We start from the raw sequence: 56,289 nt of genomic DNA, 5'->3' as shown, positions 1-56,289 counted from the left end.
GCGGGACCGACCGCGGATCGAGGTCCGCGGCCCGCCGTGACGGATATCAGTCGGGCGTCTGTCCCGGCGACGCGAGTTCGTCGCGAATGTCGAACAGCTTGCGCAGCTGATGCGCGACGCCCGCCTCGAAGTTGTACCCAATACGCGGCACGTTCGGCAGGCGCTTGATCAGATCGGGGTTCGCGTTGTTCATCATGAACGGATGCCCGGCGGTTTCGAGCAGATCGATATCGTTCATGTTGTCGCCGAACGCGACGCATTGCGCGGTATCGACATCGAGCCGCTCCAGCACGAAACGCAGCGCGCGCCCTTTCGATACGTCCGACGTCATCACTTCCAGACAGTCCGGCAGCGAATACGTGACGTAGAGCGAATCGCCGAACTCCCGTTCGAGGTTCGCGGCGGTCACCTTCAGATCGGCCGGATCGCCGATATACAGCACTTTCGCGATGTTCTCGCCATCATGCTCGCGCAGATCCATCACTTCGTACTTGAAGCCGGAATCCTGGTGGAAGACCAGCAACTCGGGCGCGTGACGGTCGATGAGCCAGGCGTCGTCGGCAAAAAGATTGACGATGACGCGCTCGCTGCCCGCGATCTCGGGCTGCACGAGACGGCGCACGGCGGCGGGCTCGAGGTCGCGCGAATAAATGCGCTCGTCGGCCGGCGTATGCACGCGCGCGCCGTTGGACGTGATGAGATACGCGTCGACGCCGAGCACATCGCGAATGCCGGCGACGTCGCGATAATGCCGGCCCGTCGCGATGACGATAGGCACGCCGCGCGCCGCGAGCGCGCGCACGGTTTCGGCGGTGAAGGGATCGAGCTGGTGGTCGCTGTTGAGAAGCGTACCGTCGAGATCAGTAGCGATAACCGAATACATGACTGCCTTTGTGGTGCCGCGAAGGTCGGTATTTTATCGCGCCGCACCGTCCGCAGCCGCGAAAGCGGACGCCGCGCGTCGCGCTAGTTCGAGCGCGCCCGCTGCGGAATCGGCGCGTGGCGCACGCATGCGTTCGCGCAACATGGCCGGCACGAATGGCTCGTAAGGCGCGGCCAGCCCGCCGCACAGCGCGACGGGCAGCACGCCGGCGGAATCGAGCGCCGCGACGAGTTTCGCGATTTCCTGCCCCGCCTGATCCAGCAGACGCGCGGCCTCGGGATGGTCGCGGAACTCGAACACGGTGGGCGCAAGCGTCGCATAAGCGGTTTGATTCGCGGCGCACAGCCAGACGACGAGACTGTCGCGATCCGTCGCGCCAGTGTGGGCGAGCATCGCGCGCGACCAGCCATCTTCGGGCGCGCGGCCGTCGAGCACGCGCTGCAGATGCACCACCGCGCGCAGGCCGAGCCACGCGCCGCTGGCTTCATCGCCGCTCGGAAAGCCGTAGCCACCCGCGATTCGGCAAACGCCCGATTCGTCCAGCGACGCCGCGATGCTGCCCGTGCCGAGCGCGACGATCACGCCGGATTCCCCGCCGTGCGCGCCGAGCACTGTCGTATAGGCGTCGCTTTCCACGCTCAACGCGCGCACGTCCGGCGCCGCGCCGAGAAACGCGGTGAGCCAGTCCGCGTTGTTGACGCCCGCCAGGCCACAGCCGAGTGCGCAGTTGCGCCAGTCGAACGGCAGCGCGGCGGCCTCGAATGCGCGCGCGCACGCGTCGCCGATCGATTGCCACGCGCGCGCCACCCCGAGCCCGAGCCCCGAAGGTCCGCCGCTCGCGCGCGCCAGTTCGTTGCCGTGCGCGTCGGCGAGAATCACGCGCGTGCCGCTCCCGCCGCCGTCGATGCCGAGCAGGAAGCCGTCAAATGCCGAAGTCGAAGATGTAGTCATGGGCGCAAGCTTACCGGCGGCCGCGACGCGCGCCAATTGGCCGAATGGCATAGATGGCGCGAGCCGGGCGATCCGCTATGCTGACGCGATTCAAAATAATGATGAGGACTCGCAATGGCAGACACCGAACACACCCGCTGCGCCTGGGCCACGACCGACGCGATGATCGAATATCACGACGGCGAATGGGGCGTGCCGTCGCACGACGACCGGCATCTGTTCGAAATGCTGGTGCTGGAAGGCGCGCAGGCGGGCCTTTCCTGGTCGACGATCCTCAACAAGCGCGAGGGCTATCGCGCGCTCTTCGCGGGCTTCGACATCGACAAGCTGGCGCGCTTCACCGAGAAGGACGTCGAGCGGATCGTGCAGGACGCGCGCATCGTGCGTAACCGGGCGAAGATCGAATCGGCGGTGCTCAATGCACGCGCCGTGAAGCAGATCCAGCAGGAGCACGGCTCGTTCGCGGATTTCGTCTGGTCGTTCGTCAACGGCAAAACGATCGACACGCCGCGCGATGCGAAAAATCCCACGCCCGCGTCCACGCCGGAATCGGACGCGCTCAGCAAGGCGCTCAAGAAATACGGCTGCAAGTTCGTCGGCACGACGATTTGCTACGCGTTCATGCAGGCCACCGGCATGGTCAACGATCACGCCGTGGGTTGCATGTCGCGAGAAAAACCTAAGACAAAACGGAAGACCGTTGCAAAAACCCCGCTTTGATCGATTCCTATGCGGAAAAATCTTGCCTTTTGACAACATCGTATAGCCTAATTTACGTGATCTAGGGTAAATCCTTATAGATGACGGTTTTTTTGCAGTGAAGCACGCGCAATTGCCCGAACTGCAAGGCTTTTGGCCGGGTTTTCCGCACTGCACGAACGTACGAGCCGTGTAAAAATGGCTTCCTCGCGTGCGCTGGCGCACCTTTTTACCGTTCCGAACCGTTATAACTGACGGTGTACGGATCGTCACTGAGTGTAGAAATCCGACGCGAGCACACAGGGCGCAGTCAGACCACACGCCCAGGCCGGGAAAACCGCCGTGCTCGGAGCAGAGGCCGGGCGGCGAGCGTCGATTCTGTTGCGCCACATTTGCAACGACGCTGCCGCTTTCGGTAAGCAGGTGCAGGTTCTCGAATACTTAAACGTATGGCCGCTGCGCAGGGGCGCAGGGGAGAAGATCATGAAAAGCTTGAACTTCCTGACGCATCAGGAGATTTTCAACAGCGCAGTCCAGCATCTTTTCGGACAAGGGCAAGCGGCTTTGCTGCCGCGGGGCGGCGGCGCCTATCGCGGATACTGCGGCGGCTGCCCTGTCGGGAGCTTCATCAAGCCGCGCGACTATTTCACCGCGATGGAAGGCGTGCCCATTCGCTTCATCGCGAAGCCGCCCGAGCAGGTGCCGGCGTACATGGATGTCGGCGTCGTGGCGCTGAAGCGCGCGCTGCTCCGTTCGCGCATCAACGTGTTCGATCCCAACACCGTCGAGCTGCTGTCGTGCCTGCAGAACGTGCATGACGTCTTCGGCAAATGGGAATGGCGCGAGCGTTTGACGTCGATCGCGCGTCAGTTCGGGTTGTCAGCCGAACTTCTTAAAACGGCCGCGTGATATTGCAGGTGCTGTGATGTTGAGCCCTATTACGATGTTGAGCCCGAAGGACATTTACGAGCGCGTCAGCGAGCACTTGCTGACGCAGCGCGCGGTCTCGGAAGACGACAACGGTTCGTGCAGGCTTCGCAGTCCGGAAGGCCGCAAGTGCGCGATCGGGTCGCTCGTGCGCGACGATGTGTACGAGCCGGAGCTGGAAGGCGTCGGCATTTCCTACTATCGGCATGCGCGGGACGGCGGTCTGCTGCGGGCGCTCTACGCATCGAAGGTGAATGCCTACGATCCGAACATCATCGATCTGCTGATCGAGCTGGAGGAAGTTCACGACTACGCCGAAATCGAAGAGTGGCCGGCGTTGCTCGCGGCGCTTGGCAGGCGTCACGCGTTCGTCTGAACGCCCTCGCTAAAAAAGGCAATAGAAACGAAAACGGCGGTGCGCCCTTACGGGTCGCACCGCCGTTTTGCCGTTCGGCGCGAGGATCCGAAAACCCTCGCCCGAACAAGACGCTTAGTGCATCTTCTTCGGCAGCATCTGGCTGCGCAGGCGCTTGCGCAGGCGCGCGACAGCGGCGGCCTTCTTGCGCTTGCGCTCGGTGGTCGGCTTTTCGTACGACTGGCGCTCGCGCAGTTCGGCGATCAGGCCATTGCGCTCGATGGTGCGGCGGAAACGCCGAATCGCGACATCGAACGGCTCGTTTTCTTTGAGGACGATAGTGGTCATGTAAATCCTGGTTTGCTAAACGTATTTTCAAGCGCGCGACGACTGCGAGTTGCCGCGCCCCGGCACTCCGATCGTCCGCCGGACGTGAGTACGGCGCGACGGACACGAGCAAAGCGGCCACGGAGGCCGGAAAAGAGAGCGTTGAGATTCAGCCGCGGAAGCGGCAGGCGCTTTCGAAAGAACCACACGAAGGCGCGTTTCAGAGCCGTTCGCCGCTGTTGGTTGACGTTGTCATTTTCAGCGGCGAAGGCAGGAAATCGGGCACATTTCTCGATTCGGGCGCGATGTTACCAGAACACCGCGCCATTGCCAACTCCCGCGCGCCGGCCAACTCAGTTGCGCGACCGACGTGGCGCTGGCGATCGGCGCCGTCACGCTCGGGCGCGCGATCATCCACGCGAGCGCGACCGTCGCGGGCGTCGTGTCGTTGTATTCGGGTTGCAGAATCTGATACGCCGGCAAGCCCGAATCCTTCGCGACTTTCAACGCCTCTTCTAGCCGCTCGCCCGTGTAGTTCGACGCGCCGATCACCCGCACCTTCCCCGCCTTGATGAGCGTCTGATACGCGTCGAGGGTTTCGTCGAGCGGCGTGGTTTCGTCGTCGTAATGGGAGAAATAGACGTCGATGTAATCGGTCTTGAGACGCCGCAGCGAATCGTCGACGGCCGCCGCGATGTTCGCCGCCGAGAGCCCGGCGCGCGTGGACAGCTTGCCGACTTTCGTCGCGAGCACGACCTGGTGGCGCTTGCCGCTTTCCCTGAACCACTTGCCGATGATCGTCTCCGATTCGCCGCCCTGATGCCCGTGACCCAGGCGGAATAGACGTCGGCGGTATCGATGAAATTCAGGCCGTGATCGACGAAGGCGTCGAGGATCGAGAACGACATGCGCTCGTCGGCAGTCCAGCCGAACACGTTGCCGCCGAAGACGAGCGGCGCAACTTTTTCAGTTCCGATGTGCCGATATTTCGTGTCTGCATGTGCGCTCCGAATGCGTCGTGAGGGACGGAAAAGCATACGCGCGAAATCGGCGCCTTGCCGGGCAAGGCTTCGCGGCCTCGCAACAGAATTCGTTACACAAATCGTTTGCGCGGGCCTTAAGTTTTTTTCGAGGGGCCCGATAACCACAAGTAGGCGGCCGGCTATCACCGAGCGCAGGACCGCCAGGCAACTTACTCGGTGCTTTAGCCAAAGCCAGATACAGTCTCCCAGGAGAGAACAAAATGATCGGTATCAACAGCAACATCAACTCGCTGGTTGCACAGCAGAACCTCAACGGCACGCAAAGCGCGCTGTCTTCGGCGATCACCCGCCTCTCGTCGGGCAAGCGCATCAACAGCGCTGCTGACGACGCAGCAGGTCAGGCAATCGCGTCGCGCATGACGTCGCAGATCAACGGTTTGAACCAGGGCGTGTCGAACTCGAACGACGCGGTCTCGATGACGCAAACCGCATCGAGCGGTCTGACCCAGATCTCCGACAACCTGCAGCGTATCCGCCAGCTCGCGGTGCAATCGGCGACGGGCTCGCTCTCTTCGACCGACCAGGCCGCTCTGCAAAAGGAGGTTGCCCAGCGTATCGCTGAAGTGAATCGTATCGCTTCGCAAACGACGTATAACGGCTCGAACGTGCTCGACGGCACCGCCGGCAAGGTCAGCTTCCAGATCGGCGCGAACGTCGGCCAATCGATCTCGGTCGATTTCTCGCAAGGCGTGTCGGCGGCTTCGCTCGGCAGCGGCTCGGCAAGCAAGGGTTCGGTGCTCGGCACGGTCAGCGGCCTCAGCCTGAAGAGCGACGGCACCGCGGCGGCATCGGGCACTACGCCCGCCATCACGTCGCTCAATATCCTTGCTGACGGCAAGGGCGGCTACACGTTCACGGATCAGAACAACCAGGCCATCGACAAGACCGCCAGCGACGCGCTGTTCACGGTCACTTCGAGCGTGGCCGGCGCACCGAGCACGATCACGGCCAAGGCTGGCGGCGCGCTCGCGCCGAGCAGCCAGTTCGCAGCACTGAGCACGGCGAACACCGCAAATACGCCGAGCGCTCCTGCACAGTCGGGCACGGTCATCGGCACGGTGTCGAACCTGAACATCGACGCGGCGACGGGAAAGGACGCAACCTCTTCCACGACGTCGTTCATCACCTCCGTGACGGCGAAGGCCGACGGCGCAGGCGGTGTCACGTTCTTCGACCAAGACGGCAAGAGCCTCGGGGACGGCATTGCCGCCGGCTCGGTTGCGAAGTCGTTCCTGACGGTGAACGCAGGCGCAACGACGACTCCGACGACTTTCTCGCTCACATCGGCCGCGAACGTGTCGGCCAACACCGCAGTTGACGCGGCCAGCAAGCTGAACGCCGCTCCGAGCCTTGCGGACATCGACATCAGCTCGACGGGTGGCGCCAACGCCGCGATCCTGTCGATCGACAACGCGCTGAACACGGTCAACTCGCTGCAAGCAAACCTCGGCGCTGCGCAAAACCGCTTCACGTCGATCGCTTCGACTCAGACGCAACAGTCGACCAACCTGTCGTCGGCACAATCGCAAATCACCGACGCGAACTTCGCGCAGGAAACCGCGAACCTGTCGAAGGCTCAAGTGCTGCAACAAGCTGGCATCTCGGTGCTGGCTCAAGCGAACTCGATGCCCCAGCAAGTTCTGAAGCTCCTCGGCTAAGCAACATCGCCGACGCTGTAGCCGGCGCGCATCGGCAAGTACAATGCGCGCCGGATGTAAAAAGCATTGCGTCGGGAGCTCGTCTCCCTGTGCGCGTTTTCGGGAGACGATTACTCCCGCTCAATTCCAAGCGATCGCGAAGCAATACGACCGGAGTACTCATGACCACCGTAGCCACGACAACGGGTTCCACTGTCGATCCGACGAGCGCCGTACAGCAGGCCGCACAGTCGATCATCAGCGGTTCCACGAACTCCACGATGGACGTGAACTCGCTCGTCAGCGCGATTGTCAACGCGAAGGTCGCAGGACAGACCGACGCGCTCAACAACAAGAAGACGGCCGACAACACGCAGCTCACCGCAATCGGCACGTTGAAGTCGGTACTCTCGCTGCTGCAGAGCTCGATCACCAATCTCGCGAACGGCACCGCGCTTTCCGCCTTCACCGCCACCGCTGACGGCAAGGGTCTCACGGCCACCGCGGGCAGTGGCGCGGTCGCGGGTGGCTATTCGGTGAACGTGCAGAACATCGCGACGTCGCAGTCGATCACGTCGGGCGCGTTCAAGTCGACCGACACCCTCGGCAGCGGCTCGATGACGATTAACGTCAACGGCAAGCCTAGCACGATCAAGATCGACAGCAGCAACAACACGCTCTCGGGCATCGCTTCGACGATCAATTCGGCGTCCGACAATCCGGGCGTCACCGCGACCATCATCAACGGCACGGACGGCGCGCACCTCGTGCTGCGCTCCTCGTCGACGGGACTGTCCAACGGCATCAATATCACGGTCGATGCGGACGACAGCACGTCGCCGCTCAACAAGCTCGCAGTTAAGACGACGACCGTGGCCTCGAGCACGGCCGCCGATCCCAACGATCCGACCAAGACCATCACTACGCCCGCGCACACGTCGATCGACAGTACGGGCGGTTGGAACCAGAACACGGTCGGCCAGGACGCGAATCTGACGGTCGCGGGCACGGCCGTAGTGAGCTCGAGCAACACGATCAAGGACGCAATCACGGGCGTTTCGATGACGCTCGCGTCGGACTCGGTCGGTACGACGCAGACGCTCACGATCGGCCAGGACGTCAGCGGCCAGAAGACGACGATCGAAGCATTCGTCACGGCGTACAACAACTTCGTCAGCACGGCGTCTTCGTTGACGTCGTTCGATTCGACTCAGGCAGCCGGTTCGCAAGGCGGCGCGCTGCTCGGCGACTCGATGATGAACTCGATCAAGAACACCATCTCGAGCACGATCAGCCGCGCGATCGGGACTGGCAAGGATCAGGTGAATCTCGCTTCGATCGGCATCGCGCTGCAGCCCGACGGCTCGCTCAAGACCGACGAGGACGCGCTTACCGATGCGCTCACGAACAAGAGCGGCACGATCGCATCGCTCTTCAACTCGACCAATGGCGTCGCGGCGCAATTGAACAAGAGCCTGACTTCGTTCTTGCAGACCGGCGGCCTCATCGACACGCGCACCACCGCGCTCAACACCGATTTGAAGAACATCGCCGATCAGCAGACGCAGCTCACCGCTTATACGCAGCAATTGACGACGTCATATAATCAGCAGTTCACGGCGCTGAACACGCTGATGTCGTCGATGACGCAGCAGTCGAGCTATCTGACGGCGCTCTTCGGCGGCTCGAACAGCGCCGGCGCGATGTCTGACTCCAAGAAGTAATTGCTGAAGGAATCGACGCATCATGAACCAGAATGAACTGATCGAGAACGCGTGGGCATTGACTGAGGCGATCGAAGAAGCCGTGAGTCAGAGCGACTGGGCGCGCGCCGCCGAACTCGACTCAGCGCGCGCGCCGCTCGTGATGTCGCTGCGGGCGGACCAGCCAGTCGAGGCGGTCGCGTTGATTCGGCAGATCCAGGCGAGCATCGACGCGGTTGCCGCGCGTGCAAAAGATGCGCAAGCGACGCTCTCCGCCACGTATCGCCGGGCGATGGAGGGCGCGAAAGCCGCTGGACGATATCATCAGGCGGCGCGGTTCTAAAGTTTCCCGCGCGTCTGCCGATAACCCCTATAAGAACAACAAGAACGACGCGCCGGAATCATCGGCGCGCTGCTTCGCTCTTCGATGCCCGCCTCGCGCGGGCATTCTTCTTTGTGCCGCAGCTTTCTCAGCGCCCGAGCGTCAACGCGAGATAGGCCGCGTACAGCACGCCGTTGCCGAGCAGCGCCCACAGCAGGACGCCGTCCTCCTTCGCATTGAAGCGCAGCCACGCCGCCGCCGCGAGCGTGATGAGCACGCCCGTCAGCACTTCGATACGCGGCTCCCACGGCGTCAGCATGATGCCGATGGCCGGAAGCAACGTCCCTTGAAACACCATCGCGCCGGTGATGTTGCCGAACGCGAGCGTGTCCTTTCCTCGGCGCGCCCACAGAATGCTGTTCACTTTCTCGGGCAGCTCCGTCGCGATCGGAATGATGATGAGCGACAGCAGCAGCGCCGAAATTCCCAGCGCATGCGACACGCCCTCGACGCCGTGAATGAAGCCCTTCGCGCCGCCGACGAGCAGCACGATGCCGAAGAAAAACTGCAGCATGATCGTGCCGAGCGACGTTTTCAAACCGAGACGCGAAGCGAACAAGGCCTCGGGCGCTTCCGTTCCGTGTCCGCCCTCGACGAGCTTCGCCGAAGCCTTGAACGTCGAAATCACATAAACGATATAGAGCGCGACGAGCCCGACCGCGAACAACGCGCGCACTTGCCACGCGTGATGCGGCACGAACATCGCGGCGCACGCGATGAGAAACGCGACCAGAAAGAAGTTCAGATCGCGCACGAAGCCGCTGCGCTCCGGCACGATGCGCCCGCTCATGCCGCGCGACTTGAGGATCGCGAACGTCATCAGACACGTCGAAAGCGTCGCGAGCATAAGCGGCGCGCCGAGAATCGCGCCGACGCCGATCTCTTCGTTGACCGCACGGCTCGTCGTGCCGCCGAGCAGCGCGATGATCGGCACCGTCGTCTCGGGCAATGCCGTGCCGACCGCCGCGAACAGCGATCCGGTCACGCCTTCGGAAATGCCGAGCCGTTCGCCGAGATGTTCGAGCGCATTCGTGAATAGCTCCGCCGCGACCAGGATGATCGCGAGCATCAGCGCGAGTTCGAGAAAGAGCATCGTCATGCGGCACCTCGCATCGAAACATGCGACGGGTGCGCGAGCGTGCGCGGGAAACGGGGATGTTGTAGTTGTGGGGACACGATGATTCCACGGCCGGACGTCGAGCGAACCACGATGCGCCACGCGCCGTCCGGCCAGGAACGACATAGCGCATCGATGGTCTCGCCAAACCGTTCCGGTCGAACGCGCCACGGCAGCAGGGCCGAGGATGTTGACGCGTTCTCCTTCGCTCGCGAAGGAAGGCTACTCCCCAAAGAAGGCGCAAGTTTAGCCCGATGCGCCTCGTTTCGGCAACCCGCGGAATAAGCGTATGCCGATCGGATCGTTGTCGTCGACGGATGCATCCGCTAATCTGGCCGCGCCGGGCGCGTCGCTTGCTGCGCGTGCTCAAGCTCATCCACGAACAAAAATGAAGATCACGGGAGATCTCATGCGTCTGAAACTCTTCGCCGCGGCCGCCGCGATGGCCATGCTCGCCGCGCCGATGCTCGCGATGTCCAAGCCGCTCACCGTCTGCACCGAATCGAGCCCGGACGGCTTCGATGTCGTGCAATTCAATTCGCTCGTAACGACCAACGCATCGGCGGATGTCATCTTCAATACGCTCGTCTCCTACGACGAAGCCGCGAAGAAGGTCGTGCCCTCGCTCGCGGAAAAGTGGGACGTGACGAGCGACGGGCTCACGTACACATTCCATCTGCGTCCGAACGTTCAGTTTCAGACGACCGATTACTTCAAGCCGACGCGTCCGCTCAGTGCCGACGACGTCGTGTTCACGTTCTCGCGCATGCTCTCGGACGACAATCCGTGGCACAAGATCGCGGGCGCGAGCGGCTTTCCGCACGCGCAGTCGATGGGCCTCGTGAAGCTCATCAAGGCCGTATCGAAAGTCGATGACCATACCGTGAAGTTCGAGCTCAACGAGCCGAACGCGACCTTCGTGCCGATCCTCACGATGGGCTTCGCATCGATCTATTCGGCCGAATATGCGGACAAGCTGCTGAAGGCGAACCAGCAGGTCGATCTGAACAGCAAGCCGATCGGCACCGGCCCGTTCGTGCTGAAGAGCTACACGAAAGATTCGGTCATCCGCTACGACGTGAATCCGTCGTACTGGGGCGCGAAACCGAAGATCGACCGGCTGATCTACGCGATCACGCCCGACGCCGCCGTGCGCGCGCAGAAGATCAAGGCGGGCGAATGCCAGATCGCGCTGTCGCCGAAGCCGCAGGACGTCATCGACGCGAAGAAGGACAAGTCGCTGAAGGTGAGCGAAGCGCCCGCATTCATGACGGCGTTCGTCGCGCTCAACACGCAGAAGAAGCCGCTCGACAATCCGAAGGTGCGTCAGGCGATCAACATGGCCTTCGATCGCACGACCTACATGAAGACCGTGTTCGACAACACGGCGACGCAAGCGGTGAATCCGTATCCGCCGAATACGTGGAGTTACGACAAGAACATCGAGGCGTACAAATATTCATCCGCCGATGCGAAGAAGCTGCTCGCCGATGCGGGCTTTCCGAACGGTTTCGACACGACGATCTGGGTACGCCCGAACGGCAGCGTGCTCAATCCGAATCCGAAGGCGGGCGCGGAATTGCTGCAAGCCGATCTCGCGAAAATCGGCGTGAAGGCGCAGGTGAAAGTGATCGAATGGGGCGAACTCATCAAGCAGGCGAAGCAGGGTCAGCACGACATGCTGTTCATGGGCTGGGCCGGCGACAACGGCGACCCGGACAACTACATGTCGCCGCTTTTCAGTTGCAACGCGGTGAAGTCAGGCATCAACTTCGCGCGCTATTGCGATCCGCAACTGGACAAGCTCATCGCCGATGGCAAGTCGACCGCCGATGTCGCCAAACGCACGAAGTCGTATATCGATGGGCAGAAGATCATCCACGATCAGGCGCTGTGGATTCCGCTCGTCTATCCGACGGCGGCGGCGCTCACGCGCGCGAACGTCAGCGGCTATAACGTGAGTCCGTTCGGGCGCGTGAATTTCGGCGCTGTTTCCGTGCAGTAAGCGAAGTCAGGCCGGCGTGAAGCGGATCACGCCGTCAGCGCCGGTCTGACGTTTCAGCGTGCCATCGAGCCAAAGCAGGTTCAGATGCGCGAGCGCTTCGCCGAGCGCGAACGTCATCTGATGGATATCGAGCTTGCGCTTGAACATGATAGGGACGATGTCTGCGGCGCTGCATGGCTTTTGAGCGCACGCGTCGCGCACTTCCGCCAGCCGCGCGCGATGATGCTCGCGCAATTGCCCGATGCGCGTTTGCACGCCGCGAAACGGCTTGCCGTGTGAGGGCAGCGCGAGCGTATCGGCGGGCATGGTTTCGTAGCGGCCGAGCGATTCCAGATACAGCGCAAGCGGATTGCCTTCCGGCTCGACTGCGAACACCGACACGTTTGTCGAAATGCGCGGCAACACCATGTCGCCGGAAATGAGCAACTTGTCGGCGGCGCAGAAAAGCGCGCTGTGCTCCGGCGAATGGCCGTAGCCCGACACCACTTCCCAATTGCGCGCGCCGATACGCATGACATCGCCATCGCGGATACGCCGATATTCCGCCGGAATCGACGGCACGAGCGTCGGGTAATAGCTATCGCGCTTGCGCAGCGCATCGAGCGACGCTTCGTCGGACAGGCCGTGCGCCGCGAAATGCGCCGCCGCTCGCTCGCCGCCCGCGTTCGAGCCGTCGCCGGCGGCCATCACGCGGCCCATCGCGTATTCGCCGAGCGACATCCACAGGCGCACGTTCCATCGATTCTTGTCGCCGCCCGTGCAGATCCAGTCGGCAAGTCCCAGATGATCCGGATGACAATGCGTGACGATCACACGCAGCACCGGCTTTCCATCGAGCACGGAATCGAACACGCGCTCCCAGTTCGCGCGGATCGTATCGCTCGAAATGCCGCAATCGACGACGGTCCAGCCTTTCACACCGTCGATTTCATCGGCGAGCAGCCACAGATTGATGTGATCGAGCGCGAACGGCAGCGGCATGCGCAGCCAGAACACGCCCGGCGCCACTTCCATGACGCCGCCCGATTCGGGCAGCCGGTCCGCGAAAACATAGTCGAGCTGGTGTTCGAGTGCGTTCATTCGGTGCCTGTCTCCGGGTTTGCGCCGCGTTGCAATTTGGCCAAGTTGACGATAACGTAAACGTCCATTCTAACGTTGCGCGCGCATTTGCGCTGCCGGCCGGCAATGACCCAACCGACGCATTACACGATCACCGAACTGGCGCGCGAGTTCGACATTACGCCGCGCGCCATTCGCTTTTACGAAGATCAGGGGCTGCTCGCGCCGAAGCGCGAAGGCTCGAACGGCCTGCGGCGTGTGTATTCGGCGCGCGATCGCACGCGCCTCAAGCTCACGCTGCGCGGCAAGCGGCTCGGTTTCACGCTGTCGGAAATCCGCACGCTGCTCGATCTGTATGACTCGCCTACCGGCACCGCGACGCAGCTACAGGCTTTCGTCGATACGATCGCGGCGCATCGCGAAGTGCTGCAGCGTCAGCTCGAAGACTTGAACACGACGCTCGCCGAACTTTCCGCGTATGAGGAACAGGGCCGCGCGCTGCTCGCGGCGGGCGCGGAAAAGCGTGCGCGCAAACCCAAAGCGGCATAACGCGTGACGCCCGCACAGGAAGCGCAGGGTCGATATGAATCATTTCCCCAAGCTGCTCTCGTCGCAAATCGGCTTCGATGTCGCCAAGACGATACTCGAAGGCTTCGAGCATCATTACCGCGTGTTCCGCGAAGCCGCGATCAAGGCGAAGGAGCTATTCGAGCGCGGCGACTGGCTCGCGTTGCAACAACTGGCGCGCGATCGCATCGCGTCGTATGACGATCGCGTCACGGAATGCGTGACGGCGCTCGAAGACGAATACGACGCGGAGAATATCGAGGACGACGTGTGGCAGCAGATCAAGCTGCATTACATCGGCTTGCTGACGACGCATCGTCAGCCGGAATGCGCGGAAACGTTCTTCAATTCCGTGTGCTGCAAGATCCTGCATCGCTCGTACTTCAACAATGACTTCATCTTTGTGCGGCCGGCCATTTCGACGGAATACATCGAGAACGACGAGCCCGCCGCAAAGCCGACGTATCGCGCGTATTACCCGGAAAAGGACGGCCTCGCCGCGACGCTCGAACGCATCGTCACGAACTTTCAGTTGGAACCGCCGTTCGAGGATTTGCCGCGCGACGTGCAATGCGTGATGCAGGCGCTGCGCGAAGCCTTCGGCGATATCACGCCTGCGCCGAACTTTCAGATTCATGTGCTTTCGTCGCTGTTCTTTCGCAACAAGGCGGCGTATGTCGTCGGGCGGATCATCAACGGCGATGCGCTGCTGCCCTTCGCCATCGCGATCCGGCATACGAAGCCCGGCTTGCTCGCGCTCGATACCGTGCTGCTCTCGCGCGAGCAGGTGCTCATCATCTTCAGCTTCTCGCATTCGTACTTTCTCGTCGATATGGAAGTGCCGTCGGCGTTCGTGCAATTTCTGAGCACGATCATGCCGCGCAAGCCGAAGGCCGAAATCTATACGTCGGTCGGTTTGCAGAAGCAGGGCAAGAACGATTTCTATCGCGACTTGCTGCATCATCTGTCGCATTCGAGCGATAAGTTCATCGTCGCGCCGGGCATCAAGGGACTCGTGATGATCGTCTTCACGCTGCCGTCGTTTCCTTACGTGTTCAAGCTCATCAAGGACGCGTTTCCGCCGCCGAAGGAAACCACGCGGCAGAAGATTCAGGACAAGTATCAGCTCGTGAAGCGGCACGATCGCGTTGGCCGAATGGCCGATACGCTCGAATATTCGAGCGTCGCGCTGCCGGTCGCGCGCCTCGACGACGCGCTCATCCGCGAACTCGAAAAGGAAGCGCCTTCGATGATCGAATACGAAGGCGACAAGCTCGTCATCCGGCATGTGTATATCGAGCGCCGCATGGTGCCGCTCAATCTCTTCCTGCAGAACGGCAACGCCGACGACGTCGATCACGGCATCAAGGAATATGGCGACGCGATCAAACAGCTGATTCAGGCGAACATCTTCCCCGGCGACATGCTGTACAAGAACTTCGGCGTGACGCGGCACGGTCGTGTGGTGTTCTACGACTACGATGAAATCGAGTATCTGACCGATTGCAACGTGCGCCGCGTCCCTGCGCCGCGCACGGAAGAGGACGAGCTGTCCGGCGAACCGTGGTATACCGTCGGGCCGCACGATATCTTTCCCGAAACGTACGGCACATTTTTGCTCGGCGATCCGCGCGTGCGCGAAGCGTTCATGCGTCATCACGCGGATTTTTTCGATCCCGCGTTCTGGCAGCATCACAAGGAACAACTGCTGCGCGGCGAACTCGCCGATTTCTTTCCCTATGACCGGGACGTCCGATTCTGCATCCGTTATCCGGAGCGTTTCGACGAGCCCGGCCGATCGGACGCGCGCGCCGCGTGAAGCGCGCGGTCCGGCTTTTGACTTTCGAACATGAACCACATTGACGATAAAACGCCGCTTGCTCACCTGTTCGCAAACAATCAGGAATGGGTCGAACGCAAGCTCGCCGAAGACGCCGCTTTCTTCGAGCGCCTCGCGCATCAGCAGACGCCCGAATATCTGTGGATCGGCTGCGCGGACTCGCGCGTGCCGGCCAACGAGATCATCGGCTTGCCGCCGGGCGAAGTCTTCGTGCACAGAAACATCGCGAACGTCGTCGTGCACTCCGATCTCAATTGTCTGTCGGTGATCCAGTTCGCCGTCGATCTGCTGAAGGTGAAGCACATCATGGTCGTCGGCCATTACGGCTGCTCGGGCGTGGGCGCGGCGCTCGTCGGGCGGCGCGTCGGTCTCGCCGATAACTGGCTGCGCCATGTCGAAGACGTGCGCGAAAAGCACGGCGCGCTGCTCGACGAATGGCCGATGGGCGACGCGCGCCATCGCCGTCTCGTGGAGCTGAACACGATCGAGCAGACCATCAACGTGTGCCGCACGACCGTCGTTCAGGACGCATGGGCGCGCGGACAGGAGCTCACCGTGCACGGCTGGACCTACGGCGTGCACGACGGCCGCCTGCGCAACATGGGCATGATGATCGGCGCACCGGCCGAGATCGATCCGGTTTATCAGTCGTGCGTTGCCGCGATGACTCGCAGCGGCGCGCATTCCGCGGAAAACGATGTCCTCGCGTCAGATGCGGCACTTGCCGAACGCTTGGGCGACGTTCCCGAAGTGATCAAGGGCGTCATCAAGGAGCTGAAACATGAGTGAGACAAGGAACGATCCGATCGTCATCGTGTCAGCGGCGCGCACGCCGATGGCCGCGTTTCAGGGCGATTTCGCGTCGCTGACCGCGCCGCAGGTTGGCGCTGCTGCGGTGAAGGCGGCGGTCGAACGCGCGGGATTAAAACCCGAGCAGATCGACGAAGCCATCATGGGCTGCGTGCTGCCCGCCGGTCAGGGTCAGGCGCCCGCGCGTCAGGCGGCGCTCGGCGCGGGCTTGCCGCTATCCACCGGCTGCACGACGATCAACAAGATGTGCGGCTCGGGCATGCGCGCGGCGATGTTCGCGCACGACATGCTGCTGGCCGGATCGGTCGACGTGATCGTCGCGGGCGGCATGGAAAGCATGACGAACGCGCCGTATCTGCTGCCGAAAGCGCGCGGCGGCATGCGCATGGGTCACGGTCAGGTTCTCGATCACATGTTCCTCGACGGCCTCGAAGACGCTTACGAAAAAGGCCGTCTGATGGGCGCGTTCGCGGAGCAATGCGCTTCGTCGTATGCGTTCTCGCGCGAGTCGCAGGATGCGTTCGCGGTCGAATCGTTGCGGCGCGCGCAGCGAGCGAACGACGATGGCTCGTTCGACTGGGAAATCGCGCCCGTGACGGTGCAGGGCAGGAAGGGCGATACGGTGATCGGGCGCGACGAGCAGCCGTTCAAGGCGAACATCGAGAAGATTCCGTCGCTCAAGCCCGCGTTCGCGAAGGACGGCACGGTGACGGCCGCGAATTCGTCGTCGATTTCCGATGGCGCGGCGGCGCTCGTGATGATGCGCGAATCGACCGCGATGCGGCTCGGCGTCACGCCGATCGCGCGTATCGCCGGACACAGCACGTTCGCGCAACAACCGGCCTTGTTCACGACGGCGCCCGTCGGCGCGATCAGCAAGCTCTTCGAGAAAAACGGCTGGCGCGCGGGCGATGTCGATCTGTATGAAATCAACGAAGCGTTCGCCGTCGTGACGATGGCCGCGATGCGTGAGCACGATCTGCCGCATGACAAGGTCAATGTGAACGGCGGCGCGTGCGCGCTCGGGCATCCGATCGGTGCGTCGGGCGCGCGGATTCTTGTGACGCTGCTCGGTGCGTTGAAGGCGCGTGGGCTGAAGCGCGGGGTGGCGAGCTTATGTATCGGCGGTGGGGAGGCGACGGCGATGGGGGTGGAGTTGGTTTGAGTGTTCCGGGCCGGTCCGGCGCGAGCCGGGCCGCATTCATTCCTATTCGAAGGGATTCAGCATCTCGACGCCCATTCGCTCGAAGTCTCTGACGTTGCGCGTGACCACCATCAAATCCGTGGAAAATGGCCGTTGCGCCTATGCGCTTGTCCAAAGCGAGTTCCGGGTGCGGCGCGCGCAGGTTTCCCCATAGCCTGCCGATCTCCTTGCCCGCCGGCAGGATTCTCGTGTCGTATTCTCGCAGGACGTTGTTCACCCACGATTCGAGCTTTTCGGCCTGCCGTTTATCACCTCTTCGGCGCACCCGCTCGACGCCCTGTCCAAGTTCCGCGACAGTCATGACGGAGAGATGAACGCATCTCTTATCGAGCTTGGCTTGCCGGAAGAACACGCGAACGCCTTCATTGGCGCGTTCTTCGAGTCTCGTTTCACTGATCACGTTCGTATCAGCCAGATACATCGGAGGCTCCTCGTTTCGGATGACGATCGAAGAAGTCGTCCTCCACGTCGAGTTTCGGAAAGTTCAGCAGATGATCGATGAAACGGCTGTTGTACTCGGGACTGTCGATGTATTCCTCGGCCGTCCCTTTGCGGCTTTCGATCTCGAGCTTGCGACGGATGGCAGCCTGTTCCGCGTATTCGCGAATCTCCTCGGCGGTTATATTCCAAGGTAACTCGGCCTTGATGACCTTGAACATGCTCGGCTCCTTATCGATGTTGCGACAGTCGTCACTCTATCGAATTCAATAAGCACGACTAGTCATCCAAACGAAATAAGCGAAATCTCACTCACCCCGCCAGCGACATCGCCACGGCCCGCTTGAACGGCGTCAGCTTCTCTCCGATCCGCAGCATCGCATCGCGCGCGATCCGCGCCGGCAGCGAGTCGCGCGTATAAACCTCCGTGATGAATCGCGTGATCAGATAAAGCGGCCGCGTTTCCTGCCGATGCTTCGCTTCATATCGCGCGAGCAGCCCATCGCCGGCGATGTCGAGCCCCGCCGCCTGCGCGTCGCGAATCGCGCGCGTGAGCGTCTCGATGCCGGCCAGCCCGAAGTTGAACCCGTGCGCCGTGACCGGATGCATGCCGACCGCCGCATCGCCGACCGTCGCAAAACGCTTCGCCACGAAGCGCTTCGGATAAACCGACACCAGCGGATAAACATGCCTCGTCGTGCGCAGCGCCATCGTGCCGAGTCTGCGCTCGAAGCGGCGTTCGATCTCGCGATTGAACGCATCCTCGTCGAGCTTGCTCAGGCGCTCGATGTCGCGCGCCTCGAGCGTCACCACGACCGACGACCGATGCGCGCCCGTCTCCGGATCCGGATTCATCGGCAAGAGCGCGAGCGTCTGCCGGTGGCCGAACCATTCCCACGCCGCGTGATCGTGGGGCACGTCGTGCGTCATGCAGCAGACCAACATCGACTTGCCGAAATCGTGCATGTCGGCGGCGATGCCCATCATGCGGCGCGTCGCGGAGAACCGGCTGTCCGCCGCGACGACGAGCCGCGCCGCGATCGTCTCGCCGCTTTCGAGCCGCACGCGCGCGCCACATGCGTCGGTATCGAGGTCGGTCACGCGTTCGGACGTCATGATGCGGACGTCCGCGCTCACTGCTTCGAACGCGGCGCGCCGGATCAGATGATTCGACACGAGCCAACCGAGCTCGTCGTGACCGGAAAGCGCATGACCGATTTTCATCGCGAACGGCGACGATCCGTTGAAAACGCGCGCATCGGCCAACTGCGATTTCGCGTGCGCGTCGATGCGCTCCCACACGCCGAGCGTCTTGAGAAACGCGACGGATTTCTGCGTCAACGCGATCTCGCGGCCGTCGAAGGCGGGCTCGCGCAGCGCGTCGTGGCTTTGCTGCTCGACGAACACGATCGACAAACCCGCGCCGCTCAGCGCGTTCGCGAGACACAAGCCCGCCGGCCCGGCGCCGACGATCACGACATCGGTTTGCATCATCTTTCCGGTCCTGCTGTTTGAAAGCGCACAACGATAGCCGAAAGGCCGAACGGCGATCCGCGACAGCGGGTCGCGCGTTATATTCACGAAGTCTGTTCACACAAGGAACATGTCGCTCATGAAAACGGTTCTGATCGTCGGCGCGTCGCGCGGCCTCGGCCACGAATTCGCACGCGAATATTGTCGCGACGGCTGGCGCGTGCTCGCCACGGCCCGCGATAAAACCTCGCTCTCCGCGCTCGACGCGATGGGTGCGCAAACCTTCCCGCTCGACGTCACGCAGCCCGAGCAGATCGCCGCGCTCGCCTGGCAACTGGACGAGGAAAAGCTGAATGTCGCGATCGTCGTGTCGGGCGTGTATGGACCGCGCACCGAAGGCGTCGAGACGATCGGCGCGGAGGACTTCGATCAGGTCATGCACACCAACGTGCGTGGTCCGATGCAACTGATTCCCGTGCTCCTGCCGCTGACCGACGCCGCGAACGGCGTGCTCGCGGTCGTGTCGAGCAAGATGGGCAGCATCGCCGAGACGAGCGGCACGACCGGCTGGCTGTATCGCGCGAGCAAGGCGGCGCTCAATTCCGCGCTGAAGGTGGCGTCGCTGGAATCGCGGCATTCGGCGTGCATCGCGCTGCATCCGGGCTGGGTTCGCACGGAAATGGGCGGGCCATCGGCGGCGATCGACGTCGCGCGCAGCGTCGCCGGCATGCGCGCGGTGATCGCCGAAGCGGGCGCGCTGCGCGAGGAATTCAACGGGACTTTCGTGCAGTACGACGGCACGAAGATCGAATGGTGAACAAGGAGTGAATGTGACCTATCAGGTACACGGCGTTTCGGCATCGGGCAACTGTCACAAGGTTCGCCTCGTCCTCGAACAGCTCGGCCAGCCTTATGTCTGGCACGAAGTCGACATGATGAACGGCGCAACGCGCACCGACGAATTCAAAAAGCTGAATCCGAACGGCAAGGTGCCGGTGCTCGTCATCGACGAGAACACGACGCTCTCCGAATCGGACGCGATTCTCTGCTATCTCGCCGACGGCACGCCGCTCATGCCCGACGACCGGCTCGAACGCGCGCAAGTGCTGCAGTGGATGTTCTTCGAGCAGTACAGCCACGAGCCGTATGTCGCGGTGGCGCGCTTCATCCTGCAGTTTCAGAAGAATCCCGGCGACGCGCGTCTGCCGGAAAAGATCGCTGGTTCGTATCGCGCGCTCGACGTGATGGAACGGCATTTGTCGACGCGCACCTTTCTAGTCGGCGAGCGCTACACCGTCGCCGATATCGCGCTGTATGCGTACACGCATGTCGCGGATCAGGCGAATCTCGATCTGTCGCGCTATCCGGCGATCCGCGCGTGGCTCGAACGCGTGCGCAGCCAGCCGCGCCATGTCGTCATGCCGGGTGTCGATCAATGAAACTCGTGGAATGTCCGTGCGGCGGCGCCGCGCCCGGCCAGCGGCCTGACGCGCGCGCGCCGCGTTACGACGCGTGTTGCGGACGATTCATCGAAGGCGGCGAAAAGCCCGCGAACGCAATGGAACTGATGCGCTCGCGCTACACCGCCTACGTGCTCGGCGACACCGCGTATCTGCGCGCGACCTGGGCGGAAGCGACCTGCCCGCCCGATCTCGACGCCTCCGACGCCGGCACGCGCTGGCTCGGCTTGCAGATCAAACGCCACACGCCGACCGACGCGAATCACGAGGAAGTCGAGTTCGTCGCGCGCTACAAGGTCGGCGGGCGCGCGCATCGTTTGCACGAAGCCAGCCGCTTCACGCGAGACAGCGCCGGAAACTGGATCTATGTCGATGGTCGGATTAAAGAAAACTAAATATTCCTTTAAGAAATATGCTGTGGCACGCGGTATTAATTTCCTAAGAATTTCCTTACAGATTAAACAGTTACGGGGTTTCTCTTATTGTGCAGTGCAATTTTGAACGGTTAATCTGTGTTCACGTCAGGGCGCTGTCATTCCCGTGCCCGGACACTCGCAGCGAAGCCCCGTTTTGAAGCCAATTGTCATGCCTTTTCAGGGCATGACTCCCGGAACCCGCAGCCGATACTGCTCTCATCGAGCAGCGCGATAGGTTTGTGACTTCAAAAAGACGTTCGGGGCTCGCCGTATCAACGTCCTTTGGAAGCGCAGTCGGAGTTCACGGATGGCGATCAGAACCTGGTTGGTCGGATGCAGCATGGTGTGCGCGCTCGCGGCATCGCTCGTCACGTCCGCCGTGCGTGCCGAACCGGTCGGCGGCGTGCGTCAATCCGAAGGTCTGCAGGCGCCCGCATTCGGCCAGACGCTCTCGCAGATTCCCGATTCGCTCGATGCCGGCCTGCCCGTCGTCGCGATCGGACTGAACGAAAGCGTCATCGAGATTCCCGAAGCCGACATCTCGCTCGAAACCACCGTGTTCAAGCCAGACGGCGCCGGCCCGTTCCCGATGATCGTCTTCAATCACGGCAAGCTCCCCGGCGATTCGCACGCGCAACCGCGCAATCGCCCGGTCGCGCTCGCGCGTGAATTCGTGCGCCACGGCTATGTCGTCGTCGTGCCGAACCGGCGCGGCTTCGCGGGCTCGGGCGGCGATTACACCGGCCACGGCTGCGACGTCGAGGCGAACGGGTTCGCGCAAGCGCAGGACGTCGCCGCGACCATCGCCTATATGAGCCAGCAAGCGTATGTCGACAAGACGCATATCGTCGTCGCGGGCACGTCGCACGGCGGTTTGACGACCATCGCCTACGGCGCGCGCGATGCCATCGCGGCGCCCGGCGTGCGCGGTCTCATCAATTTCTCGGGCGGGCTGCGTCAGGACGAATGCGGCGACTGGCGGAAGAATCTCGTCAACGCGTTCGGCGATTACGGGCAGAACGTGCGCCTGCCGTCGCTGTGGCTCTACGGCGACAACGATTCGGTCTGGGACGGCGACTTGTCCGCGCAGATGTACACCGCGTTCACCGCGCACGGCGCGCGCGCCAACATGGTCGATTTCGGCAGCTACAAGAACGACGCGCATCGGCTCGTCGGCGACCGCGACGGCGTGCAGATCTGGTGGCCGCGCGTGAAGGCCTTCCTCGCGCAGATCGGCATGCCGACCGCCGTGCAATATCAGGTGGCCGAGCCGCGCATGCCGAACGCGACGCACTTCGCGGACCTCGATTCCGTGCAGGCCGTGCCGTTCGTCGATGAAAACGGCCGCGCCGGTTATCGCAACTTCCTTTCGCAGTATTCGAGCCGCGCGTTCGCCGTGTCCGATTCGGGCGCGTGGTCGTGGGCCGAAGGCGGCGACGATCCGATGGCCGTCGCCATCGCGAGCTGCCAGAAGCAGAGCGCCGATCCGTGCCGGCTGTACGCGGTGAATAATCGCGTCGTCTGGAACGATCAGGCCGCCGAGACGCAGACGGCGTCACGCTAGAACACCTTTTCCGCCTGTCGGGAACGCCGGCCTTCGCGCCGGCGTTTTTGCGTCGATCGCACGTTAAGCGACCCATTTGGCCGACGTTGCACGCGATAGCGCGTTTTCGCATTTCCATTGCGCGCGCACGCATGTCCAAAAAACCTTCCGAATACGGAAGGTCGGCCATGTTTTAGGGATAATTGACTCGCGCAGTTTTCACGCAGTTTCCCCGTAACGCAGGCGCCTGGCGCTTGCCCGATGTATCCGGCCCGCATCGCGCGCGCGGGCCTGGGAGCCGTTTTTGAACACAGAAGCCAATCAGGACTGGGTTGCCCGCTCGCTTGCGGCCGTGTGGCATCCGTGCACCCAGATGAAACATCACGAGCGCGTGCCGCTCGTGCCGATCGCGCGCGGCAAGGGCGCGTGGCTCTACGACCACGAAGGCCACCGCTATCTCGATGCGATCAGTTCGTGGTGGGTCAATCTCTTCGGCCACGCGAACGACGACATCAACCGCGCGCTCAAGGATCAACTCGACACGCTCGAACACGCGATGCTCGCGGGCTGCACGCACGCGCCGGCCGTCGAACTGGCCGAGCGTCTTTGCGCGCTCACCGATCGCACGCTCGGCCATGCGTTTTTCGCGTCCGATGGCGCGTCGGCGGTCGAGATCGCGCTGAAGATGAGCTTTCACTTCTGGCGCAATCGCGGCGCAAGCGAGAAGCGCGAATTCGCGTGTCTCGCGAACAGCTATCACGGCGAAACGATCGGCGCGCTCGGCGTGACGGACGTCGCCATTTTCAAGGACGCTTACGATCCGCTGATCCGTCACGCGCATGTGGTCGCGTCGCCGGCGGCGGTCGGCGTCGACGAAGCCATCGCCGCGATGCGCGCGCTCTTCGGGCAGCGCGCGTCGCAGCTTGCGGCCGTGATCGTCGAGCCGCTCGTGCAGTGCGCGGCCGGCATGTCGATGTACGACGCGTCGTATCTCACGCGTTTGCGCGCGCTGTGCGACGAATTCGGCGTGCATCTGATCGCCGATGAAATCGCGGTCGGCTGCGGGCGCACCGGCACTTTTTTCGCGTGCGAGCAGGCGGGCATCTGGCCTGATTTCATCTGCTTGTCGAAGGGCATCAGCGGCGGATACTTGCCCCTTTCGATCGTGCTCACGCGCGACGACATCTACGCCGCGTTCTACGACGACGACGTCACGCGCGGCTTTCTGCATTCGCATTCGTACACGGGCAATCCGCTCGCGTGCCGCGCCGCGCTGGCGACGCTCGATCTGTTCGACAGCGCGAACGTGCTCGCGGAAAACAAACGCAAATCGGCGTTGCTGGGCGAGGCGTTGCGCGCGCGCGTCGGCGGGCACGAACGCGTGAAGAATCTGCGCAATCGCGGCACGATCTTCGCGTTCGATGTCGATATCGACGACAAGACGTTCTCGCGCCGCTTCTTCGCAAACGCGTTGCAGCGCGAACTGCTGATGCGCCCCATCGGCACGACGGTCTACATGATGCCGCCGTACATCCTCTCCGACGACGAACTGCTGCTCCTCGCGCAACGCACGCGCGAAACGCTCGACGCCACGCTCGCGGGGGTCGCAGCATGAGCACGACAGCGAGAGCGCTGTACGAAACGCTCGAACAGGGCTTGAACGATATCGATGCGCGCGGCCTGCGGCGTCGCCGCAAGACGATCGACGGCGCCTGTTCCGCGTACATGACCGTCGATGGCCGCGCGATCGTCGGCTTCGCGAGCAACGATTATCTCGGCCTCGCCGCGCACGATGCGATTCGCGCGGCGCTCGCCGAAGGCGCGTCGCTTTTCGGCGCGGGCAGCGGCGGCTCGCATCTGCTGGGCGGCCATTCACGCGCGCACGCGCAACTCGAAGACGATCTCGCCGCGTTCTCGGGCGGTTTCGTCGACAACCCGCGCGCGCTTTACTTCAGCACCGGCTACATGGCGAACCTCGCGGTCGTCACGGCGCTCGCCGGACGCGGCACGCTCGTGTTTTCGGACGCGCTCAATCACGCATCGCTGATCGACGGCGTGCGCCTGTCGCGCGCGCAAACGCAGATTTATCCGCACGCGGACATCGACGCGCTCGACGCGATGCTCGACGCCTCCCGCGACGAAACAGCGACGAAGCTCATCGTCACCGACACGGTGTTCAGCATGGACGGCGATATCGCGCCGCTCGCGCGTCTCGTCGAGCTTGCGGAGAAGTACGGCGCGTGGCTCGTCGTCGACGACGCGCACGGCTTCGGCGTGCTCGGCCCGCAAGGACGCGGCGCGCTGGCGCATTACGCACTGCGCTCGCCGCATCTCGTCTATGTCGGCACGCTCGGCAAGGCGGCGGGCGTGTCGGGCGCGTTCGTCGCGGCGGATGAAACCGTCATCGAATGGCTCATTCAGCGCGCGCGTCCGTATATCTTCACGACGGCGTCCGCGCCGGCGGTCGCGCATGCGGTGTCGAAGAGCATCGAAATCATCGCGGGCGATGAAGGCGACGCGCGCCGCGCGCACCTCGCGTCGCTGATCGACACCACGCGCGCGATGCTGAAACGCACGCGCTGGATGCCGGTCGATTCGCATACCGCCGTGCAGCCGCTCGTGATCGGCGGCAACGACGAAACGCTGGAAATCGCCGCCGCGCTCGACAAGCAAGGCCTCTGGGTTCCGGCGATTCGTCCGCCGACGGTTCCGGCGGGCACGTCGCGCCTGCGCATTTCCCTTTCCGCCGCGCACAGCGAGGACGATCTCGCGCGGCTCGATCACGCGTTAAACGCTTTGAATACGCTATGACCGCTTTATCCCTGTTCGTCGCCGGAACCGATACGGAAATCGGCAAGACGCTCGTCTCTTGCGCGCTGCTGCACGGCTTCGCGCGCGCGGGCCTTTCCGCCGCCGCGATGAAGCCGATCGCGTCGGGCACGGTCGAGCGCGACGGCGTGCTGCACAACGAAGACGCCGATCAGCTCGACGCCGCCGCGAACGTCGCGCTGCCGAACGACATCCGCACGCCGTTCATGATGCGCGAGCCGATCGCGCCGCATATCGCTGCGGCGCGCGAAGGCGTGGCGCTCGACATCGGGCGCATTGTGCGAGCGCATCAGTTCGCGATGACGAAAGCGGATATCGTCGTCGTGGAAGGCGTCGGCGGTTTTCGCGTGCCGCTCACCGACACGCACGACACCGCCGATCTCGCCGTCGCGCTGAATCTGCCGGTCGTGCTCGTCGTCGGCATGCGGCTCGGCTGCATCAGCCATGCGTTGCTGACGGTCGAAGCCATCGCGTCGCGCGGCCTGAAGCTCGCCGGCTGGGTGGCGAATCGCGTCGATCCGAATATGCTGTATCCCGACGAAAACATCGCAACACTGAAACAACGCATCAAGGCGCCGCTCATCGGCGTGATTCCGCATCTCGCGGCACCCGATGCAACGCGCGCCGCCGATTCGCTCGATATCGGCGCTCTGACCGACTCGCTTCATCAAAAGGATTGAATTCATGACACAGCAAATCGCCACTGAGACCACCTCGAAAACCACGCCGCAACCGATGCAGCGCTGGCGCGTCGCCGATGTCGTCGCGCTGTACGAACTGCCGTTCAACGATCTGCTCTTCCGCGCGCAGACCGTGCATCGCGAACACTTCGATCCGAACGCGGTGCAGTTGTCCACGCTGCTGTCGATCAAGACGGGCGGCTGCGAGGAAGATTGCGCGTACTGTCCGCAGTCGGTGCATCACGACACCGGCCTCAAGGCCGAAAAACTGATGGACGTCGATGAAGTCCTGAAGGCCGCCGAAGTCGCGAAGTCGAACGGTGCGACGCGCTTTTGCATGGGCGCGGCGTGGCGCAATCCGAAGGATCGCCATCTCGAGCCGATCAAGGACATGATTCGCGGCGTGAAGGCGATGGGTCTCGAAACCTGCGTGACGCTCGGCATGCTCGAAGCGCATCAGGCGCAAGGCTTGCGCGACGCCGGCCTCGATTACTACAACCACAATCTCGACACGTCGCCGGAGTTCTACGGCCAGATCATTTCGACGCGCACGTATCAGGATCGCCTCGATACGCTCGAACACGTTCGCGACGCGGGCATCAACGTGTGCTGTGGCGGGATCGTCGGCATGGGCGAATCGCGACGCGAACGCGCGGGACTGATCTCGCAGCTCGCGAACATGGAGCCGTATCCGGAATCGGTGCCGATCAACAATCTCGTGCAGGTCGCGGGCACGCCGCTCACCGGCGTCGACGCGCTCGATCCGTTCGAGTTCGTGAGGACGATCGCGGTCGCGCGCATCACGATGCCGAAGGCGATGGTGCGTCTGTCCGCCGGACGCGAGCAGATGGATGAAGCGTTGCAGGCGCTGTGCTTCGCGGCGGGCGCAAACTCGATCTTCTACGGCGATCAGCTTCTGACGACGAGCAACCCGCAAGCCGAAGCCGACCGCAAGCTGATCGAGCGCCTCGGCATGCGCGCGGAAGCCGCGCAGAACGCCGGCGCGCAGGAAGCCGAACGCGGTTGCGGACACAAGCACGCGAACTAAACGGAAAACGGACGCGGCCATGAAAATCATCTTCTACGAGAAGGGCGCCGATATCGACGCGTGGCTCGGCGGCCTGAAACGCGAGTTGCCCGATGCGGACCTGCGCGTATGGGAGCCGGGCGACACCGCGAGCGCCGACTACGCGATCGTGTGGCGCGCGCCGCGCGAGCTCTTTGCGAATCGTCCCGATCTTCAGGCCGTGTTCAATCTCGGCGCGGGCGTCGATGCGATTCTCGATGTCGAGCGCCGCGAACCCGGCACGCTGCCGCCGAACGCGAAGCTCGTGCGTCTCGAAGACACCGGCATGGCGCAGCAGATGGTCGAATACGCGACGTACTGCGTGCTGCGCTACCTGCGCCGCTTCGACGAATACGACGCGCTGCAACGCGAAGGCCGCTGGGAAAAACTGCCGCAGCACGCGCGCGAATCGTTCACTGTCGGCGTGCTCGGGCTCGGCGTGCTCGGCGCGGAAGTCGCGAAGGGTTTGCTGAAACTCGGCGTGCCCGTGCGCGGATACAGCCGCACGCCGAAGACGATCGAAGGCGTCCACGTTCACGCGGGCGCGGACGAATTCGACGCGTTTCTCGACGGCGTAAAAGTGCTCATCAATCTGTTGCCGCACACGCCGGACACCGAAGGCATTCTGAACGCGCGCACGTTCGGCAAGCTCGCGCGCGGCGCGTATCTGGTGAACGTGGCGCGCGGCCCGCATCTCGTCGATGCCGATCTCATCGCCGCGCTCGACAGCGGCCAGATCGCCGCCGCGACGCTCGATGTCTTCCACACCGAGCCGCTGCCGCAGGAACATCCGTTCTGGACGCATCCGCGCGTGTCGGTGACGCCGCATATTTCGGCGGAAACGCTGCGCGAGGAAAGCATCGTGCAGATCGCCGGCAAGATCAAAGCGCTCGCGCGCGGCGAGCCGATCAGCGGCATCGTCGATTTCAAGCGCGGGTACTGAGACCACATCGAAAGGAGACAGAGACATGATTCCGTCAAAAGTGAAAATCGTCGAAGTCGGGCCGCGCGACGGCCTGCAGAACGAAAAGGAATTCGTGCCCACCGAAACCAAAATCGAGCTCGTGAACCGGCTCGCGCGGGCGGGCATCGTGAACGTGGAATCGACATCGTTCGTGTCGCCGAAATGGGTGCCGCAAATGTCCGACGCCGCCGCACTCATGGCCGGCATCGAGCGCCGTCCGGGCACGATCTACTCCGTGCTCACGCCGAACATGCGCGGCTTCGAAGGCGCGCTCGAAGCCAAAGCCGATGAAATCGTGATCTTCGGCGCGGCGAGCGAGGCGTTCTCGCAGAAGAACATCAATTGCAGCATCGCGGAGAGCATCGCGCGCTTCGAGCCGGTCGCGAAAGCCGCGAAGGACGCCGGCATGCGGCTGCGCGGATCCATCTCGTGCGCGCTCGGCTGTCCGTATCAGGGCGAAGTGAGCATCGAATCGGTCGTGGATGTCGTCGAACGCATGAAAGCGCTCGGCTGCGACGAGATCGATATCGCCGATACCATCGGCGTCGGCACGCCCAAACGCACGCGCGAAGTGCTCGCGGCAGCGCAGAAAGCGTTTCCGCGCGAGCGCCTTTCCGGACATTTCCACGACACGTACGGGCAAGCCATCGGCAACATTTATGCGGCGCTGCTCGAAGGCATCGAGATCTTCCACGCGTCGGTGGCGGGGCTCGGCGGCTGTCCATATGCGAAGGGCGCGACCGGGAATGTCGCGACCGAAGACGTCGTGTATCTGATGAACGGGCTCGGCATCGAGACCGGCGTCGATCTGGATCAGCTCGTCGATATCGGCGATTTCATTTCGCGCGCGATCGGCAAGCCGAGTTCGTCGCGTGCAGGAAAGGCGATCTTCACGAAGAAACGCGACGGCGCCGCCGCCTGCGTCTGAACAACAAAGGACAAAGATGATCGATCAATTGCCCGATTCCGCGCGCCGCGTCGCGCTTTTGTTGAAGGAACGCGGCCATCCGCATGACGTCGTGATGCTGCCCGAAACCGGCAAGACGTCGGCGGAAGCGGCGGCCGGCCTCGGCTGCGAGGTCGCGCAGATCGCCAAGTCGATTCTGTTTCGCCGCAAGGAAGACGACGCGCCCGTGCTCGTGATCGCGAGCGGCGCGAATCGCGTCGATGAAGCGAAGGTCGCGGCGCGCGTCGGCGCTCTGGCGCGCGCGGACGCGAAGTTCGTGCGCGAGAAGACCGGCTATGCGATCGGCGGCGTGTGCCCGATCGGACATGCGGTCACGCCGGTCACGCTCATCGACGAAGACCTGCTCGCGCTCGACAGCCTGTGGGCGGCGGCCGGGCATCCGCACGCGGTGTTCAATCTGTCGCCGCAGGAATTGATCGAGCTGACGGGCGCGCCGGTCGCGGACGTCGCGTTGCGCGAGACGGCGGAATCGTGACGAACGTGACGGACGTTGCGTCGCCGTGCGTCGATGTATGCCGCATGAATCCGGAGACCGGTTTCTGCGACGGCTGCTTTCGCAACATCGACGAAATCGCCGCGTGGTCGTCCCATGACGATGACGCGAAACGCGCGGTGCTCGCGCGCGTCGAGAGCCGTCGTCAGGGCGCGCGCGTGGTGACGCTCGGCGAATCGTTCGACGCGACGCTCACGCTGCCGCCCGATTCGATCAAGCACTTCGCGACGCTCGTCAACGATCTCAACCCGCTGCATCACGACGACGCCTACGCGCGCGCAAGCCGTTTCGGTGCGCTGATCGCATCGGGCACGCAGCCGACCGCGCATCTGATGGCGATGCTCGCCACGCACTTCTCACAATACGCGCAGCCGCTCGGACTCGAATTCGGCATCAGGCTGACGCGCGCGGTGAAAGCGAACGACGTGCTCACGATGTCCTGGCGCGTGACCGAAGCGAAGTGGAAAGCGAGTCTGAACGGGGATCTCGTGAAGCTGGAAGGCGACGCGCGCAATCAGCTCGGCGAAACGGTGATGAAGGCGACGGCGACCATCGTCGTGATGCCGCTGGAGACACGCGCGTGAGAACGCTGCCGGAGTCGATGACGGTCTTCGAGCGCGGCTGGCTCTCGTCGAACAACGTGCTGTTCAGAAGCGCCGAAGGCACCGCGACCGTCGATACGGGCTATGTATCCCACGCGCCGCAAACGCTCGCGCTGGTCAAACAAAAGCTCGGCGCGCGCAAGCTCGATCTGATCGTCAACACGCATCTGCATTCGGATCATTGCGGCGGCAACGCGCTGCTCCAGCGCACGTACGCCTGCGACACGCTGATTCCCGCAAGCGAAGCGCACGCGGTGCGCGCGTGGGACGAAGACGCGCTCACGTTTCGCGCGACCGGCCAGCGCTGCGATCGCTTCGATTTCACGGGCACGATCGCGCACGGCGCGACGCTCGCGCTCGGCGGCTTCGACTGGAACGTGCTCGGCGCGCCGGGCCATGATCCGCATTCGCTGATGCTCCATTGCCCCGAGACGCGGGTGCTCATCAGCGCGGACGCGTTGTGGGAAAACGGCTTCGGCGTGATCTTTCCCGAACTCGAAGGCGACAGCGGTTTCGCGGAAGAACGCGCGGTGCTCGAACTCATATCGACGCTCGACGTCGATATCGTGATTCCCGGCCACGGCGCGCCGTTCACGGACGTTGCGCGCGCGCTCGAGGTCGCTTCGTCGCGACTCGATTACTTGCAGGCCGATCCCGCGCGCAACGCGAAGAACGCGCTCAAGGTGCTGATCGTCTTCAAGTTGATGGAAGTGCGCACGATGACGCTCGATGCGCTCGTCACGATGACGCAAGACGCCCGCGCGATGCGCGCCGCCGCCGATGCGCTCGCGCCATCGGGCGAATGTCATACGCTCGTCGAGAAAATCGTCGGGGAACTGGCGCGCGGCGGCTCGGTGAACGTGAGCGGCGAAACCGTGTCGGTGGCCTGAACCGCCCGAGTGCACAAAAAGAAAGCCGCTTGTCAGCTACGGCAAGCGGCAGAATCATATGGACGTGATCAACGTCCCAAGTATCGTATCGCGACACTATTTCACGTGCATCGGTGCTTTCCCTACAAAATTGTAACGACACCTGAATTCACGTAAAGCCCAATGCCGGCGCGGGTTTCAGGGCGCATCTGCCTCGAAGAACGCGAGCATTTCCGCGAGCAGCATGTCGGGCTGTTCCTCGGGAATGTAGTGCCCGCACGGCAGCGCGCGGCCGCTCACGTCGCGTGCGACGCGCCGCCATTCGTCGAGCGCGTCGAAGCGCCGTCCGATGACGCCTTGCTCGCCCCACAGCACGCGCAGCGGACAGGCGATCTTCATGCCGCGTTCGAGATCGGCGCGTTCGTGTTCGAGGTCGATGCCCGCCGACGCGCGATAGTCCTCGCACGTCGCGAAGATCGCACCCCGCGCGGCAAACGCGTCGCGATACGCCTGCAACGCATGCGGCGCGAAGGGCGCAAATCCCGCTTGGCCACTGCCCAATAGCCGATCGATATATGCGTCCGGGTTGCCGCCGATCAGCAATTCCGGCAGCGGCGACGGCTGGATCAGCATGAACCAGTGGAAGTTTGCAGTCGCGAATTCGCGGTCGGTAGCGTCGTACATCGCGAGCGTCGGCGCGATGTCGAGCAGCATCAGACGATCGACGGCGTCGGGGAAATCCATCGCCATGCGATGCGCGACCCGCGCGCCGCGATCGTGCGCGCAGACAAGAAACTGTTCGAAGCCGAAGTGATGCATGACCGCGACCTGATCGCCGGCCATCGCGCGCTTCGAATACGGCGTGTGATGCGTGTCGCTTTCCGGCTTTCCCGATGCGCCGTAGCCGCGCAGATCGGTGGCGATCACCGTGAAGTGCTTCGCAAGCTCGCCAGCGCACTTGTGCCAGATCTCGTGCGTTTGCGGATGTCCGTGCAGGAGCAAGAGCGGCGGCCCCTCGCCGCCTTTCATCCCGGCGATCTCGACGCCGCCCGCATCGACGCGAAACGGCTCGTAGTCTTTGAACGACATTGTGTTTTCTTGTTCGTGGCGTTGCGGACCATTGTAGGCGCGCTCGCGCAGTCGCCGATGCCGTGGCGAGCGTGGAAACGCCGAAACCGAATACTTCTTCGGGAAATGGCGGATGTTTCGGCGGCGATGTCGTGCATATAATCGAACGATCGTTCGCTGGCCACGCGTGCCTTCCGGAAAATGATCGTGCGTGCCGGATCGCGCGCCAGTTCTCTAGAATGGTTTAACGCTGCTCGGACACACTCAGGAGATTCGTGCCATGGCTCTGCCCGCCATCTTGCAGCACCTCAGCTTGCCCGTCGTCGGCTCGCCGATGTTCATCGTCAGTTATCCCGAGCTCGTGCTTGCGCAATGCAAGGCGGGCATCGTCGGCTCTTTTCCGGCGTTGAACGCGCGTCCCGCCGAACTGCTCGACGAATGGCTCACGCAGATTCAAAGCGAGCTCGCCGCGCACAAGGCCGCGAATCCCGATGCCGTGATCGGGCCGATCGCGGTCAATCAGATCGTTCATCAGTCGAATGCGCGGCTCGAACAGGACGTGCGCGTGTGCGTCGAGCATGAGGTGCCGATCTTCATCACGAGCCTGCGCGCGCCGGTCAAGGAGATGATCGACGCCGTGCATTCGTACGGCGGCATCGTGCTGCACGACGTCATCAACTTGCGGCACGCGCAGAAAGCGCTCGAAGCGGGCGTCGACGGCCTCATTCTCGTCGCGGCGGGCGCGGGCGGTCACGCGGGGACGACGTCGCCGTTCGCGCTCGTCGGCGAAGTGCGGCGCATGTTCGACGGCCCGATCGTGCTGTCGGGCGCGATCGCCAATGGCGGCTCGATCCTCGCGGCGCAAGCGATGGGCGCGGACCTCGCCTACATGGGCACGCGCTTCATCGCGACGAAGGAAGCGCACGCGCTCGAGGAATACAAGCGCGCGATCGTCGATGCAACCGCCGCCGACATCATCTACACGAATCTCTTCACGGGCGTGCATGGCAACTACATCCGCGAGAGCATCGTCAATGCGGGACTCGATCCCGATGCGCTGCCCGTCTCCGACAAGAACGCGATGAACTTCGCCGAAGGCACGAGCAAGGCGAAGGCGTGGAAGGAAATCTGGGGCGCGGGCCAGGGCGTCGGGCTGATGGAGGACGTGCCGAGCGTCGCGGAACTGGTCGAGCGTCTGAAGCGCGAATACGACGACGCGAAGGCGCGCCTCGCGATCGGCTGATTTTTTGTGCCGTAGAAAGCAAAACACCGCGCCCTTGAGCGCGGTGTTTTCGTTCGATGCGAACGCTTTAGAACTTCGCGCGGAGACCGACGCCGAAGGTATCGCCCGTCGACATACCCGTGTACTTGTCGTTCAGGTACGCCGCGTAGACGTCGGTGCGCTTCGACAGCGGATAGTCGTAGCCGAGCGCCCAGCTCTTGTGCGTCTGATCGAGACCGCCGTTGCTGCGCGAGTACGCATACGACGCCATCACCGTGCCCGGGCCGAGCGGAACCGTCACACCGCCTTGTCCGGTGTTGACGTGGAACGTGCCGGGGCCTTCGTAGTCGTTCTTCGTGTACATGTACTGCGCGAAGAACTTGACGTACTTCATGTCGTACGACGCGCCCAACTGGCCGACGCTCTGGCTCTTGTAGCCCGGCGAAGCGAAGCCGTCCACCGACGTCAGATCGCCCGGGGTGTTGTTGAAGTTCACGTACTGATAGACGCCCGTCGCCGCGAACGGACCGTGGAAGTACAGGAACTGCGCGCTGTACTTCTTCGAGCGGCCGTCGCCGGCGGTGTTGCCGAAGCTGTACATCACGCTGCCCGACAGACCGTTGAAGTCAGGCGACGTGTACTGGACCGAGTTGTTCCAGCCCGAATCGCCGATCACGCCCTGATCCGTGCGGTACGTCGGGAATGTGCCCGCGCCGAGGAACACGTGATAGACCATCGGCGAGAAGACGTACGAATCGACGAACGGGTTGAACAGGATCGTCGAGACGAAGAGTTGCGTCGTCAGGCGGCCCGCGGTGAACGTGCCGATCGGACCTTGAATGCCGACGTATGAGTTGCGCGCGAAGAAGGTGTCGCCCTGGAAGCGTCCGTACTGACCGTTCTGCGCGCGGAAGAAGCTCTCCAACGTGAAGATGGCCTTGTAGCCGCCGCCGAGATCCTCGGCGCCCTTCAAGCCCCAGTACGACGTCGACATGCCGCCGCCGCTCACGTTCCAGGCACGATCGCCGCCGGGAAATTTCTGCGCGCCGACCCATTCGTCGACCTGTCCATATAGCGAAACGCTCGATTGCGCGTGCGCCGTGCCCGCGGCGAAGAGGCCGAACATCGCTGCGGCGACCGCGGTGGCCTTGACCGTTGTTTTCACCGTAGTCATTGCACGGTTGACGGTTGACTTCATGAACTCTCCTGTTCTTTGTCGAAAATTGAAATCTTTGCGGGCGAGTTGCGTTGCGCTCGCCTCGTCTGACCGGCATAACGGTTTAGTGGGCGAAGAGGCATCGCGTGTGGAGCGGCACCATCTTTACGGACCATTTTTCCGGTCAAAAATGTTTTTGGTTATTGCGGGTATAGCGGTTCGAATACTTCCCGCCCCGCCCGCGCGCAGGAAGGGACGCTTTGCCTCAGGCTCGCGATGGCCGGATCGACAACCGGCGAGATGCGCAGCGAGTACCGGCGCGCCTCTCCAAGCGTCGAAAGGCGTTTGAAATTAAGAATTTCGGACATTTTCCCGCGCAGGCCGCATTGTCCTTGCGCGGAAAAAAGAGCGGAACGGCTGAGGGAAATTCGATGCGCAACTGTGGCGAGATTACGTCATCGTGACAGCGAAGCTAGACGCGCAAACAGTTTTGCGTTCCGCGCGGCGAACGCGGCGAAACGGAGGTCAGCTCAGGAAGACTGCGGAGCGTTCAGTTGCGGTAGTTCGCGTTCGTCGGCGCGCGACCGTCGTCGGCCGGACGGCCGGGGGGGCGCGGCAGGCTGCGCTCTTCGTTGTAGCGCGTGATGTCGGCGCGAATCGAGCCCGCGCCACGCAGCGGCACCGTTTGATCGCCCCGCGGGCCCGGACGCACTTCGGCGCTAACGGGCGTCAAGCCGTCTTTGGCGGCGACCGGCGTGTAATGCAGCGATTGCCTGCTGGCGCCGGAATCGGTGAGGACTGTCGACGGCAGCCACTCGACGCGCGGCCCGGCAAGCGCGAGCGAACCCGCCACCGCGAGCGCGCCAAGCGCTACGGATGCGAAAAGCCGGGTAGTGTTGCGAATGCCTGTGAGCGCCATGTCGAAACAGCCTGCGTCCGACCGATATTTCCGTCCGTGAATGGAAAGCGGAGACTTTCGCTTCAGGCGGACAACCGGCGGCAGTCGGAACATTCGGGGCCTTGCATCGAGCGATGCATAAACCCGCCAACCGGTGTATTCAACAATTTATTTCGCGCCGCGAAAGCAGTCGAGCCAAAAAGTGTTAGGCCCGCTCGATGGTTGTAACACCATGTTACGTCAGAGTTTTTCGCTGCCGCCGAGCATTTCGGACGACCAAACATATGAAGAACAAATGTGCTGGACAAAAGAATCTGAAAGCCGCGAAATTGGCTCGCGCGCGGCCCGAGTTTTGCTGTAGCGCTCATTCGGCCTTCCTCGTGCACAGGTCGTTTCATGTGGACGTGTCATCAATCGATCCAGTAAATGAATTTGCCAATTTAATCGGGTGCGAGCGAAAATCATGGTTTTTCCTGACTTGACGCAAAAAACGCCCCGCCCAGCGGCCGGCGTGTCCAAGTACGAGACTCTTTGATGGCACGGCCCAAACTTCTTCCCGACAACTTCACGCTGGCGCTCGTCGGCACCGTCATCGTCGCGAGCTTTCTGCCCTGCCGCGGCGGCGCGGCGGTCGCATTCAACTGGATCACCGATATCGCCATCGGCCTCTTGTTCTTCCTGCATGGCGCGAAGCTTTCCCGCGAGGCGATCATCGCCGGCGCGACGCACTGGCGGCTGCATCTCGTCGTGCTGCTCAGCACCTTCGCGCTCTTTCCACTGCTCGGGCTCGCGCTCAAACCGGTGCTGACGCCGCTCGTGACGCCGGCGCTCTACACCGGCATCCTGTTTCTGTGCACGCTGCCGTCCACGGTGCAGTCGTCGATTGCGTTCACGTCGATGGCAAAGGGCAACGTGCCGGCCGCCGTGTGCAGCGCGTCCGCGTCGAGCCTGCTCGGCATTTTCATCACGCCGGCGCTCGTCGGGATCGTCGTGAGCAATCACGGCGCGACGACCGGCTCGCCGTGGCACACCGTCGGCAACATCACGCTGCAACTGCTCGTGCCGTTCATTGCCGGGCAATTGCTGCGGCCGGCCATCGGCAAGTGGATCGACAGGCATCGCGCGATGCTCAAGTTCGTCGATCAGGGCTCGATTCTGCTCGTCGTGTACGTCGCGTTCAGCGAAGCCGTGAACGAAGGCATCTGGCATTCGATTTCGCTCGGGACGCTCGCGGGGCTGCTCGCGGTCAATATCCTGTTGCTGGCGGCGGCGCTGTTCATCACGGCGTTCACGGCCAAGCGCCTCGGCTTCTCGCGCGCCGACCAGATCACGATCATCTTCTGCGGTTCGAAGAAGAGTCTCGCGTCCGGCATTCCGATGGCGAAGGTGATTTTCGCGTCGCACGCGGTCGGTGCGGTCGTGCTTCCGCTCATGCTTTTCCACCAGATTCAATTGATGGTGTGCGCGGTGCTCGCGCAGCGTTGGGGCGCACGCAAGACTGCGCCCGAAGCCGCGCGCGAGAACAAGGCCGTCGGAGCGCCCGCCCGCCGCTGATTCACGCCCGTCCGCGAACGGCGCCCGCTGGTTCGCCATATTCGATCCCTTTCCAGAAGGCCGCCGCGTGCGGCCTTTTGCGTCATTTGAACCCGGCCACGCTCAAGCGACCATTCAGCCAAGCGGCATAAGCCAGAAAGCCTGACTTTTCACATCGATTCGTCGGAACGTGTTGCCGTGCGTCCGGCACTTTGGCCTACGTCTTTCGGCTGAATGGTGCTCGGGCATGTCCCTTGCCACACTCTTGTTCAAAACCGGGCAGAAACGGACACGGCGCGCCATGTGGACACAACGCATCAAACTTAAACAGCGGATGGACCGATGAACTGCGTCGAACAGCATGCGACGGCCTCCGCCTTGCGCGACTTTCTCGGCAAGTTGCCGTTTCAACGCGGCAACGCCGAAGAAACAGGCCGCGCGCTTCATGCGCTGATCGGCGCGGGTCTCGATCGCCTTCCCTTGCCGGGCCGGGGAAACACGGCTGAGCGCTGGCGCGCGTTGGGCGCGGTCGCAGCCTTCGACCTCTCTTTGGTCAAGCTCTACGAAGGCCACACGGACGCGCTCGCCATCCTCGCCGAACTGGGCGGCCCGCCACCCGACGACGGCAGCGCGTGGGCCGTCTGGGCAGCCGAACCGCCGAGCGCGCGCTTGTTGGCGCTGGGTGACGCCGGCTCACAGATCGTCGCGCTGGACGGCACGAAGGCATGGTGCTCCGGAGCGGCATCGGTCACGCATGCGCTCGTAACCGCGTGGAACGAGCGCGACGAACCGGTTCTCGCCGCCGTCGATCTGCGGCAGAACGGCGTGAAAGTCACCGGTTCCGGCTGGCAAGCGGTCGGCATGGAGGCGAGCGCGAGCGTCGACGTGCGCTTCGAGCGAGTACCCGCGCAGTTGGTCGGTCCGCCGCGTGGTTATCTCGAGCGCCCTGGTTTCTGGCAGGGCGGCGCGGGCATTGCCGCGTGCTGGTTCGGCGCTGCATCGGGCATTGCAGCGTTCGTCGCGCGCGATACAAAGCATCGCGCGGGGCCGTACAAGCTCGCGCATCTCGGTGCGATCGATACGGCGCTATCCGCGACGGCCGCGTTGTTGCGCGAGACGGCGGCGTTCATCGACCGCGAGCCGCAGGCCGACGCCATGGTGCCGACGATGCGTGCGCGCCTCGCGGCCGAACATGTGGCAACGCTGGTCGTGGAGCGCGCGGGCCGCGCGCTGGGCGCCGGCCCGCTCTGCCGCGACGCGCACTTCGCGCAGTTGATGGCCGATCTGCCGGTTTTCATTCGACAAAGCCACGCCGAGCGTGACGAAGCATCGCTCGCCGAGCACGTCATAGAGGAGGAAAGGATTTCATGGCAAGTGTGACCACGCAAGCGCCTACCGACGAAAAGGCCACTGACCGCGCCATACGCGGCGAAGGCACGCCCGAAGCCGCATGGCAGGGATGGGCGCGTCTGAATGCGCTGCCCGAAGTCGATCCGGCGGAACTGGTGCCGCTCGGCAGCCGGGCCGTCGTCGTTGCGCCACACCCCGACGATGAAATCCTCGGCACCGGCGGCCTGCTCGCTCGACTCTCGGAGATCAGCCGGCACATTCTCATCATCGCCGCAACAGACGGCACGGCAAGTCACCCGAAGTCATCCGAATGGCCGCCGGAACGTCTTGCACGCGTACGTCCGCAGGAAACGAGGGCTGCGCTGCAACGGCTGCATCTGCGTCAGGTCCAGGTAGTCCGGCTCGGGCTCCAGGACGGCGATCCTGACCAGATCGAATCGAGTTTGTCAGGATGCCTGTCGGAGTACCTTCAACCGGGCGACATAGTTTTCACGACATGGCGCTATGATGGTCACCCCGACCACGAGGCGGCCGGGCGCGCCGTTCAGTCCGCGGCACAAGCGCTCGATCTGCCTTGTGTGGAGGTGCCGCTCTGGACCTGGCACTGGGCGTCGCCGGACGATACGCGCGTGCCATGGAGCCGTGCTCGCCGCATCGTGCTCGACGGCGCCACGCATGCCCGGAAGCTCCGGGCCGTGCAGGCTTTTCGGAGCCAGCTCGACCCCGACGCCACCACCGGACAAGCGCCAGTGCTGCCCGAGCATGTGCTGGCAAGGCTTACACGGCCTTTCGAAGTCGTACTCATATGAACAACACCAACAACAATACTAAGCAGTACTTCGATACCCTTTATCGAGATAACGACGATCCCTGGAAAATCAGGCATCGATGGTATGAACGGCGCAAACGCGCGCTCCTGCTCGCCTCGCTTCCGCACGAACGCTATGCGCGCGCATTCGAGCCAGGCTGCGGCAACGGCGAACTGACGGCGCTGCTCGCGCCACGCTGCGACGAGCTGATCGCAACCGACATCGCCGAGGACGCCGTCGCGCTCACGCGGCAACGCGTCGCGGAATATCGGAACGTCGATGTCCGGCAGATGCTGCTGCCCGACTGCTGGCCCACCGGCAAGTTCGATCTCGTCGTGATCAGCGAGATCGGCTATTACCTCGACGAGCCGCAGCTATGGCACATCGTCGAGCATATACACCAAAGCTTGTCGCATGACGGCGCGGTCGTCGCGTGTCACTGGCGTCGGCCGATCGAAGGCTGGCTTCAGAACGGCGACGAAGTCCACGCAAAGCTGCGCGGCCGCATGAGTCTGCCGCTGCTAAGCCACTATTGGGACGACGATCTGATCCTCGACGTATGGACGCCCGACAAGCGCTCGGTTCACGACCGCGAAGCCTCGGCGTAATGTTTCCATATTTTTACTAAACAAACAATTCGCAAGGAATCGCATATATAACAACGGCCTACTGGTTTTCTCCAATCGTCGCGGACGCTAAGTTCGAGGCTTTTACTATACAATCGCCTCGAACAAGTGAACCGGCCGAGCGCGCGCAACATCGCGCCTGAGCGGAAAACAGCCGAGAAAAGCGGAGACAGAGAACACCACGATGGCCACCACCATTCGCGATGTCGCGCGCGCGGCAAGCGTCTCGATCGGGACGGTTTCGCGCGCGCTCAAGAATCAACCAGGCTTGTCCGAGGCGACGCGCGTGCGCGTCGTCGAAGTGGCGCAGCAACTCGGCTACGATTCGGCTCAGTTGCGCACGCGCATTCGTCGCGTGACCTTTCTGCTGCATCGGCAGCACAACAATTTCGCCGTCAGCCCTTTCTTTTCCCATGTGCTGAACGGTTTCGAGGAAGCGTGCCGCGAGCGGCGGCTCGTGCCATCCGTGCTCACGGCCGGTCCGACGCACGATCTCGCGCAGCAGATGCGCCTGCACGCGCCGGACGCTATCGCGGTCGCGGGTTTCGTCGAGCCGGAACTGCTCGCGCATCTGCATTCGCTCGCGCGGCCCACCGTGCTGATCGACCTGCGCGCGCCGGGATTCCGCTCCGTCAACATCGACAATGTGACCGGCGCGTCGCTCGCGATGCAGCATCTGTTCGCGCAAGGGCGGCGGCGCATCGCGTTCATCGGCGGATCGCTCGCGCATTACAGCATCGCGCAACGCGCGCTCGGCTATCGGAAAGCATATTTCGATGCCGGCCAGCTTTTCGATCCGACGCTCGAGGTCATGACGCAGCCGGGCCTGACCGCCGATCAGGCCGCCGCCGACGCGATGGAACGCCTCATCGCGGAAGCCCGCGCGCAATCCGGTCCCCTGCCCGACGCCGTTTTCGCCTATAACGATGCAGCGGCCCTCGCCGCGATGCGCGTCTGTCTCGCGCACGGCTTGCGCGTGCCGGACGACATCGCGTTCGTCGGTTTCGACGACATTCCGGCCGCCGCCCAAAGCACGCCGCCGCTCTCGACCGTGACCGTCGACAAGGAAGCGCTCGGGCGCCGCGGTGTCGAATTGCTGTTGGAAGATCAATCGAGCCCGCCGAGCCAGGCCGACACGCTCGTCGCCGTCAATTTCGTTCCTCGCGCGAGCTCGGGCACGAAACAGGACATCAGCACGCCATGAACATGACCGCCTCACCTGCCCTCGCGGAACCGGCGCCAGCAGAACGCGCGATCGATTTCCGCAGCCGCGACTTCCTGCTCTCCCACGTACGCGACACGCTCGCGTTCTACGCGCCGAACGCGCGCGATCCGTCCGGCGGTTTCTTTCATTTCTTCAAGGACGACGGCAGCGTCTATAACCGCACGACGCGCCATCTCGTCAGCAGCACGCGCTTCGTCTTCAACTACGCGATGGCCTTCCGCCACTTCGGCGACGCGCGCTATCGGGACGACGCGCGTCACGCGTTCAGATTCCTGCGCGACGCCCACTGGGACGCCGCGAACGAAGGTTACGACTGGGAAATCGAGTGGCACGACGGCCAGAAGCGCACGCTCGACGGCACGCGCCACTGCTACGGCACGGCGTTCGTGCTGCTCGCATGCGCGCACGCGGTGATGGCGGGCATCGACGAAGCCAGGCCGATGATCGACGAAACCTTCGCGCTGATGGAAAAGCGTTTCTGGGACGCCGACGCCGGCCTCTACGCCGACGAAGCCACGCCCGACTGGCGGCTTTCGGACTATCGCGGGCAGAACGCGAACATGCACGCGACCGAGGCGCTGCTCGCGGCTTACGAGGCGACGGGTCACGTCATCTATCTGGATCGCGCGGAAAAGATCGCGGGCAACATCACGCTGCGGCAGGCGAAGCTGTCGCACGGCATGGTGTGGGAGCATTTTCATCGCGACTGGTCGGTCGACTGGCATTACAACGAATCGGACAGTTCGAACATCTTCCGTCCGTGGGGTTTTCAGCCGGGTCATCAGATCGAATGGGCGAAGCTGCTGCTGATTCTGGAGCGGCACCGCGCGCTGCCGTGGCTCTCGGCGCGCGCCGTCGAACTGTTCGACGCCGGCTTCAACCGCGCGTGGGACAGCCGTCACGGCGGCCTCTACTACGGCTTCGGCCCGGACGACACCATCTGCGACCACGACAAGTATTTCTGGGTGCAGGCCGAAGGCTTCGCGGCGGCGGCGCTGCTCGGCGCGCGCACGGGACGCGAGCGTTTCTGGGATTGCTATGACGAACTCTGGCGCTATAGCTGGGAGCACTTCGTCGATCACGAATACGGCGCGTGGTATCGCATTCTGACGTGCGACAACCGCAAGTACGGCGACGAGAAAAGTCCCGCCGGCAAGACCGACTACCACACGATGGGCGCGTGCTACGAAGTGCTGAACGCGCTGGCCCCGACTTCGACTCAACGGTGACAAGCATGGCAAGCGAGCAAACCACTTTTCCGCAATTCGTTTCCGCGGGCGACATCCTCACCGACATGATCCGCACGGACGTGTCGAGCTGGCTTTCGCGTCCGGGCGGCGCGGGCTGGAACGTCGCGCGCGCGGTCGCGCGGCTCGGCCTGCCGACGGCCTGCGCCGGCTCGCTCGGCACGGACAATTTCTCCGACGATCTGTGGGACGCGAGCGTCGCTTCGGGCCTCGACATGCGCTTCATGCAGCGCGTCGAGCGTCCGCCCTTGCTCGCGATCGTCCACAAGACGCAGCCGCCCACGTACTACTTCATGGGCGAGAACGGCGCTGATCTCGCGTTCGATCCGTCGCGGCTGCCGCAAGGCTGGATGGAGCGCGTGAAGTGGGCGCATTTCGGCTGCATCAGCCTCGTGCGTCAGCCGCTCGGCGCGACGCTTGCCGCGCTCGCCCGTCAGTTGCGCGAACACGGCGTGAAGATCAGCTTCGATCCGAACTATCGCAATCTGATGGAGCACGGCTACGAGCCGATCCTGCGCAACATGGCGGGCCTCGCCGATCTGATCAAGGTGTCCGACGAAGATCTGCACATGCTGTTCAAAGGCATGCCCGAAGCCGACGCGCTCGCGAAAATCCGCGCGATGAACCGCCAAGCCACCGTGCTCGTCACGCGCGGCTCCTCGGAAGCCACGCTCTATGCCGGCGACGAGCAATACAGCGCGCGTCCGCCGAGCGTCGAAGTGGCCGATACGGTCGGCGCGGGCGATGCGTCCATCGGCGGATTGCTCTATAGCTTGATGGCGCGTCACGGCGAATGGCCCGAACATCTGAAGTTCGCGCTCGCGGCGGGCGCGGCGGCGTGCCGTCATTCGGGCGCGCATTCGCCGTCGCTGGATGAGGTCGAGGCGTTGCTGAAATAAGCGTCGCACGCGTTACATATCAGCGTGCTAGCATGGATTCGTCCTTGCCTGGAGGCGAATCCATCATGGAAGACACCACCTACACGAAAGGCATCTACACCGCGACGATCGGCGTGCGCGCCATCGACGGCGGTCAGTACCAGGGCCTCGTCTCGCTCGCACGCGACGACGGCGAAGATACCGAAGCGACGCTCTACGAAGTGGAAGCCGCGTCGGGCAACGAAGAAGAAGCGCTCAACGAAGCGCGCGCGCTCGCGCACCGCATCCTCGGGGAAATCGAGTTGTAGCCACGCTGCATGGCCGCATCGGAGGACAACATGCCGGAGCAGATCTTCCTTTATGGCGTCTACGCCATCCACGTGAGGCCGGTCGAGCTGCAGGGCTCGCGCTGGGACGCGGAGTACGAGATCCGTCATCACGACAAGGCGGTGCAGACGTGGACGACCGTCGGCGGCGACGACGGTCTCGCCGATCGCGCCGAAGCCGTCGAGCTGGCGCATCGGCGCGCGGTGTCGGATATCGAAGCCGGCGCGGGCATTCCCAAGCCGCGCGCGTTTCCCTAACTCTCGCTCGACGAATGCACGACGCCCGCGTGGCTGTTCAGCGCCAGCCGCTCGGCCTCGCGATGATCGATCGCTGACGCGCGCTCGTAGCCCTCGCGCCCGAGCGCGCGTTCGACGTAATCGAAAAGCACGCCCTGCGGCTCGATCAGCTTCGCCTTGAACGCGATCTGCAGCGTGCTCGCCGCGAGAATGTCCGCGGCGGTGAATTGCTCGCCGAGCAGCCACGGCCCCTCTTCCAGCGCGTTTTCGATCGCGTGCTCGACGCGCGCGAGATCGCCCCATCCGAAACTCACCGTGTTGCCTTGCGCGCCGGTCACGCGTTCGGCCATCGCGGGTTCGAGACACGAACCGGTGAAAAACATCCACTGCAGAAAGCGCCCGCGCGACGGATCGTGCAGCGGCACGCCGAGCGTCGTTTCCGGATAGCGATCCGCCAGATACAGCAGCACCGCGCCCGATTCGGCCACGCGCACGCTGCCGTCTTCCAGCGCGGGCAGCTTCGACATCGGATTGACGCGGCAGAAGTTCGGATCGTTCTGCGCGCCCGCTCGGATGTTCACGAACTCCAGTTGATACGGCACGCGCATTTCTTCGAGCATCCACAGCGCGCGAAAGGCGCGCGTCTTCGGCCAGTAAAAGAGCTTCATCGGCTGCAATCGGGTTGGCTGTCGAGGCATTCAGGTTAGCCCTTTCGCGCGCCGACGCCCGATCCGGGTTTACGCGAAGCCCGGACAGATCGAGGAAATTTCTCTCGCGTATCTCGAAAATCAGCCCGATGTTTCTCGGCGCGACGGTATTCGCTGCGAGTAAGCAAAAACATTCCGCTTTTGTCGGCAAAGAATGTCGCATTGCCTCGCATACCTACAAGACACGGAGATCTCATGAACGCGCGCGTCCCCGCCGATGCCTTTTTTCCTCCCGCGCTGTCGGACTATCAACTCGGCGACAACCTCTCCGCCACGAAAGGCCGGATCTTCCTCACCGGCACGCAGGCGCTCGTGCGTCTCGTTTTGATGCAGCGCGAACTCGACCGCGCCGCCGGCCTGAACACCGCTGGCTTCATCAGCGGATATCGCGGCTCGCCGCTCGGCATGGTCGATCAGCAATTGTGGAAAGCGAAGAAACTGCTCGCGTCGCACGATGTGCGCTTCTTGCCCGCGATCAACGAGGAACTCGGCGGCACGGCCGTGCTCGGCACGCAGCGCGTCGAATCGGACGCGGAACGCACCGTCGATGGCGTGTTCGCGATGTGGTACGGCAAAGGCCCGGGCGTCGATCGAGCAGGCGATGCGCTCAAGCACGGCAACGCGTACGGCTCGTCGCCGCACGGCGGCGTGCTCGTCGTCGCGGGCGATGACCACGGCTGCGTGTCGTCGTCGATGCCGCATCAGAGCGATCAGACGATGATCTCCTGGCACATGCCGGTGGTGAATCCGTCGAACGTCGCCGACATGCTGGAGTTCGGCATCTACGGCTGGGCGCTGTCGCGCTTTTCGGGCGCGTGGATCGGCTTCAAGGCGATTTCGGAGACGGTCGAATCCGGCTCGACCGTCGATCTCGATGCGCTCAGGCTCGACTGGCAAGCGCCGCAAGATTTCACGCCGCCGGCGGGCGGCCTGCACAACCGCTGGCCCGATCTGCCGAGCCTCACGATCGAAGCGCGTCTCGCCGCGAAGATCGAGGCCGTGCGCCACTTCGCGCGCACGAACAGCATCGACAAGTGGATCGCGCCGAGCCCGCGTGCGAACGTCGGCATCGTGACGTGCGGCAAGGCGCACCTCGATTTGATGGAAGCGCTGCGCCGCCTCGATCTCACCGTCGACGATCTCGACCGCGCGGGCGTGCGGATCTACAAGGTCGGGCTGTCGTATCCGCTCGAAACGACGCGGCTCGAGACCTTCGTCGAAGGTCTGAGCGAAGTGCTCGTCATCGAGGAGAAAGGCCCGGTCATCGAGCAGCAGATCAAGGATCATCTGTATAACCGCGTCGACGGCGCGCGGCCGATCGTCATCGGCAAGAACGCTCGCGACGGCGCGCAACTGCTTTCCGCGCTCGGCGAATTGCGTCCGTCGCGCGTGCTGCCGGTGTTCGCGGACTGGCTCGCGCGTCACAAGCCGGCGCTCGATCGCCGCGACAAAGTGGTCGATCTGGTCGCGCCGCAAATCCTGTCGAATGTCGCCGATGCCGTGAAGCGCACGCCCTATTTCTGCTCGGGCTGCCCGCACAACACCTCGACGAAAGTGCCGGAAGGCTCGGTCGCGCAGGCGGGCATCGGCTGTCACTTCATGGCGTCGTGGATGGAGCGCGACACGACCGGTCTCATCCAGATGGGCGGCGAAGGCGTCGACTGGGCGTCGCACTCGATGTTCACGAAAACGCCGCACGTCTTTCAGAATCTCGGCGACGGCACGTACTTTCATTCCGGCATTCTCGCGATTCGTCAGGCCGTGGCCGCGAAGGCGAACATCACGTACAAGATTCTCTATAACGACGCCGTCGCGATGACGGGCGGCCAGCCCGTCGACGGCAGCATTTCCGTGCCGCAGATCGCGCGTCAGGTCGAAGCCGAAGGCATCGCGCTGCTCGTCGTCGTCAGCGACGAGCCGGAGAAATACATTGGTCACGAAGATCAGTTTCCGCGCGGCACGACGTTTCATCATCGCGGCGAGCTCGACGACGTGCAGCGCCGTCTGCGCGACACGCCGGGCGTCACCGTGCTCATCTACGATCAGACGTGCGCCGCCGAAAAGCGCCGCCGCCGCAAGAAAGGCGAGTTTCCCGATCCGGACAAGCGGCTTTTCATCAACGAAGCCGTCTGCGAAGGCTGCGGCGATTGCGGCGTGCAATCGAATTGCCTGTCGGTCGAGCCTGTGGAAACGGAACTGGGACGCAAGCGCCGCATCGATCAGTCGTCGTGCAACAAGGATTATTCGTGCGTGAACGGCTTCTGCCCGAGCTTTGTCACGGTCGAAGGCGCGAAGCTCAAGAAGGCCGAAGGCCACGCGTTCGATCCCGCCGAACTCGCGCGCCGCGTCGATGCCTTGCCGCTGCCGCAAGGCCAGCTCGATAACGCGCCGTACGACATCCTCGTGACGGGCGTCGGCGGCACGGGCGTCGTGACGGTCGGCGCGCTCATCAGCATGGCGGCGCATCTGGAAGGCAAGAGCGCGTCGGTGCTCGATTTCATGGGCTTCGCGCAGAAAGGCGGCTCGGTGCTCTCGTTCGTGCGCTTCGCCGCGACCGATGCGCTGCTCAATCAGGTACGCATCGACACGCAACAGGCGGACTTGCTGCTCGCGTGCGACATGGTCGTCGGCGCGAGCCCGGAAGCGCTGCAGACGGTGCGGCACGATCGCACGAAGATCGTCGTGAACACGCACGCGATTCCGAACGCGAGCTTCGTGCAGAACCCCGAAGCGAATCTTCACGCGGATGCGCTGCTCGACAAGATGCGTCACGCCGCCGGCCCCGCCGCGCACGACGCGATGCGCCGTTGCGACGCGCAAGCGCTCGCCCAGCGTTTTCTCGGCGACACCATCGGCGCGAACATTCTGATGCTCGGCTTCGCGTGGCAGCTCGGCCTCGTGCCGCTGTCGCTCGCAGCGTTGATGCGCGCGCTCGAACTGAACAACGTCGCGGTCGCGGCGAACAAGCTGGCGTTTTCGATCGGCCGTCTCGCCGCGCACGACATGAAAGCGCTCGAATCGCTGACCGCTTCGACGCAGCCGAAGCGCATCGTCATGGCGGATATGCCGCTCGCGGAACTCATCGGCGATCGCGAAGCGCGCTTGCTCGCGTATGGCGGCAAGAAGTTCGTCGGGCGCTATCGGTCGCTGCTCGCGAAGGCATCGGCGAATGAGGACGTGAAGCGAGCCATCGCGATCTCGTTCTACAAGCTGCTCGCCGTGAAGGACGAATACGAAGTCGCGCGCCTGCACGCGGACCCGGCGTTCCGCGCCGCGCTCGGCGCGCAGTTCGAAGGCACGGCAGGCTCGGATTACGCGGTGAAGTTCAACTTCGCGCCGCCGGTTCTGTCACACGGCGCGCCGAAGAAGAAAGTGTTCGGCCAGTGGATGTGGCCGGTGCTCGGCGGTCTCGCGAAGTTTCGCGCGCTGCGCGGCACCGCGCTCGACGTCTTCGGACGCACGCTCGAACGCCGCATGGAGCGTCAGCTCGCCGACGACTTCGAGATCACCATGACGCGCGCCTTGTCCCGCCTGAACGCCGACAACGCGAAGGACGTGCAAGCCCTCGCCGCGCTGTTCGAGAAAGTGCGCGGCTACGGACACGTCAAGCTCGCGAACGTCGCGATGGTCAAGCGCAGCGAACGCGACATCGCGGCGCGCATCGGCATCGAAGCGGCGACGGGCGACGCGGTGCGCGCCTCCATCGATTCGATGAAGGGCGCGGCATCGCTGAAGGGGATTCCGGTCGTCGTGGCGAAGTAATCAGTCGATATCGTCGGGCAGCCAGTCGATATCGCCGCACAGCACGCAGCGCTTGCCCTGCGCGCGCGTCTCCACGGAGAGCGTGACGCAGGGCATCGCTTCGTTGATCGACAGATACGGCTTCGTCACGTGCACGCGCTCGGGATCGCCGAGGGCCGCGCGGAAGTACGGACGGCGCAGCCAGTTCGCGCCCTGCGCATCGATGAGCGGCAGAAAGCGCGCTTCGTGCGCGGCGCGGTCGGCGCGCAGCACGACGTTGCGGCCGGCCTGCTTGCCGTTCTGATCGAGCAGAAAACAGCGCGCGGCGTTATCGAGCGCGAGGAAATTCCAGCAGACTTCTTCGAGCGGCTCCCCCGCCGCGAGCCGCTCGGCCGCGCGCTCGAACGCGCGGATATACGGCTGAAGCCTCGTCGCGACGCGCCGTTCGCGCGCTTCGGTCTGCAGTCGGTAACGCTCGGTCAGCTCGCCGATCACGTTTTGCGCGTGCGCGCTGTCCGCGAGACCCGGATGCGGCCGCGCGAAGAAAAAGCCCTGCACGAAATCCGCGCCGCTCGCGAGCGCGAGTTGCGCCTCGTGCTCGGTCTCGACGCCTTCGATCAGCACGAGCTTGCCCGCCTGATGCAGCAACGACACGATGCCCGACAGCACCGCCTCCATGTTCTGCCGCTGCTTGAGCGAGCGAGCGGACAGCGGCGCGTGAACGTTGTGGCCGGCGTGCGAAAGCATGACGCGATCGAGTTTGACGATGTCCGGATCGAGCTGCCAGATCCGTTCGATGTTCGTGTGCCCCGCGCCGAAATCGTCGAGCGCGATGAGAAAGCCGTGGTCGCGGAACTGCTGCACCGCGAGCGCGAGCCGCTCGATATCCTCCGCGCTTTGCTCGAGCACTTCCAGCACGACGCGGCGCGGCTCGAGATTCAGGCGCTTCAGATTCGCGAGCAGCGCGGCGGCGTGATACGGCTCGGTCAGCGCGCCGGGATGCACGTTGAGAAAGAGCCATTCGTCCTTCGCGCCGAGCATCCTGAAGTTTTCCAGATGTAGCGCCTGCGCGAGCCGGTCGATCTGCAACGCCTCGCCGACGCGCGATGCCTGCCCGAACACATCGAGCGGCGACACCGGGCGATCGAGCGCATCGTGCGCGCGCAGCAAGCCCTCGTATCCGACGGCGCGCATGTGCGACAGACTGAACACCGGCTGAAAGACGCTCGATAACGTCAACTCGCCGTGTTCGACCGAATAGCGATCGAAGCCCGATGTCACGCCTAGCTCGAAGCTGCGCGCGGAAACCGTCGTCTTCTCGGGATTTGCGATCATCATGCCGATGCCCTCGCCTGAACGCCGTGGCGAAACGCACTCGGCTGCGTGATGCCCCATACCATTGTCATAAGAACTGCCCTCGGTGATCTCGCCGGGAGTCTCTCTGTCCCGTGGCTTTCGGTAAAGCAAGCTCCATGCGCAGAGCGCGCTGCGCGCAGCCGGTGTTTTGCGTCCCGCGTGCACCGTCAGCAGGCGATTTCAGGTGCACGCGCACCGTCGCGGTGCGAAAGCCGGCGGCGCGTCCGCTGCCCGCATCGCGAGCAAACGCTAAACTTTGCGCTCATCGAAACAATGCTAGACGCCGCGCGCACAGCCGTTCGTGCGTCTGGTGCAGTAGCGCACACATGGAAATCGTTTTTACCGTTCTCATTCTTCTGCTGGCTGTCGCGCTTTCGGGATTCGGACTGAGCCTGCTTCCGATCAAGCTGCCGCTGCCGCTCATCCAGATCGCGATCGGCGCGTGCCTCGCGTGGCCGGGCTTCGCGCTGCACGTCACGTTCGATCCTGAACTTTTCATGCTGCTTTTCATTCCGCCGCTGCTGTTCGCGGACGGCTGGCGCATACCGAAGCGCGAGTTGTACATGCAGCGCCGCGCGATCCTGATGCTTGCGCTCGGGCTCGTGTTCATCACCGTCGGCGTGCTCGGCTATTTCCTGCACGCGATGATTCCGTCGATGCCGCTGCCCATCGCGTTCGCGCTCGCCGCCGTGCTTTCGCCGACCGATGCCGTCGCGCTGACGGGCATCGCCGGGCGCAACCGGATTCCCGCGAACCTGATGCACGTTCTCGAAGGCGAGGCGCTGATGAACGATGCGTCGGGCCTCGTCGCGCTCAAGTTCGCGATCGCGGCCGCGCTGACGGGCGTGTTCTCGCTGCGCGACGCGACGGTCAGCTTTTTCATCATCGCGGCGGGCGGGTTGGCGATCGGCGCGGCGATCAGTTGGGCCGTCACCGAGATTCCGTCGCGCCTGCTGAAATTCTCCGACGACGACGATCCCGCCGCGGGCGTCATCCTCACGATCCTGATTCCGTTCGCGTCGTACGTGATGGCCGAGCACGTTGGCTGCTCGGGCATTCTGGCGGCGGTGTCGGCGGGCATGATGATGAACATCCAGAGCTTGCGCGAAGGCATTCCGAGCGCGGTGCGCGTGCGCATGACGAGCACCTGGACGATGATCGAATTCGTCTTCAACGGCATGGTGTTCATCCTGCTCGGGCTGCAGTTTCCGCACATCATCGGGCAGGCGCTGATCGAGGCGCATCACGACGGCAACGCGCAGGTGGGGCTGTTGATCGGCTATGTGTTCGCGACGCTGATCGCGCTTTATGCGTTGCGTTTCGTGTGGGTGTATTCGCTGCGCTGGGTCGCCGCGCGCCGTACGGCGAAGCAGGGCCTCGACAGCGCCGCGCCCGGTTTTCGCACGCTGGCGCTGACGACGATCGGCGGCGTGCGCGGTGCCGTGACGCTGGCGGGCGTGCTGTCGCTGCCCGTGACGCTCGCCGGGCGCGATCTGGCGATTTTCATCGCGTCGGCGGTGATTCTGGCGTCGCTCCTGATCGCCGTCGTCGGCTTGCCGCTGATGCTGCGCGGCATCGAGCGCGAGAAGAATCCGCATGCGGTGGAGGAGCGCATGGCGCGTCGTCGCGCGGCGCAGGCCGCGATTCGCGCGATCGACGATACGCATGATGAGCTCATCGAACAGATGGACGAAGCCGCGTCCGCGCGTTGCGCCGATTCGACCGCGCGCGTGATGAGCATGTATCGCAGACGGCTGGAATCGCTCGGCGACGAAGAAGCGTCGCGCAAGGCCGCGAAAAAGAGCGAAATGGTGGAGACGCGGTTGAAGATGGCGGCGTTGCGGGCCGAGCGAGCGGAATTGCTGAAGCTGCGCTCGTTGCAGCATATCAACGATGAAACGCTCAATAAGCTGATGCGGGAGGTGGATCTTTCGGAGACTGCTATTGTGAATCGGAAGCGGGGGAGTGGTGGGTAGGGGCTTTGAGGTTTTTGCCGTGGTCTTGATTCTTGGTGTGTATTGGCCTCGTTCCTGTGTTAAGACTATCTCGCCTCGCCTGAACGCGCAAAAACAACACTGATTCTCCCGTCCGGCGTATCGACTGATTTTCGCAAGAGCGGCGCGTCAAAATTCACACACTTATTAAACGGCTTGCACGATATTCTTCGCATGGCTAACTTAGGCGCGGCTCTTTCGCTCGATGCCCACGACAACAGACGACATACCTGACGCCATCAGGACGCTTGTCACTGCCGAGCCGACGCCGGTCAAGCGCCTGAAGCACATGTGGATAAGCGGTCTGTCCAAACCCGACGGGCACGTGATGCGCGCAGCGGTGAAGGACAGCGAGCCGGAATTGACCTTGCTCGACCTCGATCATGCAATCGGCCTTCCCGGACCGGCCAGCCCGCTGCTGACGCAAGCACTCGCGGCTGAATTGATGCGGTACGGGCAAGGTCCGCAGGTCGTAGTCACGCCTGCCGCCGAAGGTGTCCGGCTGAATTTGCTCGGCAAGGACTATGCCCCGCTCGCGCGCCGTCGAGCCGAACCTGAGCCTGATTCGAATGTCGACTTCATACGGCTTCGTTTGCCTGACCGTGTTGCTGCTGATCCTGGGCGAAGCGGGCGAGTTCGGCCCTGGCTAGTTTTGGAGTATCGCGGCCGCGGGGCTAGGCTTTCTGTTGATAATTCAGCCCGCTGCGCAGATCTTCAAGCGGCGCACAGTGACTCAGGAGTTCTACGAGCGAGCGCGTTCGGGGGGATGAAATCGATCAGGAAGAGCGGATGGATCGGCTGAGGTGGCGACGCGCGCTGTGGCGCGTCGATCGCTGAGCCAGCGCGTCTGCGACGGACGCGCTTGCGCGGTTTGAGGGACGTCATCCAGCGATGCCGCCCCGTACGAGCGCAATGTCCTCAAACCCAAGAAATTAAAACCGAGCGGCAAAAACCCTCAAACCACCGCCGCCCCCCGCCGCCGCAACAGCGCATAAAAGATGATAGCGCCGAACGTAGCCGTCCCGATGCCACCGAGAGCGAACCCACCGAGCTTCAGCGTGAAATCCCCGGTCCCGAGCACGAGCGTCACCGCCGCAACGATCAGATTCCGGTTATCCGAAAAATTCACCTTGTTTACGACCCAAATGCGCGCGCCCGTCACCGCGATAAGCCCGAACACGACGATCGACACACCGCCGAGCACCGGCCCCGGAATCGTCTGAATCAGCGCGCCGAACTTCGGCGAAAACCCGAGCACGATCGCGAACAGCGCCGCGATCACGAACACGAGCGTCGAATAGATCTTCGTGACGGCCATCACGCCGATGTTCTCGGCATACGTCGTCACACCGGTGCCCCCGGCAAAGCCCGATGCAATCGTCGCCAGCCCGTCGCCGATGAACGCGCGTCCGATGTACTTGTCGAGACTCTTGCCGGTCATCGCGCCGACAGCCTTGATGTGCCCGAGATTCTCCGCGACGAGAATGATCGCGACCGGCGCGATCAGCGTCATCGCCGGGGCTTCGAAGACAGGCGCGGTGAAGTGCGGCATGCCGAACCACGCAGCGTTCGCGACGATCGAAAAGTCGATCGGCTTGCCCATGCCCATCCCGTTCGTGAGCGCCGCATAAATGATGTACGCGATCGCGAGGCCGATCAGGATCAGCAGCCGCTGCGCCATCCCGCGCGCGAACACCGCGACGCCGCCCACGCACAGCACGGTGACGAGCGCCATCCACGATTCGAAGCTGCTGCCCATCACGCCTTTCACCGCGATTGGCGCGAGATTCAGCCCGATCACGCAGACGATCGCGCCCGTCACGACCGGCGGCATCAGCGCTTCGATCCACTTCGTGCCGACCGCCGCAACGATCAATCCGATGATCGTGTAAGCCACGCCGCACGCAATGATCCCGCCGAGCGCCACCGGTATGTTCAGGTTCGGGCCGTGACCGCTGTATCCCGTCACCGCGATCACGAGGCCAATGAACGCGAAGCTCGAACCGAGATAACTCGGCACGCGCCCGCCGACCAGCACGAAAAACAGCAACGTGCCGATGCCCGACATGAAGATGCACAGATTGGGATCGAAGCCCATCAAGAGCGGCGCGAGCACGGTCGAGCCGAACATCGCGACGACGTGCTGAACGCCCATCGCGATCATCTGCGGCCAGGCGAGGCGCTGGTCGGGCCCGACGACGCGACCCTCCTGGGCGTCCGGCTGGACCGGCCAGCGCGGGAAATAGGAATCGGACATCGGCGGGGCTCCTTGGCGGCGGTGAGGCGCCGCTCCGTGCGGCGCGCTCGATCTGAAAAAATCAGGCGCGAGTGTACGGAGCGGGCTCTCGGGTGGCAAGCGAGCCGATATTACGACCGTTTGGCCGTCGCATGCCCGCGACGCGTCACACTTTTCCCGCGCCGGAGACGTCGCGCTCCAGCTCGAAAACCGCGACCGCGCTCTTCAATTGCTCGGCCTGATCGGCCATCGCGCCCGCCGCGGCGGCGGCCTGTTCGACGAGCGCCGCGTTCTGCTGCGTCACCTCGTCCATCTGCGCGACCGCACGATTCACCTGCTCGATGCCCGCGCTCTGCTCATGCGATGCCGACGAAATCTGCGCCATGATGTCCGTCACGCGCTGCACGGCCTGCGTGACTTCGGCCATCGTCGCGCCGGCACGCTCGGCGAGCGCCGCGCCGCTGTCCACGCGCGCCGTCGACGCTTCGATCAGCTCCTTGATTTCCTTCGCCGACGTCGCGCTCCGCTGCGCGAGCGAGCGCACTTCGCCCGCGACCACCGCGAAGCCGCGCCCTTCCTCGCCGGCGCGCGCCGCTTCCACGGCCGCGTTCAGCGCGAGTATGTTCGTCTGGAACGCGATGCCTTCGATCACCGCGATGATGTCCGTCATGCGCTTCGAGCCCGACGCCAGTTCGCGCATGTTGTCGACGACCTCGCCCACGAGCTCGCTGCCGCGCGCCGATACATCCGACGCGCCGCGCGCGAGCCCGCTCGCTTCGTCCGCGTTGCTCGCGTTCTGCCGCACGGTCTGCGTGAGCTGCTCCATGCTCGACGCGGTTTCTTCCAGCGACGCCGCCTGCTCTTCCGTGCGCTGCGACAGATCGGTGTTGCCCTGCGCGATTTCGCGCGATGCGTACAGGATCGAATCGCTCGAATGCCGAATCCCGCCGACGATGTCCGCGAGCTTCGCGCTCATGTTGCCGAGGCTCGCGAGCATGCTGCTGTCGTCACCGGGACGCGTGGCGACGCGCGTCGCCAGATCGCCGCGCGCGATGCGGTCGGCGATATCCGCCGCGTACGCCGGCTCGCCGCCGAGTTGCGCCGACAGACGCCGCCCGATCAGCACCGCGAGCAACGCGCCCGCGACCATCGCGCCGAACACGAGCGCGAGCATCACGACGCGCATCGTTTCATACTCCGATGCCGCGCTGCTGCGCGCCTCGGTCGCGCGCTTGCGCTTGAAGTCGGCGAGACGCTCAAGCGATTCGCGCGCCTTCTCGCTCGCGGCGATCGCGCGCGCGATGAGGCCCATCTGATCGACGTCGACGGGCATCGCTTTCTTGCCCATCTGCATCAGCACGATGTCTTCCCACGCGGCGACGGACTTGCTGGCCGCATCGTAGAGCGCGAGGCTTTCTGCCGAGCGCATCGTCGGGCGCATGCGCTCGAACGCGCGGTGCATGCTGTCGAGCGATCCGGCCATGCCTTCCTTCAGCTTTTCCTTGCCGGCATCGTCGGCGAAAGTGAGGTTGGCGGCGGCGAGGTCCGTGTTGAGCTTGTGCTTGTTGATTTCCTCGACCCAATAGAGGCCGTCCATGTGACGGTCGCCGATTTCCTCGATCAGGAAGTTCATCTTCGCGAGCGAAACCACGCCGGTGGCGCCCACGCACGCAGTGAACAGAATCACGACCGCGAAAGACAGCAAAAGCTTGCTGAGCACGGACAGGCGGTCAAACCATTTCATCGAAGTCTCCTCTTTCACGCCCCGCGGACGACGCCCGCGGACGGCGCGGCGCAAACTTCGGTTCGCGCACAGAGTGGCTTTACGGCGCTCGCTGCAAAATTCTTGAGCGCGTATGAAGGAGATAACGCCGGCGAAATGGACGCTGAAACGAGGACGAAAGAACCGCGAAAGCTCGTCCGAAAGAAATCCGCAAATTGCTGCTAAGTAGCAGACAACCTAAGCAAATTCCTAATTGGGAATTTTCTGATTTGGGCGTCCAACGCTGCAACGTATGCTTTGTCCATGCGTGTTCCATGTACGCGCATGTCGTTGCAACTCTCCGATTTCCGCCCTTGGCACCCGGCTTGGGCGGTTCTTTTTTTTGGGCGCCCGTTTTCGTCGATGCGATTTTCGAACGCATCGATATCGAATCGACGCCCGAGCTTCCTCGGGCGTCATCCGCCTTACTGCCGCACCGGTTTCTTCGCCAATTTGCGCTGCAGCGTGCGCCGATGCATGTTGAGCGCGCGCGCCGTCGCGGAAATATTGCCGTTGTTCTCCGCCAGCGCGCGCTGGATGTGCTCCCATTCGAGCCGAGCAACCGAAAGCAGCGTCGGGTTCTCGATCGCCTCTTCGGCCGTCTGCTCG

The 56,289-nt window shown here is 63.5% G+C and carries 52 protein-coding genes, 2 pseudogenes and 1 riboswitch (1 of these 55 running past the window's edge); of the genes and pseudogenes, 37 read left to right on the top strand and 17 right to left on the bottom strand.

What is annotated here, in order from left to right; all coding sequences use genetic code 11:
• Positions 1-46: 46 nt before the first annotated feature.
• Both LDZ23_RS00535 and LDZ23_RS00530 read right to left on the bottom strand, forming a co-directional pair.
• Positions 47-883 (bottom strand): Cof-type HAD-IIB family hydrolase, encoded by an 837-nt coding sequence (locus LDZ23_RS00535; protein ID WP_008351897.1) that lies wholly within the window; start codon positions 881-883, stop codon positions 47-49.
• Between the two features lie 33 nt (positions 884-916).
• Positions 917-1,834 carry a glucosamine kinase nucleotide-binding domain-containing protein gene (locus LDZ23_RS00530; RefSeq protein ID WP_033536590.1) on the bottom strand — a complete coding sequence of 306 codons (918 nt, stop codon included), beginning with the start codon at positions 1,832-1,834 and terminating at the stop codon, positions 917-919.
• A gap of 114 nt (positions 1,835-1,948) precedes the next feature.
• Between LDZ23_RS00530 and LDZ23_RS00525 the strand changes: the two genes are divergently transcribed.
• From LDZ23_RS00525 to LDZ23_RS00515, 3 genes are all read left to right on the top strand, one after another.
• Complete coding sequence (locus LDZ23_RS00525) at positions 1,949-2,554, top strand: DNA-3-methyladenine glycosylase I (protein ID WP_008351899.1); 606 nt, start codon at positions 1,949-1,951, stop codon at positions 2,552-2,554.
• A gap of 462 nt (positions 2,555-3,016) precedes the next feature.
• Positions 3,017-3,442 carry a hypothetical protein gene (locus tag LDZ23_RS00520; RefSeq protein WP_008351900.1) on the top strand — a complete coding sequence of 142 codons (426 nt, stop codon included), beginning with the start codon at positions 3,017-3,019 and terminating at the stop codon, positions 3,440-3,442.
• Positions 3,443-3,458: 16 nt separating this feature from the next.
• Positions 3,459-3,836 (top strand): hypothetical protein, encoded by a 378-nt coding sequence (locus LDZ23_RS00515; protein WP_235366266.1) that lies wholly within the window; start codon positions 3,459-3,461, stop codon positions 3,834-3,836.
• A 114-nt stretch (positions 3,837-3,950) separates the two neighbouring features.
• Here the strand turns inward: LDZ23_RS00515 and rpsU are convergent, their stop codons facing one another.
• Both rpsU and LDZ23_RS00505 read right to left on the bottom strand, forming a co-directional pair.
• On the bottom strand, positions 3,951-4,163 hold the full coding sequence (gene rpsU / locus LDZ23_RS00510; protein WP_008351904.1) for a 30S ribosomal protein S21: 213 nt from the start codon (positions 4,161-4,163) through the stop codon (positions 3,951-3,953).
• Positions 4,164-4,496: 333 nt separating this feature from the next.
• Positions 4,497-5,142: pseudogene (locus LDZ23_RS00505) on the bottom strand (aldo/keto reductase); the annotation flags it as partial.
• 243 nt (positions 5,143-5,385) lie between these two features.
• Here LDZ23_RS00505 and LDZ23_RS00500 point away from each other — a divergent pair.
• The 3 genes from LDZ23_RS00500 to fliT all read left to right on the top strand — a co-directional run bounded on the left by LDZ23_RS00500 (position 5,386) and on the right by fliT (position 8,868).
• Positions 5,386-6,843: a flagellin N-terminal helical domain-containing protein gene (locus LDZ23_RS00500; RefSeq protein ID WP_008351908.1), complete on the top strand. Its 1,458-nt coding sequence runs from the start codon at positions 5,386-5,388 to the stop codon at positions 6,841-6,843.
• Positions 6,844-7,004: 161 nt separating this feature from the next.
• A complete protein-coding gene (gene fliD / locus LDZ23_RS00495; protein ID WP_033536557.1) occupies positions 7,005-8,546 on the top strand; it encodes a flagellar filament capping protein FliD in 1,542 nt (513 codons plus the stop codon).
• A 22-nt stretch (positions 8,547-8,568) separates the two neighbouring features.
• Positions 8,569-8,868 (top strand): flagellar protein FliT, encoded by a 300-nt coding sequence (fliT, locus tag LDZ23_RS00490; protein WP_008351912.1) that lies wholly within the window; start codon positions 8,569-8,571, stop codon positions 8,866-8,868.
• Between the two features lie 127 nt (positions 8,869-8,995).
• On the opposite strand, the gene LDZ23_RS00485 is transcribed toward fliT, so the two are convergent.
• Entirely contained in the window at positions 8,996-10,006 is a 1,011-nt protein-coding gene (locus LDZ23_RS00485; protein WP_008351914.1) for a sodium:calcium antiporter, read from the bottom strand.
• An 88-nt stretch (positions 10,007-10,094) separates the two neighbouring features.
• Positions 10,095-10,270: riboswitch (yybP-ykoY riboswitch) on the bottom strand.
• A 163-nt stretch (positions 10,271-10,433) separates the two neighbouring features.
• On the opposite strand from LDZ23_RS00485, the gene LDZ23_RS00480 reads away from it, so the two are divergent.
• The gene (locus LDZ23_RS00480) at positions 10,434-12,029 is read left to right on the top strand and encodes an ABC transporter substrate-binding protein (protein ID WP_008351917.1); all 1,596 of its coding nucleotides are present in this window, start codon (positions 10,434-10,436) and stop codon (positions 12,027-12,029) included.
• A 6-nt stretch (positions 12,030-12,035) separates the two neighbouring features.
• Here the strand turns inward: LDZ23_RS00480 and LDZ23_RS00475 are convergent, their stop codons facing one another.
• Positions 12,036-13,109: an MBL fold metallo-hydrolase gene (locus LDZ23_RS00475; RefSeq protein ID WP_008351918.1), complete on the bottom strand. Its 1,074-nt coding sequence runs from the start codon at positions 13,107-13,109 to the stop codon at positions 12,036-12,038.
• A gap of 105 nt (positions 13,110-13,214) precedes the next feature.
• Here LDZ23_RS00475 and LDZ23_RS00470 point away from each other — a divergent pair, with 105 nt between their 5' ends.
• Genes LDZ23_RS00470 through LDZ23_RS00455 form a run of 4 tightly spaced genes read left to right on the top strand, consistent with a single transcriptional unit; the run spans position 13,215 to position 17,470 of the window.
• Positions 13,215-13,637 carry a MerR family transcriptional regulator gene (locus tag LDZ23_RS00470; RefSeq protein WP_008351922.1) on the top strand — a complete coding sequence of 141 codons (423 nt, stop codon included), beginning with the start codon at positions 13,215-13,217 and terminating at the stop codon, positions 13,635-13,637.
• Between the two features lie 34 nt (positions 13,638-13,671).
• Positions 13,672-15,474: a bifunctional isocitrate dehydrogenase kinase/phosphatase gene (gene aceK / locus LDZ23_RS00465; protein WP_008351924.1), complete on the top strand. Its 1,803-nt coding sequence runs from the start codon at positions 13,672-13,674 to the stop codon at positions 15,472-15,474.
• A 30-nt stretch (positions 15,475-15,504) separates the two neighbouring features.
• Positions 15,505-16,284 carry a carbonate dehydratase gene (can, locus tag LDZ23_RS00460; RefSeq protein ID WP_008351926.1) on the top strand — a complete coding sequence of 260 codons (780 nt, stop codon included), beginning with the start codon at positions 15,505-15,507 and terminating at the stop codon, positions 16,282-16,284.
• Positions 16,277-17,470, top strand: coding sequence for an acetyl-CoA C-acetyltransferase (locus tag LDZ23_RS00455; protein ID WP_008351928.1), 1,194 nt, complete (start codon positions 16,277-16,279; stop codon positions 17,468-17,470). The genes can and LDZ23_RS00455 overlap by 8 nt, the downstream gene beginning before the upstream one ends.
• 172 nt (positions 17,471-17,642) lie before the next feature.
• Here LDZ23_RS00455 and LDZ23_RS00450 read toward each other — a convergent pair.
• From LDZ23_RS00450 to ubiM, 3 genes and pseudogenes are all read right to left on the bottom strand, one after another.
• A pseudogene (locus LDZ23_RS00450) lies at positions 17,643-17,930 on the bottom strand (PIN domain-containing protein); the annotation flags it as partial.
• Positions 17,917-18,168, bottom strand: coding sequence for a hypothetical protein (locus LDZ23_RS00445; protein ID WP_008351930.1), 252 nt, complete (start codon positions 18,166-18,168; stop codon positions 17,917-17,919). The pseudogene LDZ23_RS00450 and the gene LDZ23_RS00445, both read right to left, overlap by 14 nt.
• Positions 18,169-18,259: 91 nt before the next feature.
• Positions 18,260-19,441 (bottom strand): 5-demethoxyubiquinol-8 5-hydroxylase UbiM, encoded by a 1,182-nt coding sequence (gene ubiM / locus LDZ23_RS00440; RefSeq protein WP_008351932.1) that lies wholly within the window; start codon positions 19,439-19,441, stop codon positions 18,260-18,262.
• A gap of 118 nt (positions 19,442-19,559) precedes the next feature.
• Between ubiM and LDZ23_RS00435 the strand changes: the two genes are divergently transcribed.
• The 13 genes from LDZ23_RS00435 (at position 19,560) to LDZ23_RS00375 (ending at position 31,330) form a co-directional block, all read left to right on the top strand.
• Complete coding sequence (locus tag LDZ23_RS00435; RefSeq protein WP_008351935.1) at positions 19,560-20,237, top strand: SDR family oxidoreductase; 678 nt, start codon at positions 19,560-19,562, stop codon at positions 20,235-20,237.
• Between the two features lie 13 nt (positions 20,238-20,250).
• On the top strand, positions 20,251-20,859 hold the full coding sequence (locus LDZ23_RS00430) for a glutathione S-transferase family protein (RefSeq protein WP_008351936.1): 609 nt from the start codon (positions 20,251-20,253) through the stop codon (positions 20,857-20,859).
• Positions 20,856-21,275, top strand: a complete 420-nt coding sequence (locus LDZ23_RS00425; protein ID WP_008351939.1) for a YchJ family protein — start codon at positions 20,856-20,858, stop codon at positions 21,273-21,275. The genes LDZ23_RS00430 and LDZ23_RS00425 overlap by 4 nt, the downstream gene beginning before the upstream one ends.
• Positions 21,276-21,603: 328 nt before the next feature.
• Entirely contained in the window at positions 21,604-22,860 is a 1,257-nt protein-coding gene (locus LDZ23_RS00420) for a dienelactone hydrolase family protein (protein ID WP_008351940.1), read from the top strand.
• Positions 22,861-23,143: 283 nt separating this feature from the next.
• On the top strand, positions 23,144-24,454 hold the full coding sequence (locus LDZ23_RS00415; protein ID WP_008351942.1) for an adenosylmethionine--8-amino-7-oxononanoate transaminase: 1,311 nt from the start codon (positions 23,144-23,146) through the stop codon (positions 24,452-24,454).
• Positions 24,451-25,650: an 8-amino-7-oxononanoate synthase gene (gene bioF / locus LDZ23_RS00410; RefSeq protein ID WP_008351943.1), complete on the top strand. Its 1,200-nt coding sequence runs from the start codon at positions 24,451-24,453 to the stop codon at positions 25,648-25,650. Before LDZ23_RS00415 ends, bioF begins: the two co-directional genes overlap by 4 nt.
• Entirely contained in the window at positions 25,647-26,348 is a 702-nt protein-coding gene (gene bioD / locus LDZ23_RS00405; RefSeq protein WP_008351946.1) for a dethiobiotin synthase, read from the top strand. Before bioF ends, bioD begins: the two co-directional genes overlap by 4 nt.
• Positions 26,349-26,352: 4 nt before the next feature.
• Entirely contained in the window at positions 26,353-27,396 is a 1,044-nt protein-coding gene (gene bioB, locus LDZ23_RS00400; RefSeq protein ID WP_008351947.1) for a biotin synthase BioB, read from the top strand.
• A 19-nt stretch (positions 27,397-27,415) separates the two neighbouring features.
• A complete protein-coding gene (locus LDZ23_RS00395) occupies positions 27,416-28,357 on the top strand; it encodes a 2-hydroxyacid dehydrogenase (protein ID WP_008351949.1) in 942 nt (313 codons plus the stop codon).
• A 25-nt stretch (positions 28,358-28,382) separates the two neighbouring features.
• Complete coding sequence (locus tag LDZ23_RS00390; protein ID WP_008351950.1) at positions 28,383-29,306, top strand: hydroxymethylglutaryl-CoA lyase; 924 nt, start codon at positions 28,383-28,385, stop codon at positions 29,304-29,306.
• A gap of 16 nt (positions 29,307-29,322) precedes the next feature.
• Positions 29,323-29,820, top strand: a complete 498-nt coding sequence (locus tag LDZ23_RS00385; protein WP_008351951.1) for a YbaK/EbsC family protein — start codon at positions 29,323-29,325, stop codon at positions 29,818-29,820.
• A 44-nt stretch (positions 29,821-29,864) separates the two neighbouring features.
• Complete coding sequence (locus tag LDZ23_RS00380) at positions 29,865-30,422, top strand: DUF1289 domain-containing protein (RefSeq protein WP_235366272.1); 558 nt, start codon at positions 29,865-29,867, stop codon at positions 30,420-30,422.
• Positions 30,419-31,330: an MBL fold metallo-hydrolase gene (locus LDZ23_RS00375; protein WP_008351953.1), complete on the top strand. Its 912-nt coding sequence runs from the start codon at positions 30,419-30,421 to the stop codon at positions 31,328-31,330. Before LDZ23_RS00380 ends, LDZ23_RS00375 begins: the two co-directional genes overlap by 4 nt.
• A gap of 177 nt (positions 31,331-31,507) precedes the next feature.
• Here the strand turns inward: LDZ23_RS00375 and LDZ23_RS00370 are convergent, their stop codons facing one another.
• Positions 31,508-32,398, bottom strand: a complete 891-nt coding sequence (locus LDZ23_RS00370; RefSeq protein ID WP_008351954.1) for an alpha/beta fold hydrolase — start codon at positions 32,396-32,398, stop codon at positions 31,508-31,510.
• A gap of 259 nt (positions 32,399-32,657) precedes the next feature.
• Here LDZ23_RS00370 and LDZ23_RS00365 point away from each other — a divergent pair, with 259 nt between their 5' ends.
• Positions 32,658-33,620 (top strand): NAD(P)H-dependent flavin oxidoreductase, encoded by a 963-nt coding sequence (locus LDZ23_RS00365; RefSeq protein WP_008351955.1) that lies wholly within the window; start codon positions 32,658-32,660, stop codon positions 33,618-33,620.
• A gap of 67 nt (positions 33,621-33,687) precedes the next feature.
• On the opposite strand, the gene LDZ23_RS00360 is transcribed toward LDZ23_RS00365, so the two are convergent.
• Both LDZ23_RS00360 and LDZ23_RS00355 read right to left on the bottom strand, forming a co-directional pair.
• Positions 33,688-34,797 (bottom strand): porin, encoded by a 1,110-nt coding sequence (locus LDZ23_RS00360; protein ID WP_008351956.1) that lies wholly within the window; start codon positions 34,795-34,797, stop codon positions 33,688-33,690.
• Between the two features lie 508 nt (positions 34,798-35,305).
• The gene (locus LDZ23_RS00355; RefSeq protein WP_008351958.1) at positions 35,306-35,674 is read right to left on the bottom strand and encodes a hypothetical protein; all 369 of its coding nucleotides are present in this window, start codon (positions 35,672-35,674) and stop codon (positions 35,306-35,308) included.
• Positions 35,675-36,187: 513 nt separating this feature from the next.
• On the opposite strand from LDZ23_RS00355, the gene LDZ23_RS00350 reads away from it, so the two are divergent.
• The 9 genes from LDZ23_RS00350 (at position 36,188) to LDZ23_RS00310 (ending at position 43,905) form a co-directional block, all read left to right on the top strand.
• Positions 36,188-37,207, top strand: a complete 1,020-nt coding sequence (locus LDZ23_RS00350) for a bile acid:sodium symporter family protein (RefSeq protein WP_033536558.1) — start codon at positions 36,188-36,190, stop codon at positions 37,205-37,207.
• 321 nt (positions 37,208-37,528) lie between these two features.
• Complete coding sequence (locus LDZ23_RS00345; protein WP_008351962.1) at positions 37,529-38,566, top strand: acyl-CoA dehydrogenase family protein; 1,038 nt, start codon at positions 37,529-37,531, stop codon at positions 38,564-38,566.
• Positions 38,554-39,345, top strand: coding sequence for a PIG-L deacetylase family protein (locus tag LDZ23_RS00340; RefSeq protein WP_008351964.1), 792 nt, complete (start codon positions 38,554-38,556; stop codon positions 39,343-39,345). The genes LDZ23_RS00345 and LDZ23_RS00340 overlap by 13 nt, the downstream gene beginning before the upstream one ends.
• Positions 39,342-39,953, top strand: coding sequence for a class I SAM-dependent methyltransferase (locus LDZ23_RS00335; RefSeq protein ID WP_008351966.1), 612 nt, complete (start codon positions 39,342-39,344; stop codon positions 39,951-39,953). The genes LDZ23_RS00340 and LDZ23_RS00335 overlap by 4 nt, the downstream gene beginning before the upstream one ends.
• A 202-nt stretch (positions 39,954-40,155) precedes the next feature.
• On the top strand, positions 40,156-41,175 hold the full coding sequence (locus LDZ23_RS00330) for a LacI family DNA-binding transcriptional regulator (RefSeq protein WP_008351968.1): 1,020 nt from the start codon (positions 40,156-40,158) through the stop codon (positions 41,173-41,175).
• A complete protein-coding gene (locus tag LDZ23_RS00325; RefSeq protein ID WP_008351971.1) occupies positions 41,172-42,425 on the top strand; it encodes an AGE family epimerase/isomerase in 1,254 nt (417 codons plus the stop codon). Before LDZ23_RS00330 ends, LDZ23_RS00325 begins: the two co-directional genes overlap by 4 nt.
• Positions 42,426-42,430: 5 nt before the next feature.
• The gene (locus tag LDZ23_RS00320) at positions 42,431-43,342 is read left to right on the top strand and encodes a carbohydrate kinase family protein (protein ID WP_008351973.1); all 912 of its coding nucleotides are present in this window, start codon (positions 42,431-42,433) and stop codon (positions 43,340-43,342) included.
• A 65-nt stretch (positions 43,343-43,407) separates the two neighbouring features.
• Positions 43,408-43,629 carry a hypothetical protein gene (locus LDZ23_RS00315; protein ID WP_008351974.1) on the top strand — a complete coding sequence of 74 codons (222 nt, stop codon included), beginning with the start codon at positions 43,408-43,410 and terminating at the stop codon, positions 43,627-43,629.
• Positions 43,630-43,659: 30 nt separating this feature from the next.
• On the top strand, positions 43,660-43,905 hold the full coding sequence (locus LDZ23_RS00310; protein WP_008351976.1) for a hypothetical protein: 246 nt from the start codon (positions 43,660-43,662) through the stop codon (positions 43,903-43,905).
• On the opposite strand, the gene LDZ23_RS00305 is transcribed toward LDZ23_RS00310, so the two are convergent.
• On the bottom strand, positions 43,902-44,552 hold the full coding sequence (locus LDZ23_RS00305) for a glutathione S-transferase family protein (RefSeq protein WP_008351977.1): 651 nt from the start codon (positions 44,550-44,552) through the stop codon (positions 43,902-43,904). The two genes, LDZ23_RS00310 and LDZ23_RS00305, sit on opposite strands and share 4 nt — an antisense overlap.
• A 234-nt stretch (positions 44,553-44,786) precedes the next feature.
• Between LDZ23_RS00305 and LDZ23_RS00300 the strand changes: the two genes are divergently transcribed.
• A complete protein-coding gene (locus LDZ23_RS00300) occupies positions 44,787-48,353 on the top strand; it encodes an indolepyruvate ferredoxin oxidoreductase family protein (RefSeq protein ID WP_008351979.1) in 3,567 nt (1,188 codons plus the stop codon).
• Here the strand turns inward: LDZ23_RS00300 and LDZ23_RS00295 are convergent, their stop codons facing one another.
• Positions 48,354-49,670 carry an EAL domain-containing protein gene (locus LDZ23_RS00295; protein ID WP_008351986.1) on the bottom strand — a complete coding sequence of 439 codons (1,317 nt, stop codon included), beginning with the start codon at positions 49,668-49,670 and terminating at the stop codon, positions 48,354-48,356.
• Positions 49,671-50,014: 344 nt separating this feature from the next.
• On the opposite strand from LDZ23_RS00295, the gene LDZ23_RS00290 reads away from it, so the two are divergent.
• A complete protein-coding gene (locus LDZ23_RS00290; RefSeq protein WP_008351988.1) occupies positions 50,015-51,664 on the top strand; it encodes a Na+/H+ antiporter in 1,650 nt (549 codons plus the stop codon).
• A gap of 223 nt (positions 51,665-51,887) precedes the next feature.
• Complete coding sequence (locus LDZ23_RS00285) at positions 51,888-52,484, top strand: hypothetical protein (RefSeq protein WP_008351991.1); 597 nt, start codon at positions 51,888-51,890, stop codon at positions 52,482-52,484.
• A gap of 153 nt (positions 52,485-52,637) precedes the next feature.
• On the opposite strand, the gene LDZ23_RS00280 is transcribed toward LDZ23_RS00285, so the two are convergent.
• From LDZ23_RS00280 to LDZ23_RS00270, 3 genes are all read right to left on the bottom strand, one after another.
• Positions 52,638-53,939, bottom strand: coding sequence for a solute carrier family 23 protein (locus tag LDZ23_RS00280; protein ID WP_008351992.1), 1,302 nt, complete (start codon positions 53,937-53,939; stop codon positions 52,638-52,640).
• 145 nt (positions 53,940-54,084) lie between these two features.
• The gene (locus LDZ23_RS00275) at positions 54,085-55,662 is read right to left on the bottom strand and encodes a methyl-accepting chemotaxis protein (RefSeq protein ID WP_008351994.1); all 1,578 of its coding nucleotides are present in this window, start codon (positions 55,660-55,662) and stop codon (positions 54,085-54,087) included.
• 443 nt (positions 55,663-56,105) lie between these two features.
• Positions 56,106-56,289: the 3' portion of a response regulator transcription factor gene (locus tag LDZ23_RS00270; RefSeq protein ID WP_008351997.1), read on the bottom strand. The gene runs 359 nt beyond the window's last position; the window shows 184 of its 543 coding nt (coding positions 360-543); the start codon falls outside the window, past its right edge; it ends in the stop codon at positions 56,106-56,108.

This window comes from Caballeronia zhejiangensis (genome assembly GCF_022879815.1).
In the GTDB taxonomy this organism is placed as follows: Bacteria; Pseudomonadota; Gammaproteobacteria; order Burkholderiales; family Burkholderiaceae; genus Caballeronia; species Caballeronia zhejiangensis.
The sequence above is the reverse complement of the archived record's forward strand: the minus strand, read 5'-3'. Positions and strand labels throughout refer to the sequence as shown.

Excerpts from the sequence above, each read along its gene's own strand:
- LDZ23_RS00455 (WP_008351928.1), top strand. The coding sequence starts at position 16,277 with ATGAGTGAGACAAGGAACGATCCGATCGTCATCGTGTCAGCGGCGCGC.
- bioB (WP_008351947.1), top strand. The coding sequence starts at position 26,353 with ATGACACAGCAAATCGCCACTGAGACCACCTCGAAAACCACGCCGCAA.
- fliD (WP_033536557.1), top strand. The coding sequence starts at position 7,005 with ATGACCACCGTAGCCACGACAACGGGTTCCACTGTCGATCCGACGAGC.
- fliT (WP_008351912.1), top strand. The coding sequence starts at position 8,569 with ATGAACCAGAATGAACTGATCGAGAACGCGTGGGCATTGACTGAGGCG.
- LDZ23_RS00335 (WP_008351966.1), top strand. The coding sequence starts at position 39,342 with ATGAACAACACCAACAACAATACTAAGCAGTACTTCGATACCCTTTAT.
- LDZ23_RS00350 (WP_033536558.1), top strand. The coding sequence starts at position 36,188 with ATGGCACGGCCCAAACTTCTTCCCGACAACTTCACGCTGGCGCTCGTC.
- LDZ23_RS00290 (WP_008351988.1), top strand. The coding sequence starts at position 50,015 with ATGGAAATCGTTTTTACCGTTCTCATTCTTCTGCTGGCTGTCGCGCTT.
- LDZ23_RS00475 (WP_008351918.1), bottom strand. The coding sequence starts at position 13,109 with ATGAACGCACTCGAACACCAGCTCGACTATGTTTTCGCGGACCGGCTG.
- LDZ23_RS00435 (WP_008351935.1), top strand. The coding sequence starts at position 19,560 with ATGAAAACGGTTCTGATCGTCGGCGCGTCGCGCGGCCTCGGCCACGAA.
- bioF (WP_008351943.1), top strand. The coding sequence starts at position 24,451 with ATGAGCACGACAGCGAGAGCGCTGTACGAAACGCTCGAACAGGGCTTG.
- LDZ23_RS00310 (WP_008351976.1), top strand. The coding sequence starts at position 43,660 with ATGCCGGAGCAGATCTTCCTTTATGGCGTCTACGCCATCCACGTGAGG.
- LDZ23_RS00535 (WP_008351897.1), bottom strand. The coding sequence starts at position 883 with ATGTATTCGGTTATCGCTACTGATCTCGACGGTACGCTTCTCAACAGC.
- LDZ23_RS00530 (WP_033536590.1), bottom strand. The coding sequence starts at position 1,834 with ATGACTACATCTTCGACTTCGGCATTTGACGGCTTCCTGCTCGGCATC.
- LDZ23_RS00425 (WP_008351939.1), top strand. The coding sequence starts at position 20,856 with ATGAAACTCGTGGAATGTCCGTGCGGCGGCGCCGCGCCCGGCCAGCGG.
- rpsU (WP_008351904.1), bottom strand. The coding sequence starts at position 4,163 with ATGACCACTATCGTCCTCAAAGAAAACGAGCCGTTCGATGTCGCGATT.
- LDZ23_RS00390 (WP_008351950.1), top strand. The coding sequence starts at position 28,383 with ATGATTCCGTCAAAAGTGAAAATCGTCGAAGTCGGGCCGCGCGACGGC.
- LDZ23_RS00315 (WP_008351974.1), top strand. The coding sequence starts at position 43,408 with ATGGAAGACACCACCTACACGAAAGGCATCTACACCGCGACGATCGGC.
- can (WP_008351926.1), top strand. The coding sequence starts at position 15,505 with ATGAACCACATTGACGATAAAACGCCGCTTGCTCACCTGTTCGCAAAC.
- LDZ23_RS00295 (WP_008351986.1), bottom strand. The coding sequence starts at position 49,670 with ATGATGATCGCAAATCCCGAGAAGACGACGGTTTCCGCGCGCAGCTTC.
- LDZ23_RS00280 (WP_008351992.1), bottom strand. The coding sequence starts at position 53,939 with ATGTCCGATTCCTATTTCCCGCGCTGGCCGGTCCAGCCGGACGCCCAG.
- aceK (WP_008351924.1), top strand. The coding sequence starts at position 13,672 with ATGAATCATTTCCCCAAGCTGCTCTCGTCGCAAATCGGCTTCGATGTC.
- LDZ23_RS00520 (WP_008351900.1), top strand. The coding sequence starts at position 3,017 with ATGAAAAGCTTGAACTTCCTGACGCATCAGGAGATTTTCAACAGCGCA.
- LDZ23_RS00345 (WP_008351962.1), top strand. The coding sequence starts at position 37,529 with ATGAACTGCGTCGAACAGCATGCGACGGCCTCCGCCTTGCGCGACTTT.
- LDZ23_RS00380 (WP_235366272.1), top strand. The coding sequence starts at position 29,865 with ATGAATCCGGAGACCGGTTTCTGCGACGGCTGCTTTCGCAACATCGAC.
- LDZ23_RS00365 (WP_008351955.1), top strand. The coding sequence starts at position 32,658 with ATGGCTCTGCCCGCCATCTTGCAGCACCTCAGCTTGCCCGTCGTCGGC.
- LDZ23_RS00470 (WP_008351922.1), top strand. The coding sequence starts at position 13,215 with ATGACCCAACCGACGCATTACACGATCACCGAACTGGCGCGCGAGTTC.
- LDZ23_RS00285 (WP_008351991.1), top strand. The coding sequence starts at position 51,888 with ATGCCCACGACAACAGACGACATACCTGACGCCATCAGGACGCTTGTC.
- ubiM (WP_008351932.1), bottom strand. The coding sequence starts at position 19,441 with ATGATGCAAACCGATGTCGTGATCGTCGGCGCCGGGCCGGCGGGCTTG.
- LDZ23_RS00275 (WP_008351994.1), bottom strand. The coding sequence starts at position 55,662 with ATGAAATGGTTTGACCGCCTGTCCGTGCTCAGCAAGCTTTTGCTGTCT.
- LDZ23_RS00320 (WP_008351973.1), top strand. The coding sequence starts at position 42,431 with ATGGCAAGCGAGCAAACCACTTTTCCGCAATTCGTTTCCGCGGGCGAC.
- LDZ23_RS00330 (WP_008351968.1), top strand. The coding sequence starts at position 40,156 with ATGGCCACCACCATTCGCGATGTCGCGCGCGCGGCAAGCGTCTCGATC.
- LDZ23_RS00340 (WP_008351964.1), top strand. The coding sequence starts at position 38,554 with ATGGCAAGTGTGACCACGCAAGCGCCTACCGACGAAAAGGCCACTGAC.
- LDZ23_RS00325 (WP_008351971.1), top strand. The coding sequence starts at position 41,172 with ATGAACATGACCGCCTCACCTGCCCTCGCGGAACCGGCGCCAGCAGAA.
- LDZ23_RS00525 (WP_008351899.1), top strand. The coding sequence starts at position 1,949 with ATGGCAGACACCGAACACACCCGCTGCGCCTGGGCCACGACCGACGCG.
- LDZ23_RS00485 (WP_008351914.1), bottom strand. The coding sequence starts at position 10,006 with ATGACGATGCTCTTTCTCGAACTCGCGCTGATGCTCGCGATCATCCTG.
- LDZ23_RS00420 (WP_008351940.1), top strand. The coding sequence starts at position 21,604 with ATGGCGATCAGAACCTGGTTGGTCGGATGCAGCATGGTGTGCGCGCTC.
- bioD (WP_008351946.1), top strand. The coding sequence starts at position 25,647 with ATGACCGCTTTATCCCTGTTCGTCGCCGGAACCGATACGGAAATCGGC.
- LDZ23_RS00385 (WP_008351951.1), top strand. The coding sequence starts at position 29,323 with ATGATCGATCAATTGCCCGATTCCGCGCGCCGCGTCGCGCTTTTGTTG.
- LDZ23_RS00360 (WP_008351956.1), bottom strand. The coding sequence starts at position 34,797 with ATGAAGTCAACCGTCAACCGTGCAATGACTACGGTGAAAACAACGGTC.
- LDZ23_RS00515 (WP_235366266.1), top strand. The coding sequence starts at position 3,459 with ATGTTGAGCCCTATTACGATGTTGAGCCCGAAGGACATTTACGAGCGC.
- LDZ23_RS00305 (WP_008351977.1), bottom strand. The coding sequence starts at position 44,552 with ATGAAGCTCTTTTACTGGCCGAAGACGCGCGCCTTTCGCGCGCTGTGG.
- LDZ23_RS00500 (WP_008351908.1), top strand. The coding sequence starts at position 5,386 with ATGATCGGTATCAACAGCAACATCAACTCGCTGGTTGCACAGCAGAAC.
- LDZ23_RS00445 (WP_008351930.1), bottom strand. The coding sequence starts at position 18,168 with ATGTTCAAGGTCATCAAGGCCGAGTTACCTTGGAATATAACCGCCGAG.
- LDZ23_RS00370 (WP_008351954.1), bottom strand. The coding sequence starts at position 32,398 with ATGTCGTTCAAAGACTACGAGCCGTTTCGCGTCGATGCGGGCGGCGTC.
- LDZ23_RS00300 (WP_008351979.1), top strand. The coding sequence starts at position 44,787 with ATGAACGCGCGCGTCCCCGCCGATGCCTTTTTTCCTCCCGCGCTGTCG.
- LDZ23_RS00480 (WP_008351917.1), top strand. The coding sequence starts at position 10,434 with ATGCGTCTGAAACTCTTCGCCGCGGCCGCCGCGATGGCCATGCTCGCC.
- LDZ23_RS00395 (WP_008351949.1), top strand. The coding sequence starts at position 27,416 with ATGAAAATCATCTTCTACGAGAAGGGCGCCGATATCGACGCGTGGCTC.
- LDZ23_RS00355 (WP_008351958.1), bottom strand. The coding sequence starts at position 35,674 with ATGGCGCTCACAGGCATTCGCAACACTACCCGGCTTTTCGCATCCGTA.